This is a genomic window from Lactonifactor longoviformis DSM 17459 (assembly GCF_900129135.1).
Classification (GTDB): domain Bacteria; phylum Bacillota; class Clostridia; order Lachnospirales; family Lachnospiraceae; genus Lactonifactor; species Lactonifactor longoviformis.
The window spans coordinates 1-57,671 of record NZ_FQVI01000016.1 but is presented as its reverse complement, the minus strand read 5'-3'; the positions used below and the strand labels follow the sequence as shown (position 1 = coordinate 57,671).

Genomic DNA, 57,671 nt, shown 5'->3' with positions numbered 1-57,671 from the left:
CATCTGCTCCAGGTTCTTCTTCCGGGATCTCTTTGTCTTCCTGCAGCGGGACAGGCTGTTCCCCCGGATTAGGTGCATCTTCCCCTTCCGGCTGATTTTCAAGCTCCTCTGAGGTCTGATACTCTATCCTGGGAATCCCATCCAGGGCTCCTTCTCCTATGGTTACTACCGTATCTGGGATGACCAGTTCTTTTACCGTCTCTGCCCTGGAAAAAGCTTCTGCCTCAATCTCTGCCACAGGCTTTCCTCCCAGAGCCGCCGGTATGACAACCCTGCTCTCTTCCCCAAAGTATTCTTTTACAGAGGCATAAGTCCCCCGATCCTGATAAATAAAATATCCTTCGCTGTAGTCTGTCTGTGCATACACATTCCCTGCAGACAGTCCCCCAAGAAGAACTCCCAGCAGCAGTGCTGCCCATATTTTGTTTTGCCTGATTGATTTCATATTCCGTCCTCAATTTCCCGGGCCGGGCAGACGCACCCAGAGTGTCTGCCCGGCCCTCTCTTCTGTCTAGTTTTCCAAGTACACGTTTTGTGCTGTATTGCTGTATACGGTGTGCTGATTCCCATCTCTGTCCGTGTAAATCAGGTAGGCCCTGCAGTAGCATCTCACTCCTGGCTTCGCATTTCGAAGGGCCAGTGTAAAGATGCCGTCAGGGGACGTAAAGCCCGCCTGATATCTGCTCAGCCTTTCATTTTCCAGAACCAGTTCGTCCTCTCCGGCCTGGGTGCCGTCTGTGGTATATACAAACCCAAGTTCCAAAAGTCTGGAGTCTTCCGGCACAGTTCTGACCGAGGTAAAGGATAGTTTTCTGGTTCCATCCTCCTCATAGGCCTTTGTGTCCGACAGGAGAAGCACTGGCCGCTCCTCGATAAAGATATTAGTGGCAATATTGCTGTAAATCACCTTATCCAGACCGTTTTCATCCCTGCAGACTACATAGCTTCTGCAGTAATAGGTGATACCAGGGATTACATTGTTCACAACCAGGCGATACGTTCCCTGGCTGCCCTGTGCACCGGTTAACTCCTCTGCAGCACCGCACCCCTTAACCATTGTCTCTTCTTTTGCAAACGCGTCGTCTGTGGTGTAAAGCATTCCCTGAGAGAGGAAGGTATATCCATCCGGAAGATCCCGGATAACTGTAAAGTCCATCTTTCTGACTTTATTCTCCAGGAAGGTGCTGGTGCCGGTAACGGCAAGTACCGGGGATTCCTCCGTGCTTACCTGGCTGTCCGCGTAAACAGGGTGCAGACTGATATCCCCGGTCAGGATAAAGGTATATTCCCGGCGGTAACTGTGAATGAAGCCTCTTTCATCCTCCCAGTGGGAGAATTTCTTTCCTTCTTCCGGCTCTGCCGCTTCTGCGGTGATACGGGTTCCTTCCGGGTATGCCCCGTGTGCATCCGGCCCGCTGGAAGCATCGGTTATGTTTGCCTGCGCAAGGGTCACCAGATAAGCGGCTTTATTCTCTTCATATTCAGGTTTAACTTCTATCAAATGGCTTCCCCCCGCAATGGCCCGGCGGATCTCGTCGGCTGTCATACTCCAGCCCTTAAAGGTATATCCCAGACGGGAAGGTCCCGGCGGCAGCAGGATACTGCTCTTTTCTGTACACTCCAGGCTCTCAATGACCTGGCCGTAGTATCCCAAAAACAGTACCGTTGCCCTGGCTGTATCCAGCGTGGTATAGACTGCATACAGAGCCATGCCCTGGCCCAAAGTCACGGTGCACTTGGGGCTGCGGCTTACAATCTGTCCATTTCCGTATGCCCAGTAGGCGAAATTACCTCTGGTATTCTCTGCCTCCAACAGAAGCGTTTCCCCGGTATTTCCCTCGCCGGTATAGACACCGTCTTTATACTCTTCTTCTGTGAGCTTTCTCCCGTTGACAGTAAAGGGATACTCACTGTGTATCACTACTTTCCTTTTCTCCGCCTGACGGAACCGGGCCGTATATCTAATCTCACCGGCCGCACAGGTGAACGCATAGGTTCCTGCCTCTGTGACGGGCTGTCCGTCCCGGTACCATCCCAGGAACTCCCAGCCGGCTAGAGGAGCTGCCGATATGGTCACTTCTTCGCCCGCCTGATAATACCCCCCGCCGGTAAGCTGTCCGCTGTTTGCAGGTTCACAGGTCACCACCACTCTTCCTTTTTCCTTTTCCTTGAATCTTGCTTCATACGTGCCGGATTCCTGCACCTGTACCTGATACTCTGCGGTCTGTGCTACCAGGCTGTTCTTGTAATACCAGCCCAGGAATTCATAGCCATTGTCCGGTACGGCCTTCAGTACTGCCGTCTCTCCGGCCAGGTATTCTCCGGTTCCCTCCGCTGTGCCTCCCGCTGAGGCGGCTGCTGTGATCTGTACCGGATAGTTTACCTTCAGGCTTTTGGGAACAGAGGTAAGGTATCTTCCTTCATTGCTTCCCATTCTTCTCAGGACCAGATAGGTACCCTCCTTCGGCGCCTCCAGTCTGAGGCCCGCCGTATAGGTGAAGGTTCCGCAGTTCGTCCAGTCGTATTCCTCGGTCTGATCGGTCAGGAGATACTGGTAGGCTCCCCCTGTGAGACCCTGGAAGGTGTAAGCTCCGTTTTTGTAAGAGCAGGTAATCTCGTCTGTGATATATGGCGCAGAAGGAATAGCCCTTTTTGTAATATTGCCCGCCGGTGCTTCGCTGGATGCCTTTTTTCTCACCCAGAGCATCTGTCCGGTCTCCTTTGGTATAAATGGAATTGCCTGACCGTTTGCCTCTGTCCACTGAACCCCATCCCAGGAATATTCATAATCCTTCCCGAAAGCTTCTGCCGTGCAGCAGCCCTCATAATTAATAGATACCGCAGGTGCCTCAGGCACCTCCATAGACTGGTAGGTTGTGTTAAACAGTATATCCCGGCAATATAAAACCCTGGATTCTTTTGCCCAATAGTATTCATTCAGGGACTTGTAGGATGCCCCCGCCTCGCTGTTGATATTACTTAGCACCTCCTCTGTCTTATTTTCCGAAATTGAAGTAATATAAGCCTTTTCTCCCAGCAGTCTCATCTTAATCAGATACTTCATAGACCTGAGTGCGGATAAATTGTCAAAGCTGTTCAAAGATTCCTGACACTTATCCCTGAATGCCTTCGTCAGCGCCCCTGCATATCTGAGTTTCTGAAGATTTTCAACATTGGCTTCCCAGGCAAACAGATACTCCAGCCCGCCGTATATTGCTGTGACAATTGCCTTGATGGCAAGAACCACAGGTCCTGTAACTAAAAATTTTGCTTTAATAAAGGCGCTCACCGCCAGTTCCAGTGCCGTACCGCTCATATTAACGGCTGTGCTTTTGATAAATGCTGCAGTCTGTTCTGCCTTGGCGTCAAATTCATCTGATATTTTCTTCTTTAACGTCTTTGCCTCTTTAACTACCAGTTCATCCATTCCCTGGGCATTGATCACCGTATCCAGAATAAACATGGCTTCTTCCTTGTTCTGGTTAATCTTTACAAGGGTATTAGTGAACTCGCAGGAGTAGATCCATCCGTCCGCGGCGTCACCCAGCAAATCAATGGCGGTTCCTATATATTTTAATTCTTTAGACATGGCTTCCCGCTGTGCTTTTTCGATTACGCGTGTAGACTGAAAAAGGGAGTTCAGAGCTGCCGCTGACCCTGCTGTTGCTATCATAGTCACCAGGCGGCTGGTAAATGTATCGGTTCCCCCCAGTTCCAGACTTTTGGCTATTTTCCGGATACTGCCCTCATCCCCGGACAGGATATCCAGATTTGAAATAATCTTAAGCGCCTCGCTCTCTGGTATCTCCAGCTTTTCTCCCAAATCCGCCGGGTCTTTCAAATATCCTTTGAGCACTCCTATGATACCCTTTGCCATATCCAGGTATTTTTTCTGTGCGCTGAGATCCACAGCTTCGTCAAAGGACTCATCTGCCAGCAGCTGAACGATGTAAGAGTCTATCACCTTTTTCTTGTCCTCATCTGTAAATACCCGGAAGTCCATTTTAAACAATACATTTGAGGATCTGTAGAGAAATTCGCCTGCATTTTTCCAGAAATCTTTCTCATCGTAGATAGACTGCATGAAGTAATAGAAATTCGTATTATAGATATCCATAATGAATTCCTTTTCCCCTGCATTGCTGTTCCAGCGTTCATTGACTTTTTGATCCGGACTGCTCATATCAAACAAATTCATCTGAATGAAAGAAATCTCTACCGGTATGGACAGCTCGGTCAGAGTCTCTGCAATAGCCGACTGGATATAAGCGGGATCCTCCTCCTGAATTGCCCCGTAGGCAACATACCGTTTCATATAGGTTTCTCCGGCATGGAGTGTTTCCAGCTCCTTGTCAGGATCGAGTATCTGGGAATACTCTGTGCTGCTATTGCTTAGCGTGGCATTCAATGCCATAACAGAGACATCTCTGCCCTCCAGTTCATCCTCCTCCTTGCCTTCTTCGTATTTATAGCTTTTAATGATCTCCCCCATAACATCAATGGTGGGCAGGTAGTAATCTATCTGGCCGTTGTTTGACAGGCCCAGATCAAAGTACATGGCCCCGTTGCTGATGTCTTTGTTGATCACAGCTTTCATGGATAAACCGGACAGGCCGTATACCGTAATTGGTTCCTCTGACACGAGTCTGGCCTGTACGGGCGCCTGGAACATGTCAAGTACAGAGCTGTAATCTGCAGATATTTCATATTTTCCTTCCTGATCTCCCCGCAGCACCCAGCTCAGGGTCTTCTCCGCCTGTCCGGGAAGTTCCGGGAAGTTCACCAGTGAGGAAGAGCTTCTGTCCATGGCGTCAACAACGGTAAGCCCTTCGGGTACATTCAGCTGTACCTGATTGGAGGAAAGGTTAAATTCTTTGGATGCATGATTGAGGATATGAAGCTTAACATCAAAAAATTCTTTCAGGCAGGACGCCTCCACAGGAACATCCATCAGAGCAATGATTACATTGTCATCGCCTCCGAATCCTCCTATAAAGCCTCCGCCGGTTCCGCTGCCGCCCCCTGCGTCAGGCCGGGCAGGAACGACATTTGCCGTAATCTGCCGGTCTCCCTCTTCCGTATCTACGATAGTGGTTCCCCCTCCGAATATCTCGCTGCCGTTGGTTATCAGTTCCATATCCAGGGGCTTGCTGCCGTAGGTAAGGTGAATATTTACTTTTACTACATGCTGGTTTTCCGGTTTGCTTACATCAATTCCGGCAGCACGTATCTCATCCAGAGTCATCCGGTTAATTTCAAAGTTTCCTGTGACAATAGGCTCATGCACCATAGTCAGCGTCACTTCCGCAGTGGTATTGGCCCGGACCACAACTGTCTTTTTTACCGGAAGATACCCGTCTTTATAGGTTCCCACCGCATAAGAGGCGGCGGATGCTGCAAACGTAACATAACCCTCCGTGTCCGTATATTTTACGTTTTCTGCCGTGCGGTCCAGATCAAAATATACCGGTACACCAGAGAGGGCATTTCCCGCGTTATCCTGAACCTTTGCCCTTACAGTCCCCAGAAGCTTTGGCTGGGTTACCCGAACAGATTTGGCCAGTGTATCTGTGTTTCCTTTGCTGTCTGTCACCTTCAGTGTTACGGTATACGTTCCCTCCGCAGAATACCTGTGTACTGTTTTTGCACCGGTGCCTGCCGTCCCGTCGCCGTAATCAATGCTGATGTCTGCAATCTCCAGATCAGCAGCGGAACCGCTGGCATCGTAAATGTACTCTACCCCTACCTCCTGCTGCAGGTCGCAGATCAGATCTCCCCGCACCTGGGGGTCTGCTTTCAGCCATACGCTGTCCGTCTCTCTGGACGCGGCATTTCCATACCGATCTGTGGCTTCTACTTTATAATAGTAGGTATTATTTTTCTCCGCCCCGTAGTCGCTGTAGCTGTATTCCTCTGCCTCCCTCCTGCTTCTCTGGCTGATGAGCTGATACTCCCCTTTGCCGTCCTTCCGGTAAATCCGGTATCCCGCCAAATCTTCTTCCTGGCCTCCGGTCCAGGCAAGGGTGATTTTTTCACTGTCTGCGGATACATTAATTTTTTCCATTGTGGGCGGAGTCTTATCCACCGTATAGGAGTAAATCTCTGACTCTGTCTGATTATCCCCGGCGTCCTGTGCCACAGCCTTTAGCCGGATGGAATCTTCCTCCTGCAAACTGCTGATTGGCAGATCCGCGGTCAGCTGCTTATAATAACCGTCGATATCCCCGGCTGTCTTCAGAGTTCTCCAGGAAGTCTCCTCATTTACCTGATACAGGATTTCCAGAGCCTTTAATTTGTAATTATCACTTGCCAAAACACTTACGGTGCAGGCCGAGGGACCTAAGACAGCCCCGTCTGCCGGATACACACTCTGAATCTCAGGCGGATCCGTGTCCTCGGCCATTGAGGCAGTCAGTTCCTCTCCGTATGCACTTTTATTGCCTGCATAGTCCCTTGCCTGAAGCCTGTACCGGTATTCCACCCCTGTCTTTGCCGTGCGGTCTATATAATTCAGAGCATACAGCTTCTCTGCCAGGAGCTGATATTCACCGTCTCTCCCCTCTGCCCGGTAGAGAAGATAATCGTCCAGATCCTGCTCTTCTCCCATATTCCAGCGAAGTTCTATATAACCTGCGTCAGAGTGAGCCGCAAGGCCTTCCGGTGCTTTTGGCGGTGTATGATCTACGATATACTGTACATACGGTGCTTCCATGGTGGCATCGCCGGTATTTCCGGCTTTGTCCGCCGCCACCCCTCTCACATACAGACTGCCTTCTTCTGCCTCCCGGACATTTAGCTGAAAGGCAGCTGTTTCTTCCTGCTTATCTCCGCTGAAGTCTAATTCAGTCACAGTTTTCCAATTATAAATATCCGTGGATGTCTGTATTTCTACAGAGGCCACACCGGAATCGTCCCATACTGTGAGACGCAGCGGTATCTCATCCCGATAGTATCCGGGCTTCGGGTCTATGGAGGTAATGACAGGAGCTATGCTGTCACTCTGTGTTGCCGCAGTGATTTCTTCTGATGAAATACCCCGGTTTCCCTGGAGGTCATAGGCGGTCACACGATAGGTGTAAGAACTCTCCGGCTTCAGTCCGGTAATATTTACGCCCAGTGTACGGTACTCATCGCACACCGTCTCATAGCTTCCGTCCTCCAGCTTTCTTTCCACACGGAAAAAACTGAAATCCTGGTCCGCCACATCTTTCCATTTCAGAGTGACGGTGGTTGCGGTACTCTCATACTCCAGACCTGTCACCTGTTCCGGTCCCCGGTTGTCAATCTTGTATGTGTAGATAAGGCCGTCGCTTATATTTCCCGCCGCATCCTTTGCCAGACCTTTTACCTGCACTGCCCCGTCTTCATACTGGGCGGTATCCAGCCGATACCTGCAGAACTCCGCCTGATTTTTTTCCAGAAGCGTCCAGTTTGCCCCCTCATCTTCTGACAATAAAATCTGGGTTTCTGTCACTGCCACATTATCTTCCGCCTGGACATAAAGTTCAGCCGTGCCGCCGATGATTTTGCCGTTGGCAGGCAGCAGCTTAACCACTCTCGGCAGCTCTTTGTCGGATTGTGCCACAGCTGCCGCCGTGTCGGACGGAGGGCTTTCCAGCCCCATATCATTGACGCCCACAATATAATAGTAATACTTTATGTTCTGCTCTGCAGTTGTATCTGTCCAGGTAAGGGTGTCCCTGCCGTATATCTTTTTATATAAGGTGTAGGCCCCGTCTTCCTGGCTTCTTCTGTAAATATAATATTGCTTCGTATCAATCTCATGGGCAATGCTCCAGGAGAGAATGATCCTGTTCGTATCCCCCACTGCGGCCAGGCTGGAGATTTTATCCGGCGCCTTGTTGTCGCAGAGTATACTCTGGGTTACCGTTCCCTCTTTCCCGTCAATATCGGTCAGGCGGAAGCCTACGGTATACATACCGTCTTCTATGCCGTCCAGATCCCAGTTTACTTTGTAGACTGCGGTACTTCCCTCCAAGGTGTCAGGGGCTGTCAGTGCCCCGCCGATGGATATCTCCCGTCCTTGTTCATCCAGATAATAAAACTGTCCCGTCGTTTCTTTTCCATCCAGCGCTCCCAGGTTTCCCGTGTCCTCCGCTCTGGCATACAGCGTATTCTTTGCCCTGCTTACTTTGTTTAATATATGATCGGTGGTAATTTTTACCGGCGCAGGGGCTTTCGGAGTAACCATAAGAGCCGCCATCTTTGTAGTTCTTTTATCTGCCGTATAGCCGCAGATATAATAGGTAACCGGTTTTCCTGGGGTAAGACCTGTATCTGTAAAGCTGTAGGAAGTAAGATCCGCCACCGGCGCATCCATCTGATCCCGGTAGATATAATATCCCTCAATCAGATCGCCGGCACAGGGATTCCAGGTGAGATGTACGGTATTGCTGTATACATTCGCCGCCCGGAAATTGCCCGGTGGCAGGTTCAGGGTATCGGAGGACAGCTCCACATTTTCAGGAAGATAAGGACCGTATGCGGTGCGATACGCCTCCAGAGACTCTCCAAGCACGTAAATATTGGTGAGCGAGGTCATTTGGCCGGTAAAAATGTCTGTCTGTCCATTCAGATCCGGAGGCAGACTGCTCAAAAAGGTTACTGTGCGGATACCCGTACATCCGTAGAAGCTGTTTCCGCCGGAATGATTCATGATTTGAACGTTTTTTCCAACCGTCAGACTGGTGAAATTCTCGTCTCCCAAAAAGGCATAGCTGTATATTTCCTTCACTTTATCCGGAATAATCAATTCCCCTGAAAGACTGCTGCAGTTGGCAAAAACACTCTGACGAATGACTGTCAGATTCCCGGATAGCCGCAGAGTGCCGTCCAGTCCTGAGCACCCGCTGAAAGCAGCGTCCTCCAGCGTTGTCAGACTGTCCGGAAGGTACAGATCTCCTTTCAGACCTGTACAGTTCTCAAAAGCATTCCGGCCGATTTTTTCTATCCCGCTGCCCAGGCGCAGTCCGGAAAGGGAACTGCAGGACTGGAAGGCATATAAATCAATTGCAGCGACACTGTCCGGGATTGCCAGGACACCGCTAAGTGCCGAACAGTTCTGGAACGCCGACTCGCCGATCCCGGTAAGCTTGTCCGGCAGCTTTAACGGGCCGACTAGCTGTGTACAGTTTTTGAAAGCATTCTTCTCTATTTTTTGGAGAGATCGGGGGAAGTTTACCCTCTTGGTTTCCTGATTATTCCGGAAGGCTTCTCTCCCTATTGCAGTGATTCCTTCCGGAATGTTTACTTCCTCGTCCGTGCCGCAGTAGGCGATTAGCTCCGTATCCTTTATCACGAAATCGCCGCTGCCCTCTTCTGTCATACGGACACTGTCAGGAAGTGCGGTTGCATAAGTAGCATCTGTATACGCCCTGTAGGTTCCTCTGGGTATGAGGATACGTGCCAGCGAAGGAAGTCCCCGGAAGGCACCGTATGTATTGTACAGATCAGGCGGGGTATCGCCCAGGAAACGTATCTGTTCCAACTTATTGCAGCCGCTGAAACAACTGTCATCAACTCTATTGTAGATCGTAGCAACGCCTCTGCCTATGGTAACTGCTGTAATATTGGACAGGCCATAGAATGCATGGTTTCCTATGGTGGTTACGCTGTCGGGAATGGTAATCTCCCCTTCCAGGCCCGCACAATATGCAAAACAGAGATAAGGAATCATGGTTAATTTCTCCGAAAGACGAAGGCTTGTAAAGCTCTGGCAGCTGGAAAATGCCTCGCTGTCCAGAAGTGTAATGCTGTCCGGGAGATAGAGTTCCCCCGCCATGCTCCGGCAGCCACGGAAGGCACAGGCGGCAACAGCCTCCACCCCGTCTTCCAGGGTAAGGCCTGTAAGGCTGCTGCAGCCATCGAAGGTACTGTATTCCACTCTCTTTAAAGTCCCGGGAATGGTAAGATTTCCGGTCATACCCGTACACTGGTAGAAAGCATAACTTCCGATCTGTTCTATTTCCGGAGGAAGCGTCACACCCGTTATGTTCCCGCACTCTGCAAAAGCGTAGGTGCAGATAGTTTTAAGACCTTCCGGAAGCACCAGCCTCTGAGTCAAATTTCTGCACTGGTAAAAAGCGTAGTCCCCGATCTCCGCAAGGCCGCTGCCGAATGTGACTTCTTTCAGACTGCCGCAGCTGCGGAAGGCGTTTACGCCGATTTTTTCCACGGTGTCAGGCAGGCTTATCTTTGTCACAGAAGTGTTATTCAGAAAGGCTCCCGTTCCTATCTCTGTGATCCCTTCAGGCACCTGTACTTCCTCTGCACTGCCGGCATAATGAACCAGCACGGTGCCGTCTGTGATAAAGTCATCTGCACCTTCCTCACGAATTACCACTCCCTCCGGAAGGTAATCCCCGTAGGCTGCCGCGTATACGCCGTAAGATCCGCCGGGTACCTGCAGTATCTTAAGCGCCGGCAGCTGCCGGAACATTTCTGTATTGTATCTCAGCTCAGGAGGGGTGGTGCCTTTAAAAATCATCCGTTCCAGGGACGTGCAGTTCAGGAAGCTGTTGTTATCGTATATATTTACGTATCCGCCAAGCAGTGTCACCTTAGCGCCTATGACCACGCTTGTAACCTTTTCGAGTCCTGCAAATGCTGTGTATCCCAGGTATGTGACTTTATCCGGTATGACAAGCTCTCCTTCTATTCCTGTGCAGCCCCGGAATGCACTATTAGTAACAGATTCCAGGTTTTCAGACAATTTCAGCCCTGTTAATCCGCTGCAGCCTGAAAAAGCCTCGTCCCCAAGGTAGGTAATACTGTCAGGAAAGCGCAGCGTACCAGACAGCCCGGTACAGCCTGAAAATGCCCCATTCTGAATACTCTTCATGCCGTCCGGCAGCGACAGGCCTGTCAGGCCCTGACAATCGGCAAAGCTGTAGTTGGAGATCCATGTTAATGATTCCGGTATCCTAAGCTCTCCGGCAATGTTTCTGCAGTACCAGAAGCTGCCCGTACCTACCTTTGTAAGTCCTGCGGAAAGCGTAAGACCTGTGAGACTGGTACATTGGAAAAATGCATAGTCTCCGATTTCTTCGACCGTATCAGGGAGCACCAGTTCCTGATTCAGACCGCTGCAATTGTAGAAGGCATAGCCCCCTATGTCCCGAAGGCCAGAGTTTAGCTCGATTTTTTGAAGGCTTGCGCAATTGCTGAACGCATTTGCCCGGATAGTTTTCAAATTTGCAGAGAAATTAATTTCTCTGAGTTCTGCGCAGTTTTTAAACGCATTATTGCTGATAGTCACTACAGAGTCAGGCATATGTACTTTCTGAACAGACCCATTGTTCAAAAATGCCCCTGTTCCTATCTCTGTAACGCCGCCGGGAATCTGTACTTCTGTTCCTGTTCCGCTGTAACTCACCAGCACCTGATCCCGGATCAGGAACTCATCTGCCCCCTCTTCTAAAAGTGTTATCTGATCCGTCAGAAAGGAATTGTACACCTGCATATATATCTGATACGTTCCGGCCGGAACCCTGATTTTCTTCAGGCTCTGCAGATTCCGGAACGTGGAGGTGCCATTTGAAAGGTTAGGAGGTTCGGTACCGAGAAACTTTATTTCTTCCAGCGAGGAGCAGCCCTCGAAGCTTGTATCTCCATAATAGCTGCCTGCATTGAGTTCTTCCACGCTGGCGCCGATTACGGCAGAGGTCAGATGCTGCATTCCCCAGAAGGCATAGTATTCCACTGTGACAACGCTGTCAGGGATAATTAGCTGCCCCTCTACGCCTGAACACCCGTAAAAAGTATAATATCTCACCGTTGTTAAGTTTTCTGAAAGTGTGAGGCCGGTAAATCCCGAGCAATTGTAGAATGCACTTTGCCCGATTTCTGTGACGCTGTCCGGAATTATCAGCCTTCCTGTCAGGCCATGACACCCGGCAAATGCATTGCTTTGTATAGTCTTAACCGTCCCAGGTATCGTCAGGCTTCCGCTCAGTCCGGAGCAGTTGTAAAACGCGTCGCTCCCAATCGTCTCCAGTCCGTTGGGAAGACTGAGGCCGCCTGTCAGACCTGTACAATTTTCAAATGCGGATATTCCTATCTCTGAGAGGCCTTCCGGCAGTTCCAGTCCGCTGAGTTTCACGCATCCGGAGAATGCATAGTCCCCGATTTTTGTAACTCCCTGAGGCAGTTCCAGCTTTTGAGCCAGGCTGCTGCAGTTTCGGAATGCACTATTTTTGATTTCCTGTATGCCGTTGCCCAGCCGGATACTTTTCAGCTGCCCGCACTCTTTAAAGGCGCTTTCTCCAATCACCTGTACGCTGTCCGGCAATATCACCTGTTCAACCTTTGTGCGGTTGTAGAATGCACTGGTTCCGATAGAGGTAACCCCTTCCGGCACCTGCACTGCAGAATCCTCCCCAAAGTAGGCTATCAGTCTGTTTTCATCTATTACAAAGTCCTCTGCCCCAGCTTCTTTGGGATAAATGCCTTCTGGAAGGCCATCCCCGAAGACAGCTATATAGCTTTCATAGGATCCCTGGGGAATAATAAGGTGTTTCAGACTGGTCAGTCCCGAAAAGGCATCCCCCACAGCACCGAAGTACGGGGCCGCAGCGCCCAAAAATGTTATAGTTTCAAGGGAAATACAGCCGTAAAACAGAGAAATGTCGCTGTATCCGCCGCTGTTCAGATACGCAGCATTTTCCCCTATCACAACGCCGGTAAGTTTGCTCATACCTTTAAAAGCAGCATATTCAACCGTAGTTACCGTGTCGGGAATGATCAGTTCTCCCTGGAATCCTGAACAGTTCTCAAAAGCCTGTCTGCCGATTCTCTCAAGCATCCCCGGTAAGAAAATATTCTCAATGCCGCTGCAGTCCATAAAGCTTTTCGCTTCTATGGCAGTCAGAGTATCCGGAAGGCGCAGAGTGCCCGTGATGCCGCTGCAGCCGAGGAAAGCCTCGGTTCCAATGGATGCGATTCCCTCTTCCAAAACCAGAGCTTCTATGCCGGAGCACCAGGAAAAAGCCCCTGCCCCAATGGTTGCCACCGAAGACGGAACCGTGAAACTGCCTTCTATATTGCCGCAGTTCTGAAACGCACAGATCCCTATGGACTGCAGGCCCTGATTCAACTCCAGAGAAGTCAGCCCGCTGCAGCCGTCGAATGCGTAATCTCCAATTTTCTGAAGAGAATCCGGGAAGATTACCTTCTTAACTGCGGCGTTATTCTGAAATACATAGGGAGCAATTTCTGTAATTCCTTCCGGAATCCGCACCTGGCTCTCTGTTCCTGTATACCTGGTGAGCACAGTTCCGTCTATCTGAAAATCCTCTGCTCCGGTTTCTGAGAGCACAGTCTTCTCAGGCAGGTAGGATCCGTAGGCATTTCGATACGTATCATAAAAGCCCAGGGGTACTTTCAGAGCAGTAAGGCTTTCCAGATTCTGAAAAATATCCGGATTTTCTGAAACATCCGGCGGAGCCTCTCCCAGAAACTGAAGCTCGGCCAGCTGGGTGCAGCCTGCAAACGCATTTTTACCTATAGAACTGAGCTGCGCAGGAAGTACTATTTTTTTCACTGATGTATTATTCCTGAACGCGCCGGCACCGATGGCGGTAATCCCGTCAGGAACCCGGACCGCCTCTTCCTCTCCCACATACCCGATGAGCACGCCCTCATTGTCAGAGAGAAAAGGTGAACTTGACTCTGTAAAGATCCTGGCCGAATCCGGCACGTAATTCTGGTAGGCCAGATTATAAGCCTTATAACTCTCTGCGGGGACCCAGATTCGATTCAGAGACGTCATATCAGAAAACGTTTCTATCAATCCTCCCAGATCAGGAGGGACCGAAGATCTAAACTTTATAAATTCCGCTCCGGTACACCCATCGAAGGTTCCGGCCTGGAAGCTGGGTCCCGCCACATTAATCTGCTCAACCGAAGCACCGACATAAAACCCGGAAATTCCGGACATCCCATAGAATGTCTTACTCTCCAGCTGCTTTACCTGATCCGGGATGTCAAGCTCCCCGGAGAATCCGCTGCAGCCGTAGAACACACCGGACTCCAGTGTTTTCAAAGTATCCGGAAGCTTCAAAGTCCCGGAAAGTCCGGTGCAGTCCCGGAAGGCAGCCTCCCCAATCTTTTCCAAGTTTTCAGGCAGCACAAGTTCTCCGGTAAGGCCGGTACACCCATAAAACGCATAGCCCTCGATTGTCTTTACTCCATTTCCCAGAGACAGACTGGTCAGACTTGTACATTCATTAAACGCGTCCACGCCAATATATTCCACACTGTCCGGAACTATAAGCTCTCCCTCCAGGTTCCGGCATTTTCTGAAAGCGCCGTTTCCAATTTTCTTCAGCGTAGCAGGAAAAGAGACATGGACAATGCTCTCCATCTCCGAAAACGCATAGAGACCAATCTCCGTCACCGGAATGCCGTCAATCTCCTCCGGAATAACAATCTCGCTGGAAGTTCCGGTATAACCGGTAATCGTACCATTGTCAAAAACAAAATCCTGGAATTCCCGAGGTTCTGCCGTCTCCCCGGGATTAGTTTCCGCTTCCCCGCTACTGTACTCTGTGGAAGATTCCAACTGGGATGCATAGATCATGCCCGGAGAATCCACCAGCATTGTCAAAGCCAGCAATAACGCAATAAATCGTTTTTTCATCTGTTTCTCCTCCTGATTTTGGTAAAAAGGGGACGTGTTCTTTTTAGAAGGAACACGTCCCCCTTTAGGGGTAGGGGTGTCCCATTTTCAAACTGCCCTGTCCCTTTTTATCTTATTTCTATTTTCTCTTCAAAAGCTGCCAGCAGCTTCTCCTTCTGTTCTTTCAAAAACTGTTTTTCTTCTTCTGTAAAATAATTGCCCTCTATCTCAGTCTGTCTGATGGTCTCATAATCCTGCAGCGTTGCATCCTTCCAGTCCCTGCTTGCATAAAAGCAGTACAGCAGCGGCAGATCCAGTATCCGGAACCGCATGGCTTTTTCTTTCCGGGACTGCAGACGTTTTATCCTTGCTTCCCTGGCCTTTGTCCACGGCGCCTGTTCCGTGTCCCTGTAGTGGTAGGGTACAGCCTGTACATCCCCAAAGTAAGCCACTGTCCAGGAACGATTTACGAAATCCTCCTCTGTTCCGGGCTTCAGCCTTTTGGCATATTCCAGCGCCAGCTCATAAGGGCCTGTAAGCACTGCCCCGTAAGCAATGTCCAGCCTCATATAGGGATCCTCTTCTATCTGTGCCACCATCTGTACAAACTCGTTTACCTTTACAGAGGTTCTGGGATATCGTGTAATTAAATATACTAGTTCGTTTTTAAGATAAAAGGCATCGTCCTCATCCAATTTGCGTATCTCCTCTTTCAAATCTTCTGTAAGGTCTGTCTCTCCCGGTTCCACAAGTTCTATATACAGATTCATAAGTGTATGCTGAATCCTCTCCAGCTTTTTCCTGTCGTGGATATCACCGATTCCGCTTCGTACGAAATCCGTGATATCGTTGCGCAGGGGCTTTGACAATGCCTCCGCCAAAAATCCTTTTTCTTTCTCCATGGCATCCAGAATCATGTTTGCCCGAAAGAAGGAGCAAAAGCTTCTGTGATAAAATCCCCGCACTATCTTTTTTTCTGACGAACTCCCCACATTATCTATGTACAGCAGTCCTTCCGCCGCTGAATCCTCATTTTCCAGCAGGCATGTGCCTCCATAATAGGTAGCCTCTGCCGCCTTCCATAAATATGTCCTGATTTCGTCCAGACTGCCTCTGGTGGTTCCCCTGCTTTTTTCCTTTTTCCACCAGCAGACAAAGAAGGTTTCATATAATTCATACAAGCTTTTGATACCAGAGCACCGCGTTCCAGGCGGCTGTTCCTTCTCAGCCTCTATCAGATAAAGCATTAGCGCCACATGAAAGGGGGAACGCATTAATTCCCTGACTTCATCTCCTGATGTCATCAGTTCTTCTGCCCTCTCTGCCACTCCCTTCAGTCCAAGCTTCCTGCAGTAATTATGTATATAATCTCTGGCCATATCCTGGGTCCAATCCAAGATCTCTGCTGTCTCATAGAAAAAGCGATTGATAGTTTCATTTTCACAGCTGCCGTAGTGATCTTTTCTCCAGCCAAGCCAGACATGGATCTGTCTGTTCTTTCCAATCTGTTCTAGGAGTCTGTATAGTTCTTCCGGTTTATCCAGAAATTCCTCATCAATACCATCCAGGAGAATCAGCTTATGGGTTTTCGTCCTCCTTCTTCCCAATAGGTACCCGATTACTCCCTCCTCATATTCGGAGCACTCATTTTTTCCCAGAGCCGATGCGTGAAGATAAAGAATCTCATCCTCCGGATTCTCAAATAAGAATACATACTTCAAAAGTGTGGTTTTTCCGCCCCCGGCATTTCCGGTAATCACCAGATTGCGTTCTCCAAACTCCTTCACAAGATGTTCTGCAAAAAGCCGTGTTCTTGACTTTATCCCCTGTATCCTGGGTGGAATAAATAATTCCGGAAACACCGCACGGAATCCGGCGCTGCTGCGCATCCAGGGAAGAATCACCTGATTAGCCTCCATCTCCTTCTGAGCCTGCACCAGACTTCTGCTCCATCTTTTTCCACCGGTCTTCTTGACCAGCGTCCTGCTGGTTTTGCTGTTTCTTATAAGATCTTCCAGTATTATCTCGAGACACTCATGCCGCCCCTCCGGGTAGAAAACCGGAAGAATCCCTAAAGCATCCAGCCTGATATTTAATGCATTCTTCTCCCTTGCATCATTTGGGCAGGGAAGAACCGCATAGTGATTGATATGGTGATTCTGATGTATCACCCTGCTTAAAACCTCTAAGGTTCGATCCTTCTCCAGGCTGCAGCCTGCAAATAAAATCCTCTTTCCGGAAAATAAAAGCTGGAGTGCCAGCGGTACCGGCCTGGATACATCCAGCGTCCCCTCCGTACCATACGCCTTCACATAATCCTCTCTGGCCAGGATCATACTCGATAGTTCCTCTACAGTTCCATGCACCTTCAATATACAACCCCTCTTATCCTGGAGGGCTCCCGCAGTCTGATCTGCCATAACCGGCAGAATCACCGGAGCCCTTTCCCCCTGAAGGGCAAGCGCTTCCTCCAGAACCCTGTCATAGTTTGTAGTAATCAAACATTTAGAAAACCCTGACACCAAACTTTTGACAACATTTGTCTGATGGAACTCACAATTTATAATTAAATCCGCAATTCTCTTCTTTACTGCGGTGACATTTCCATTCACAAGAGCGATGAGCTCGTCGACCAATTCCATATTATCAAATCTGGCAGATAATGCTTCGAATTCATCCTCCGAGAGATAATTGTCTGCTACCCTTCTGATAAGCTCATTCCAGGTGTAAAACCCGCATCCCTTAGACACACCGGCACCTATAAACGGGACAATATCATTCCTGTCACACTGATACATCTCTTCAAATCTGCTTTTGTTGGACTCAAATCTCTTCAGTTCTTCTATGGTCATAGCCGCCACCTCAAACAATCATACTATGTTTTATTATAACATATATTTCCCGTAATTTGGCAATTTTGGACGCAATTTGGGGACGTGTACTTTCTAGAAAGTACACGTCCCCAAATCAGATCGGCCTGTCCCAAATTCAATCTGCCCTGTCCCATTTTACTTCAGGTAAACGTTCTGGGCAATATTGCTGTATTGCGTATGCTGGTTTCCGTCCCGATCCCGGTAGACCAGATAGGCTCTGGCATAGCACCTCACCCCTTCCCTGGCATTTCTCAGTGAGAAGATAAAGATACCGTCCGGCCTGGTGAAAGCAGCCTGATATTTTTTGAGTTTCTTATTCTCCAGGGTCATCTTTTTTTCGAAGGCTTCTTCGCCCTGAATAGTATATAAGAAGCCAAACTCCAGCAGCCGGCAGTCCTCAGGCACACTGCGGGAGGAGGTAAAAGACAGCTTTCGCACTCCGTCTTCCTCATAACTTCCGATTTCTGTAATCCGCAGAACAGGCTTTTCTTCTATATAAATATTGGAAGCGATCCTGCTGTAAACCACTTTTTCTGTTCCGTCTTCCTTCTGATATACCAGATAACTTCTGCAGTAATACACTTTCTCCGGTTCTATATTATTAATGACAAGCCGGTAAATCCCGGAATTTCCTTCCACGGGTATTTCCCTCTCCATGGCACTGCTGCCTCTGATCATTTCTTTGTCGGAGGCAAGAGCCGGATCGGTGGTGTAAAGAACTCCGTGGGACAGAATCTTTTTATCCTCCGGCAATTCCCTGGCAATGGTAAAAGACATCTTTCTGACATTGTCCTCCAGGAAGGTATTCGTATCTGTTACTGCCAGCACCAGACCTGCTTCTGTCTCTGTCCCCGTTTCGGCATAGACAGGATTTAACGCAGTATCTCCAGTCAAGATAAAGGTATAGGTTTCCCGGTAACTGATAACATTCCCGCTTCTGTCAGTCCAACAGGCAAATTTCATTCCTGCTTCCGGGGGATTTGCCTTCACGGTCAAATGTGTCCCCTCCGGATATTTTCCTTCTGCCGCAGGCTTCTGTGAAGCGTACACAATCTCCCCATTCTCCAGTAACATATTCCATACCGCCTCTTTTTCTTCATACAGAGGTTTTACTTCTATCAATCCCTTTCCACCTGCAATCTCCTGCCGGATCACCTCTTCTGTCTTATCCCATCCCGCAAATACATACCCAAGGCGGGATGGACCTGATGGAAACAGGATATTGCTTCTGACCGTATACTCATGGTTTGCAACCACCTGCCCATAGAAATTCAGGAATACTACTGTGGATTTATCATTGTTTTGATCCGCATATACTGCATACAAGTCAACAGATTCAGCCATTGTAATCGTACACTCAGCTTTCCGGCTCAGAATCTGCCCGCTGCCGTAAGCCCAGTAAGCAAAACTCCCATTTTCGTCCGCAGCGCAGAGCCGGAGCTTCTGACCGGCCTCCCACGTTTTTGAATATACGCCGTCCTTATATTCCTCTTCCGACAGTACATTCCCATTAATGGTAAATGGGTACTTGCTGTAGATCCTAACATTCTTCCCGGGGATTCTCTCAAATCTGGCCGTATAATGTTCCTCTCCTTCCCTGCAGACAGTAATGTAGGATCCGGCGCTGGTGACACAGGTGTCCCCCCGGTACCAGCCCAGGAACCGCCATCCATCTGCCGGTCTTGCCTGTATAGTGACCTCTTCTCCTGCCGGATACATACCGCCTCCGGTAAGCTGTCCTCCATTGGAGGGACTGCCTGAAACTACAACCCTTCCCTTCTCTTTCTCCAAAAATCTGGCCTCATAAGTCCCTTCCTCTTGTACATACAAGTGATATTCCGGCGTTTCGGCAACTAAAGTATTATCTTTATACCACCCGGCAAATTCATATCCGTAGTCTGGTTCTGCCCTGAGTACAGCCGCCTCACCGGGCAGATACGCCCCGCCCCCGGATACAGTGCCGCCCGCTGCTGCCTGTACCTGAATGGTTACCGGATACGTGATCGCGATCTGCTTTCCATAAGAAGTCAGATACGATCCGTCATTGCTTCCCAGTCTCCTCAGTACGATATATTTCCCCGTCTCCTCCGTCTTCAGACGTTCTCCCGCCTGATATGTGAATTCCCCGGCTGCTGACCAGTCAGGCTCTGCAGCCGCATCCAGAAGCAGATACTCATACGCCCCCTCAGGGAGGTTTTCAAACAGATAGTATCCATCCTTTCGGCAGCAGGCAATATCCCCGGTAAGATAAGGAATTCCAGGTATGGCAGTCTTGGTAATATTACCTGCCAGTTCTGCCCCGGAAGCTTTTCTTCTCACCCACAGCACCTGTCCTGCTTCCCGGGGAGTAAAGTGGATAACAGCTCCTTCCCCATCCTTCCAGTTTACACCATTCCAGGAATACTCATATTCCTCACCGAAACTCTCGACGGTACAGCAGTCTGCATAATTCAAAGTTACCTCAGGGCCTTCCGCCAGGTGCAGTTCCTTGTAGGAGGCATTAAACAGCTGATCCCGGCTGCTTATAATTTCTGTGGATTTTTGCCTGTAGTACTCTTCCAGAGACTCATAGGCAGTCTGCTGTTCCCGGCTGATGACCTCCAGCAGGGATGCCCTCTGTTCCCCGGGAATGGATTCTACATAAGCCTTTTCTCCAATCAGCCGCATTTTAATCAGATATTTCAGTGCCTTAAGCGCCCCATTGCTGTCCTGCCTCCTGGCATCCAGATATTTCATCCGGAATGCGTACGTCAGGCTGGCAGTAAACCGAAGCTTCTGAAGATTCTCCACCTTCGAGCTCCAGTCAAACAGATAGTCCGCAGCAGAGTAAACTGCCCTGATAATATCTACAATCATCATAGCGGTTGTCCCGGAGGAGTAAATATCTTTAATATATTTCACCAGCTTATATTCCGTCACCGTAATTGCCGCGTCAGGTACAAAGGATTTGCAGAAAGCTTCCATCCGCTCTGCACGCTCATCAAATTCCTTTCCCAGCTTTTCTTTCAGAATTTTTGCCTCGTCCACCACAATCTCGTTCAGATACGGGGTCTCAATAATGGTATCCAGAACAAAGTCAGCTTCTTCCCTGTTTGCATGAATCTGAAGCAGCAGGTTTGTAAATTCACAGGAATAGTTCCACCCATCCGCCGCACTGCTGACCAGTCCCACTACCTGGGCCGTGTCCCCGAGATGTCCGAGAAGCGCTTCTCTCTCTGCGAGAGGCACCAGACCGTTCTTTTCAAAATAAGATCGGATGATATTTGATGTAGCCGATGTTCCAATAAGAACAGACAGACGCCCCGCAAAGCTGTCCGTTCCTTCAATCCCCAGTGTCTTTGCCAGCACCCGCAGACTCTTTTCATCGTCCATAAGCAGTTCCAGCTTTGACAGGGACTCTTCCATCTCCCCATCCGTCAATTCCAGTTTTTCTGTGATGTCTCCCGGACTTTGGAGATTTGTCTTCAAAAGTCCAAGCATACTCTTTGTAAGATCGATCAGCTTCTTGTCAACACTTAAGTCAACCGCGTCCTGGAAGGATTCATCCTCCAGCAGCTGAAGAATATAAGCGTCCACCAGCTTTCTCTGCTCCTCTGTTGTAAGGTAGGAAAAATCCAGCTTTAGCACAGCCTGGGTAGAGCTGTAAAACGCCTCCCCAAGCTTTTTCCAGAAATCCTTGTCATCCTCAAGCGCCTGAATATAGTAGTAATAATTGGTATTTTCCATATCCAGTACATAGTTCAGCGCATCCTTTTTCGTCGTCATCTGTTCCTGAATCTTCTGATCGGAATCACTGATATCATACTGATTCATATCGCTTACGATCACCTTAACAGGAATCGATAAGCCGTTCATGGTCTCCGTCACTGCCTTCTGCAGATACAAGATCTCATCCCCGGTGATTGCCCCGTATGCTGCGTATTTTTTTGTGTAAGTCTCTCCTGCACGAAGGACAGGTACCTGGTAATCTGCATCCAGATTCTGCCGGGCTCCCAGTGTGTTGGTTACATACGCGTGCAATGCCTTTACACCGATCTCTCTTTCCTGCCATTCCTCCTCCCCATATTCATAACTCTTTATAGCCTCACCCATAACATCTATAGACGGAAGATTCACATCCGCCTCCCCCTCATTGGTCAGTCCAAGAGTAAAATAAAGAGCTCCCGCTTCTGTATCCCGGTTAATTTCGGCAGTCATAGACAGCCCTGAGATCCCATATACCTGAATGGGATCCTCCGCCTCAAATCTGGCCTGAACAGGCGCCTGGAAAAGGTCCAGAACACCGCTGTAATCTGCTGAAACCGAGTACTCTCCTGTCTTATCTCCCCGAAGCACCCAGCTTATGGTCCGCTCCGTCTGCCCCGGAAAATCTGAAAATGCTACGTCCGCCGACGGACTGTGTTCCATGGCATCCACCACAGTAAGACCGTCTGGCACATGCAAATGCACCTGATTAGAAGAAAGATTAAATTCCCCGGATGCATGGTTCAAAAGATGGAGCTTGACATCAAAGAATTCCTTGAGACAGGATGCCTCCACCGGAATATCCATCAGCGCTACCATCACATGCTCCTGAGACTGACTGCCCGGGCCTGTTTCTCCTCCCTGGGTTACAGGAATTACTGTGGCAGTAACCTTCCGGGTTCCGGTATCCGTATCGATAATGGCAGTCCCGCCTTTATAGATATCGCTGCCGTTGGTGATAACCTTCATCTCTGCCGGCTGTTTTCCGTATGTAAGATGAATGGTAATCTGCATCACATGCTGATTCTCCGGTTTTGTCACATCAATTCCTGCTGCCGCAATCTCATCGAGAGTCATCCGGTCGACCTCAAAACCGCCTGAGACAATCGGTTCTCTCACCATTGTCAGGGTCAGTTCCGTAGTGGTATTGGCCCGGACTACTACATTCTTCTTTACCGGAAGATAATTTTCCATATAGGAACCCACCGCATACCGGGCAGCTCCTGCTGAAAATACAGCGCAGCCGTCCGTTCCGGTATATTTCACAGTATTCTGGCTGCTGTCCAGGTTAAAGTATACCGGCGCGCCGGATATTGGGCTGCCCTCTGCATCCACCGCCTTCACCTTCAGAGTGCCTAAAAGCTGAGGCGGTGTCACCTCAATTGTCCGGGCGAGGCTGTCTGTATTGCCTTCTGTGTCCGTCACTGTAAGGGTTACTGTATACGTACCCGTATCTGTATATTTATGGACAAAATGATTTCCCGTCTCTGCGGTACCGTCGCCGAAATCAATCGCAATTGACTTAATATCCAGATCCCCCCAGGAACCGCTGGCATCATACGTATACTCCACACCGGCTTCCTGGTTCAGCTCACAGGTGAGCACAGCCTGTACCTGAGGATCTGCTGTAATCCACACACTATCCGTCTCTCTGCTGGATGTATTTCCATATTGGTCCACAGCTTCCACTTTATAAAGATACGTACGGTTTTTCTCAGCATCCTCATCCCAATACTGGTAGTCCCCGGACTCATTTTTGCTTCTCTGTGCAGTCAGCCGGTAGGACTCTCCCGGACATCTCCGGTAAATGCGGTAGCCGGACAGATCCGCCTCCTGATTCCCGGTCCAGGATAAGGCTATTGCCTCCTGATCGGCTGATACAGAGATTTCAGGCATTGCCGGAGCTTCCTTATCCACGGTATAGGTATAAATCTCAGATTCCGCAGTATTTCCCCGGACATCTCTGGCCTCCGCCTTCAGGTATACCCTGTCCCCATGGTTCAGGTTTTTCACCGGAAGATTCTGACTCAAAAGTTTATAATAGCTGTCAATACCCGTCTCTTTTTTCAGAGTCCGCCATGCAGTTTCCTCATTCAGCCGATAAAAGACCGTAACCGTATCCAACGCCCGGTTGTCGCTGGCCAGCACCCTCACTTCGGATGCAGAAGGGCCTGTCACTCCATTGTCCTCCGGGAAAATACTCAGGATCTCGGGAGGTACAGTGTCCTCTCCCGCCCCGGCTCCCACAGGTTCTGTAGGCAAACTTACATTTCCCGCATAATCCCGGGCCCGAATCCGGTAAGAATAAGAAACTCCGTCTTCGGCCGTTCTGTCCACATAATTTACTGTATAAACGGACTCTGCCAAAAGCTCATATTTCTCACTGTCTCCCACAGCCCGATAAATCAGGTAATCGTCCAGATCCTGCTCCTCCCCCATTTCCCAGGTTACTTCTATATAGCCAGTACCTGAAACAGCAGTCAATCCCTGGGGAGCCCCAGGCGCTGTCCGGTCCGCGATGTATTCCACATACGGAGCCTGTGAAGAAGTATCCCCCTGATTTCCGGCGCGATCCGACGCCACAGCCCGGATATACAGAGGCCCCTCCGCTCTCTTGGAAATATCCAGTTCATACGCTGCAGTTTCCACAGGATTGCTTCCTGTAAAGTCCGTCTCGCTTACCTTTTCCCAATTTCTCCGGTCGGAAGAAATCTGGATTTCTATGGATGCCACATCGGAATTATCCTCTGCTGTCACAGATACCGGTATCTTATCCCTGTAATAGCCTGGTTTAGGACTGATATCCGTAATCACCGGTGCCCCCGTGTCCTTCTTCGTCTTGGCGGCAATATCCTGAGACGGTATCCCTCTGTTTCCCAGCTGATCATAAGCCACGATCCGATACGTATATACACGGTCCGGGCGTAGCCCTGTAAGATTTACTCCCAAAGTTCTGGATTCGTCTCTGACAGCTGTGTACTCACCGTTTTCCTGCTTCTGCTCCACACGGAAAAAGCTGAGATCGGTATCTGCCACATCCTTCCACCGCAAAGTAATTGTGGAAGATGTACTCTCCCAGGAGAGACCAGTAACCTGATTTGGCCCCTGATTGTCAATCTTATAGGTGTAAATCAGCCCGCTGCTTCGATTGCCTGCGGCGTCCTCCGCCATGCCTTTCACCTGAACCAGACCATCCCCGTACTTTGACGTATCCATCTGGAATCTGCAGTCCTGCCCTCTGTTCTCACTCAGAAGCTCCCAGGTTGCCCCTTTGTCCCGTGAAAGATATATCTGTGTGAATACCACGGCAATATTATCTTCTGCCTGGACATAAAGCTCCGCACTGCCGCCAATGGTTTTACCGTTGGACGGGAGCAATTTTACTACGCGGGGCGGTTCCTTGTCTGTCTGGGGAACCGCAGACGCAGGCTCAGAAGGCGCTCCCTCCTGCCCCATATCATTTACGCCCACAATATAGTAATAGTACTTCACATTCTCCCTGGCAGCGGCATCGGTGTAGGTTAAGGTCTCCCGATCGTAAATTCTCTTGTACAGCGTATACGCAGACTCGTCCTGGGTTCTCCGGTAAATATGATAGCGGGTGGTATCCGCTTCATGGGCCATGCTCCAGTTTAAGACAATACGGTTCGTATCACCCACTGCAGTCAGGCTGGTAATCTTTTCAGGCACGGAAGCGTCGTAATAGATGCTCTGCGTCATTGCTCCGGTTCTGCCGTCCACATCCGTGAGATCGAATCCAACCGTATACATTCCTTCCGGCAGATATTCCAGATCCCACTCGGTACGGTAGACAGCCGTCTCCCCGTCAGAAGTATAAGGCGCTGTCAGGACCTCACCCACAGGGACCTTCTCATCTTTCTCATTCAGGTAGTAAAACTGTCCTTCCGTGGCTTTACCGCCGAGACTCCCAAGATTCCCTGTGTCCTTTACTCTGGCATATATTATATTTTTATTCTGGCTTACTTTATTTAGAATGTGAGCGGTATAAATGCGTTCCACCAAAGGCCGTTTGGGTCTCACCGAGACAGACGCCCTCTTTGTCGTCTGTCCCTCCGTGGTATATCCGCACACATAGTAGGTAACAGAAGCATCTTCCAGAAGCCCTGTGTCAGTAAACCAGGTCTCCTCTGTCACGCCTACAGGTTCCGCCTGGTTATTCCGGTAGATATAATACCCTGCCACCTGTTCACTGTTGGAGCGGTTCCAGGTAAGGTGCACCGTATTGCTGAAGACATTGGCCGCCTTCAGACTCCCCGGGGGCAGGTTTAAGGTATCCCATGAAAATTCCACACCGGCCGGTACATAGGAGCCGTAGGCTGATTTATAGGCATCAAAAGCCTCTTTGGGGGTGTAGATCGTCTTCAGTGCTTTCATGGTCCGGAAGGTGTCGCTGCAGCCTTTGAGATCCGGGGGAACCGTTCCCAAAAACGTAACTGCTGTGACCCCGGAGCAGGAGTTAAAGCTTGGAGAATAATAGTTCTGATTCATTGATTCCACATTTTTCCCAACCGTAATACTTGTAAATTTGCTGTTATTGTAAAAGCTGTTATATCCGATTACCCGGACAGAGTCAGGGATAATAAGCTCCCCCTGCAGGCCGGTAGAAGTAATCGTATATTCCTTTAATTCACTTATATTTTCCGAAAGATGCAGACTCCCGTCCAGGCCCGTACATTCATGAAAGGCGTATTGCCCCAGATAAGTCACACTGTCCGGGATCCAAAGGCCGCCCTTAAGTCCTTTACAGCCGGAGAAGGCATGATCTCCCACAAAAGTCACATGGCTTCCCAGCGTCAGAGAAGTAAAGCCCAAACAATTGTAAAATGCGTAATTTCCTATGGTTTCTGTACTGTCCGGAAGTATCAGAGGACCGTTCAGGCCCTGGCAGCCGTAAAATGCATCATTTCCTATGGTGTTCAGCGATTCCGGAAACTTTATTTCCCCGGAAAGCCCGCTGCAGCCGCGAAATGCGCTCTCTTCTATGTAAGTCAATGTCTTGGGAAGCGTTATATGTTTGAGTGTACGGTTGTTTCGGAATGCATTTTTTGCGATTCCGGTAATCCCCTCCGGAATTTCAACCTCTTCCTCGTTTCCTGTGTATCCGATCACTACAGAACCGTCCTTCACCAAACCGTCCGTACCATCCTCCAGGATTCTGGTATGTTCGCCCAGATAATCTCCATAGCTGTCGCTGTACGCCTTCCAGGCGCCTGCCGGAACATAAATCGTTTCCAGCGCGGGCAGAGTTGTAAAAACACTCGTATATCTACAGAGATCCGGAGGTGTCAAACCTTTAAATCTAATGGCTTTCAGAGCGGTACATCCCTCAAAACTGCTGTAGTAGTAATAGCCGGTAATTTCATTCATCTTTTGTACATTCGCCCCTACCGTGAGATCCGTAATGTTTTTACAGCCATAAAAGGCGTAATATCCCACAGATGATGCCTTGTCCGGAATGACAACCTCTCCCTGAAGCCCCGTACATCCGCTGAATGTATTAGGGGCAATCTTTTCTAATTCTTCAGACAGCCGAAGTCCGGCAAATCCAATGCAGCCTGAAAAAGCACTGTTTCCCACAGAATTTATACTGTCAGGCATTGTCAGTGTCCCCCTCATCCCGCTGCAGGAGTAAAAGCAGCTCTCTCCGATGGTCTGAATCCCGTCCTCCAGGATGAGGGATGTAGAGCCTTTGCAGTAGGCAAATGCATTGTCTTTTACCTCAGACACGGTTCCGGGAATACGAAGTTCTCCCTTCATGCCTGTACAGTTGTAGAAAGCCTGCTTTCCAATCACGGTCAGGCTCTTGGGCAGTTCTGCCCCCTGGAGCTTCTCACAGGAATAAAAAGCGCCCTCTCCAATACTGGCTGCTCCATCCGGCAGAATCAGCTCCTGTTCCAGGCTGCTGCAGTTGCCAAAGGCATAGTCCCCAATTTCCTTTATCCCCTGTCCCCATAAAACTTCCCGGAGGGCAGTGCAGCCCCTGAAGGAATAAGGCCCTATTTTTTCCACGGAGTCAGGGAAGATGATCTTTTCTATTCCGGGATGGTTCTGAAATGCTCCTCTGCCGATCTCCGTAATTCCGTCCGGAATCCTCACCTCTGTTTCATTTCCGGCGTAAGCAATCAAAGTACTTCCCTCTGTAAGAAAACCATCCTGCCCGGCCTCATACATTCTCTGTCCGGTCTGAAGGTACTGGCTGTAAGCTTTGGCGTACGCCCCGTAGGTTCCCTGGGGAATTTCCAGCTCTTTCAGAGAAGGAAGACTGCTGAATGTACTGCCCTTATAATTTTTTAAATCGGGAGGCACAGAACCTCTGAATACAATTTTTTCCAGCGCGCTGCAGCCCTCAAAAGACCCATAGCCGTAATAGCCGCTGTCTGCATTCAGCGCTGTTACCCCAGCTCCTATCACTGCACGGGTCAGACCTTCCATATTATAAAATGCGTAATAGCCTATGGCTGTTACCTTATCCGGGATTACCACCTCTCCTTTTACCCCTCTGCACTCAGAAAATGTATGCGCAGGCAAAGTCTCCAGATTCCGGGACAGACGGATACTCTCAAAGCCTTTGCAGGATGAGAATGCACTCCCTCCCAGGCTTGTTACACTGTCGGGCAGCTCCAGAGCCCCCTGCATGCCGGCGCAGTTATAAAAGGCCTCCCTGCCTATTGTTCGGATCCCCTCTTCCAGACGCAGGCCGGAAAGTCTGCTGCAATAGGCAAAGGCGCCGTCCCCCACCGTTTCCACACTGCCCGGAATTGTAAGAAGCCCCAGAAGACCGGTACAGCTGTTAAAAGCATGGGGGCCAATAGACGTCAGTGCGGCCGGAAGCCTCAGTCCCGTAAATCCGGTGCACTTATAAAAGGCATAGCTTCCGATGGAGTCTGTTCCGTCAGGCAGAACCAGCTCCCCGGTCAGTTTTGCGCAGTTGTAAAATGCGTAATCACCTATTGTCACCGAGTCCATATCAAAATTAATTTCAGACAGACTTATACAGCCCCGGAACGCATTATTTCCTATTTTTCGGACACTCAACGGGAGTATCACCTTTTGAAGACCGGTATTGTTCTGGAACGCTCCGGTGCCAATCTCTGTCACTCCCTCAGGTATCTCTACCTGCGTGTCATGTCCCGTATATCCCACTACAATCCCGTCCTGAATCAGCATCCCCTCAGAACCTTCTTCCGTGATCCGGGCATTGTCCGGAAGGTCCGCTCCGTATGCACTGCTGTAGGCTTGGTAGGTTCCCACAGGAACAATCACGGAAGTAAGCGCAGACAATTCTCTGAATGCACCCTTATATTTTTCCAGAGAAGGGGGCGTACTTCCCCTGAATTTCAAAGTTTTCACCCCTGTGCAGCCGCTGAAACTGGAGTACGAGTAGTATCCGCTGTCCGCGTTCAATTTCTGTAAGCCAGTGCCGAGTACAAAGCATTCCACACCAATCAATCCTCTGAAAGCATTATATCCAACGGACACGACGCTGTCAGGAATGACAACCTCGCCGCTGATTCCCTTGCAGTCAGAAAAAGTATTTACTTTAATCTGGGTCAGGTTTTCTGACAATATTAAGCGTTCAAGCAGCGAGCAGGAAGAAAAGGCACTGCTTCCCAAAGCTGTCAGGGTATCCGGAAGCGTCAAATCTCCCTTCATTCCGCTGCACTGACTGAATGCATAGTCTCCTATTGACTCCAAACCTTCCTGCAGGATAAGCCTGCTGAGATTTGAGCAATTGTAAAAGGCCTGGCTGCCGATACTCCTGACACTGGGCGGCACACTTAGCTCCCCCGATAATCCGGTACAGTAATAAAAAGCATTATCTCCAATTTCCGCCAACTGTTCCGGCAGGATAACTCCTTCCAGTGCGGAACATCCCTGAAATGCACCTTCCCCGATGGAAGTCAGATTTTCAGGAAGCTCCAGAATTCCAGACAGACTGCTGCAACCGTAAAAGGCAAACTCCCCCAATTCCAGATTCGTCATGGGAAATTCCACCTTCTCCAGCTGCGCACACCCGCGGAACGCATTCCTGTCTATTTTCTCTACGCTTTGGGGAATTGCAACATTCTGCAGAGAGGTGTTGTTCTGAAATGCACCGGGTCCGATTTCTGTCACTCCCTCAGGTATCTCCACCTGGGATGCACTGCCCGTATAGCAAATCAGAATATTTTCCTCAATCAGCTGTTCTTCCTCGCTCTCCGTCAGTAATCTCACGCCGTTTTGGAGATAGTCACCGTATGCCAGCGCATAATCCCGGTAGGCTCCTGCGGGTACCGTCAGAGATTCCAGTCCTTTCAGATTCTGAAACATTCCTGTAACGCTGCGAATGCCGGGGGGATTACTTCCCCTGAACGTAATGTCCGCCACGCCATCGCATCCCTCGAAGCTAGAGTACGAATAATAGCCTGAACCCTCATTTAATTCCGTCACATTTTCTCCCAGCTCCACAGAGGTCAGCTTCCCCGCATTCCGGAATGCATAATATCCTACAGTTTTTACACTGTCAGGAATCTCCAGTTTCCCTGTCAAATTCTTACACTCTGCAAAACAGTAGGCACTGACTGCCGTCATTGAGCCGGACAGCTTCAATGAACCGTCAAAACCCGAATTACCATAGAAAGCATTGCTGCCCACAGAAACAACGCTGTCGGGTAATATCAGATCCCCTGTAAAACCGGTACAGCCGTAAAATGCATAAGATTCTATTGTTTTCAGCCCGTTTCCCAACTGCAGCGCTCCAAAGCCGACACAGTTATAGAAAGCACTGCCTCCAATGGTTTCCACACTGTCCGGAATCTCCAGCACCCCGGACAGATTCCGGCAGTCGGAAAATGCCATTTGGCCGATTGTTACCAGACTGGAAGGAAAAGAAACAGAAGTAATATTCTGATTATCCCTGAACGCTTCCTTCCCGATAGCAGTCACCAAAACTCCGTCAATCTCCTCCGGGATCACCACATCAGAATCCTCCCCCAAATACCCGGTAATTGTTCCATTGTCAAAGGCAAACACCTGCGTATCTGCCTCTTTCTCAAGCCCCTCCTCTTCCTGTGTTTCGCTCAATTCCTGGCTGTCCATGCCAGTTGTCATATTCTCCTGCAAAGCATAGGCCGTCTCAGGTCCGGAAACCGCCATTGCCGCAGCCAACAATAAGGCAATTATTCTTTTTCTCATAAATTGTTCCCCCGTCAAATAATTCATATCGGAATACTGCTGGAATCCGATACCATATAACATAATTGTACCACAGAATCGTGTAAAAAGGGACAGGGCGGGTTGATTTTGGGACGTGTTCTTTCTAGAAAGAACACGTCCCAAAATCAACCCGCCCTGTCCCTTTTTACTTTAAATGTAATTGACTCTAACCAGCTAACCCCGTATAATTGTCTATATACATATAGGTAAGGTATATTTTAATCGAACAATTTATTTATACCACATTATACTGTCTGCAATATCATCTGCAGATCTTGTATCGAAAAGGGGGATTTTATGAAAAGAAAAAGACAACACATGAAAACGCTGTATCTGGCATTCACTGCCGCAGTCTTCCTGGCTGTTCTATGGGCGGTTCCTGTTCTGGCAGGCTCTGCGCCGGCACATGCAGGTGCGCAAATCAGTGCGGAGAATGTCCACAGTCTTACTATTCAGGATTCGGTTACCTGCAGTGACGGCAATACGCTGGTATTTGACAGAGATTTTGCCGAAACCTCCGGCGGGGAGAGGTTTTATTTTGCTGATGTGAAAATAGCAGCAGGTTCACCTTATTATTTTGCCCCTGTCACCCAGGAGGGCTGGACATTTACCACCGGTGATATATCCGGTACCGCCCCGGATCAAGATCTGGTTTTGGTCTTTCATTACACGACAGATCTTACTTCTGAAGAAGTTACCTATGATTATTCGGATGACTCTTACATACCTGAAAGCCGTACCGGCAAAGCAGTGAGAACACTGCAGTTCGAGGCAGAAAGAAATGGCGAACCGTGGCCCGGTATTACACTTAAAACAGAGAGTCCCATTGCCCTGGGTAAATACCCGGGCAGTTATGTACCAGACATCTCTGCAGAGGAAATGGAGTGCTATGAAGAGACAGAACCACTGTCTTTTGTCACCGGAGAGGACGGACGGAACAATCTTGTAACAGAGTTTCCTGCAGCCGGAGAGTCCGGGGATACTGCTTATTATACGCTCCCCCAGCTGCAGCTCTCTTCCACCATTACCATGATTTATAACAACGGGATCGGTACGCTCAAAGACCCCTATGGAAATACCTATGGAGGATATTCTCTATATGAGCCCTCAGATTCCTTGCCTTCCAGTACTGTCATCAGTGTATTCAATGGGGAAAACGAAAAAGCACTGCAGGCTTCTGTCTCTCTTTCCTACGAAGAAAATACTTACTACTTTACAAGTGATAAGGAATCAGATAATTTCTGGCTTCCGTATTCTTTCTTTATAACAGATTATATAAAGAAAGGCTACATACTGGATGTGGAAAACACGTCAACCGGAGCCACAGTCATTGCTGAATTAAATACAAAATATGTAAAACCCTCAAAACCCAGTGTTACGTGGCAGATAACCAACAAAGGCCGGCGGTATATCCGCCCGGACGGCACCTACCCCATAAATATGTGGGAATGCGTTGACAGTACCTGGTATTACTTTAACAAAGACGGCTATTGCGTCAGAGGATGGCAGTACCTTCACGGAAAATGGTATTATATGAACTCTGTTGGCGCCATGCAGACCGGATGGCAAAAAATAGACGGTTCCTGGTATTACTTCGACAGTTCGGGAGCCATGCAGACCGGATGGCTTAACCTTGGCAGCACCTGGTACTTCCTGGACAGCAGCGGTGCCATGAAAACCGGGTGGGTGCAAACAGGCGGTTCCTGGTATTACCTGGAATCCTCAGGAGCCATGAAGACCGGGTGGTTTAAGCAGGGAAGCACCTGGTATTATCTCACCGGCAGCGGTGCCATGAAAACTGGGTGGCTTCTTGACAGCAGCACCTGGTACTACTTCAATTCCAGCGGAAAGATGCAGACCGGATGGTTAAAACAGGGGAGAAACTGGTATTACCTTACCGGCAGCGGCGCCATGAAAACCGGATGGTTCCGGCAGGGCAGCTGGTACTATTTCCGCACAGACGGAACGATGGCCACCGGATGGTATCTGGATAAAAATACCTGGTATTACGCTAACAGCGGCGGTGCCATGCAGACCGGATGGCTTCGCCAGGGAAACACCTGGTATTATCTCACCGGCAGCGGCGCCATGGCCACCGGATGGTATCAGGTCGGCGGCACCTGGTATTACGCTGACAAGAGCGGAAAAATGTTGACCGGATGGATCAAAGACGGCAGCATCTGGTATTATCTTACTTCCTCCGGATCCATGACAAAAAACCGTTGGATCGGCAATTACTATGTGGGAAGCTCCGGTGCCATGTATGTATCGCGCTTTACCCCTGACGGCTTCTACGTAAACGGATCCGGACAGTGGATCCCCATCTCCGGCAGTGAATTCAAGCAGGACGGCCTGCGTTTGGTATCCAGCTACTTCTATCTCACGCTTCCTGAGTCATGGGCCGGCAAAGTGGCTTATTATTCAGAAAAAGATTTCTGGGGGATATGGTATAATGAGACCGCTTCCTCTGCAGAAGGTGAGATATCCGCTGATATCCTGGATGTCTTTGCCTTCAATAGTGAAAGTGAAAGCCTTGCAGGACTCACAGAACTTGAAAACACCAGGAACCATGGACAGCATGCAGGACGATGGTTTATATCCGGCAACAGCACCTCAGATACTATAGATATCAGTATATTTACTCAGGAACAGCAGGAGGAGATTCAGAAATTAAGGGCAGAAGCCTCATCCATCCTTGATTCCATCGTGTTCAGATAAGCTTAAATTCGATTTTGGGACGTGTTCTTTCTAGAAAGAACACGTCCCAAAATCGATCTGCCCTGTCCCTTTTTACTCCCTGCCTTGTCCCCAGCTGCTTTTTTCGCTTGACTTTTCCCTGTCTATATGCAACAATCGTTATGTAACATTCGTAACATTTAATTTCATACATGGAGATTCTATATGCCGCCTAAAGCAAAAATTATAAAAGAAATGATTCTGTATATTGTCCTGGAGATTACACGTGAAAAGGGATTTGACGCGGTAAACGCGAGAAGCATCGCGAACCGGTTGGAGTGCTCTACGCGGCCGCTTTTTACTTGTTATGAAAACATGGAACAATTAAAAAAGGACTTTCTTGTTTATGCATATGAATATTATGAGCAGTATGTCCGGAATTATAGTAATTCTGTTAAGGTCAGTCCCTGTTTACTTCTCCCACTCTCCTATATTGCATTTGCTCAGGAAGAAACACAACTATTTAAGCTGTTGTTTATAAATGATATGGATTTGAACATGACAGATGCTAATGATTTTTATAATGAAATTGAGAATGAAAAAAGAGCAGAAATTTTTTCGGAAACCATCGGAGTAGAACTTGAACGGGCAAAAGTTATATTTCTTGATTTATTCCTTTATACTCATGGCATTGCAGTCTTAACAGCTACAAAGAAATTGTCCTTGGATAAGCACAATGCTGAACTAATGGTAACAAATATACTAACAGCATTCATAAGGCAAGATAAGCCCGATTGGGGTTTATCTGTTTAATCTGTCTGCAAATTTATGGAAGGAACGAATAATGGAAACAAATCACTATTTAATTGACTTCTACAATCATTACGACGAAGAAAGACGATTATCATTCCGGCATGGATCCGTAGAATTCTTTACCACTATGAATTATATCAAGAAATATCTAATCCCCGGGGATCGCATACTAGAAATTGGGGCTGCAACCGGACGATATTCCCACGCACTGGCAGAACAGGGATATACCGTTGACGCTGTGGAATTGGTAGAACATAACATAGAGATTTTCCGCAAAAATACAAAACCCGAAGAAAACATAACCATCCGGCAGGGAAACGCCATGGATTTATCAGCCTTTGCAGACAATGCCTATGACATTACGCTGCTGCTTGGTCCGCTGTACCATCTTTACAATACAAAAGATAAAAAGCAGGCTCTCAGCGAGGCCATCCGCGTAACCAAACCAGGCGGTGTAATCTTTGCCGCTTATGTCATATCCGATGGATGTCTTCTTGACGAAGGCTTCAAACGCGGCACCATCAGTGTCGCCGATTATATCAAAAATGGCCTGCTTGACCCTAAAACGTTTGCCGCACAGTCACAGCCAAAGGATTTATTTGAACTTGTAAGGAAAGAAAACATCGACGATTTAATGGCTGCATTTCCTGTATCTCGTCTGCACTACGTAGCCGCAGATGGCTGTGCCTTGTTTATGCGTGAAGCGGTAGACGCCATGGACGAAGATACTTTCCGATTATTTCTGAACTACCATCTTGCCACCTGTGAGCGGCAAGATCTGCTGGGTATCACAAGTCATGCAATAGACATCTTCCGTAAGGATCAAAAAAAGGACTGAGCAACAGTCCTTTTTTGATCCTTTATAAAAAAGTTTCTCTAATTCTCATACAGCACAGACATCTTTTCCTTCACCTGATCCACTGAGCTGTTAAATACTACCGCCAGTTCACCCAAGAGTATTTTTTCCACCCGTTTCAGGTTCTTATCATCATCTGCATTCAGTTTCTTGCCTATCGCTAATCTTCTGTGTTCTTCCTGCTTAATTCCTTTGAGCATACGAAAACAGCCGCCGCACTCGCTGCTTTTCAGAACACCCTGATACTCTCTGTCTCTGGCTCTGCTGTCCTTATCATATAAACTGTCCAGATCCCTAAGTTCAGACAAATAACTCTCAGCTTTTTGTCTGCTGATCAGGTTACGCATAGAAATCTTATTGCTGGATGTTTTCACATAGATCGTGCTGCCGTCACTGCAGGCCGGCTCCAGACTATAATATTTCTCATTGGAATCCAGAAAGTCCAACTGGCCGATACTGGCAATCCTATATACGCCTCTGTCTCCATATACTACAAAATCATTGACTTTAAACAATATAAACACCTTGCTTTCTTAAAAGTCCCAAAAAGGGAAAAACTGTTTTCATAAGCATTGCAATGCTATCAAAACAGCCGGTTACTTTATCATTATAACACATTTTTTCAGAAATTTCTATCAAAATGTTCATCAGCCGGAACAGCGGGCGGAAACGGCAGCATACCCGCACTGTAAAAAGGATATTGATTCCACATTTTGACAAATTCCCCGTAATACGATAAAGTTTTATAGTAAGAAAATCCGTAACAGAAGAGGACATCCTATGAAAGCAAAAATCACGTTTCAGGACTGGTGTGTCAGGAACCAGGAACAGCAGCTTCTCCAGTTCTACCAGCTGGGCGGCAACTCCATACCGGCGGATCAGCTGGGAAGCTCCGCGGGAAAGGACATCACACTGCAGTGTCCGGTATGCAGCCTGCAGTGGCACACCACACCCAACCATCTCACACGCCCGGGCAGAAAATATGACTGCCCCTACTGCAGCCACAGAAAGGCCAGCAGCTTTTATAACCTGGCAGAAGCCTTTCCCGAACTTCTCCGGTATTGGGACGAATCCCGCAACACAGAGCCTCCCACGCTCTACACCCCCAAAAGCCATGCATCAGTCCACTGGCGCTGCAGAAAAGGGCATACCTGGACCAACATAATCAAGGAACAGGTCCGATCCGCAGAACGGTGCCGGAAAAATGGCGGAGAAATCTGCCCTTACTGCAGCGGCCAGCGGGTCTGCCCCACCTACAATCTGGAAATCCTGTATCCTGACGTTGCCTTCCAGTGGAATTATGTGAAAAATGAGGGGAAAAAGCCATCTGACTTCCATCCCTTCAGCCAGGAAAAAGTATGGTGGACCTGCGAGTTTAACCCCTCCCACATCTGGACAGATAAAATCAGCAACCGGACAGCGCTTCTTCGGGGATGTCCCCAGTGTTCCAGGCAGTTCCGCATTTCATATGCCTCAAGAGCCATCTTCTACTATCTGTCCCAAATATTTCCCGGCTGTGCCTGTGAGGTTCCGTTCCGCGACAGGTATATTCTGGACCTGCTGCTGCCGGAAGAAAAAATTGTGATAGAGCATGACGGTTACTACTTTCACAGTTCCGCCGCGGCAGAAGAAAGAGCACGGCGCAAGGATTTCCTTGTGCAAAAAGAAGGGTATCGCATGATACGGATACGGGACTCGAAAGAACTCACAGAGGGGATTCACTATGCCGATCATGTGATCACTTACCCCTGGAGCGAACAGGACGATTATCTGGATCAGGGCATTTCCTATCTGCTTTCTCTTCTTACAGACATAGCCGTCACACCCAATCACAAGAAAGATCACTGGGAAATTGAGCGGAAATACTATCACGAGAGAAAAAAGCGTTCCCTGGCTGTGCGATATCCCCAGCTGGCACGGGAGTGGAGCCAGCAAAACAAAGAAGATCCGGATACGGTGCCGGCGGGCAGCGGCAAAAAAGTATGGTGGAAATGTCCGGACTGCAAAAGAGAGTATGAGGCTTCTGTCATAAACCGGACACAGCACGGTTCCGGCTGCAGCTATTGTTCCAACTACAAGGTTTGTGATTCTAACAGCCTGGCCGCCCGGCGGCCTGAGATTGCCGAGGAATGGAACTATGAAAAGAACGGCAGCCTGACACCGGAACAGGTTCTGCCGGGTACGGAAAAGAACGTGTGGTGGAGATGTGCCCGGGGGCATGAGTGGCCTGCTATGATCTACAGCCGCACCGGCCCCCGAAAAAGCGGATGCCCTTACTGCAGCCACCGCAAAACCGCCCCTGAGACCTCACTGGCTTCCCTGAATCCGGATCTGGCCAGTCTGTGGGATACAGAAAAAAATCACGGCCTGACTCCTGAGGATGTCACCCTGAAATCCAACAAGCCTGTCTGGTGGAAATGTCCCCAGCACCATTCCTTTCTGCGCTCTCCCAACAGCCTGCAGAAATGTCTTCCGGAAAACCGTTGTCCGGAGTGCAGGAAAAAGAACGGGCAGCCTTCCCGCCCCTACTTAACCAGCGGCTGACAATCCGGACAGTAATACACAGACCCGCCCATATAGCTTTCTTTCACAATCTGCCCTCCGCAGCGAGGACAGCCGCTGGTCTGCGTGTTTCTGGACATAACAGTGGCATACCCGCCGGTCTGTCCCAGCAGATTTTTCTCCGTATCCCGGCCTCCTTTCTCTGCCATCTCCCCCAAAATCTTTTTCACACTGGCAAGCAGTCCCAGCAGCTCCTCCCGGGAAAGTGTCACCAGCTTTCTCTTGGGGTGGATGCCTGCGTAAAACAGGATATCCTGAAGCGTGCCGTTTCCCAGCCCGAGGAACCTCTGCTGCGTAGCCAGAAAAGCCTTTGCACTGGTATTCGGCTTCACCGACTCAGCAAGCTTCAGAAAATATTCTTCCGTGAACCCCGGGTCAAGGGGCGTAATCCCGGCCCGGTTTTTCAGATAATATTCATTATCGAACTCTCCCTGATGGCAGGCAATCCCCCCGTACATGGCAACGGTAAATACAAGTGCGCTTCCGTCATCAAACGCGATCAGAAGCTGATATTTCTTCGGCGGTTTTTCCCCTTCCTCAAGAAGCCGTACATTGACCCCATCATTGAAATTGAGGTATAACCCTCCCTCAAATGTAATCTCAACAAAGATTCCATAAGCATCCGCACGCTCCACTGATTTTCCTTTTAATAAACTGTCGTATGCATTCACATCCCCATGAAACCAGCAGAACTTATGCGGCGCGGACGGGGGACAGACAGCTGCTACAGTTTTGCCCAGTATATACTGATTCAGCATACTGGCATAGGTGATGGATTCCGGTAATTCTATCATAACTTCTCTCTCCTTTATGTCTTTGATCCCATTCTAACATAGAAACCATGACAACTGTATGTACCCTTTACAGTTCCATGTAAGTTGTCTCAAATTATTGCAAACGGCAAAGCATTATATATTCTTCCTCGTTTTCATCCATAATTACAAATCCCGTTTTCTGATACATTTTTACGTCACACCTAAATAGCAGAATTACTTGCTTATCCTCTAATAAAAAGGTAGAATGGATACATGTGTGTCTCAGGCACACCTTAAATATAAATAGAATATGCCTGTCCCTCTAAAGGCGAACCGGAGAATACCAATGGAGTTAAAATTTTTAAAATATTTTGTTGAGATAGCCGAACAAAAAAGCATGAGAAAAGCAGCTGACCGGCTCTATGTCACACAGCCTAACCTGACACGGGCCATGCAGAGCCTTGAGGACGAGATGGGCACTAAATTATTTGTCCGCACAAATCACGGAGTTACTCTGACCACAATCGGGGAAAGTCTCTATTTTTATGCCCATTCCGTGATAAGCCAGATGAATGAAATAGAATCTTTGAAGATGAAAGATAAGGAATTTGAGCAAAATAAAATGGCTGTTTCTGTTGGAAACATCGTATTAAAGGATGAAATAATGCTGCATTTTTATCAGAATCTGCAGACCAGACATGCAAATATATCCATACATGAGACATCCGTAGAACGAGTCCTGGAGCATGTAGCCGGCCTGACGTCAGAGGTGGGGATAATCGTTGTGAATACCAAGCAGCTGGCAATACTAAAGAAAATCTGCGATATCAAAGAACTGGAGCTGCATGAAATTGCCTCCAGCCCTTACTACGTTCACGTAGGGACGCAAAACCCTTTTTATCAGGCAGCACATATGAATCCAAAAGATCTTCTCCCCTTTACCTATGTACATCTGCCGGCTGACTACTTTGCTAATATTAATCAGCTTATCTCGCTGGGTGAGATTCGATTAAGTGATTTTGAAAAAACAATTGTAATTAATAATTATCACGGAATTGTCAATCTAATTAAACGCACAGACGCCTTTATCTTCGGTGGAAAGTGGCAGATCGAAGAGCTTGGGAAAGGGCATATCGCCAGTATCCTTCTGGATTACTGCGAAGATTTGGAAAAGAAGCTTCTCTGGGTGAAGCGAAAAAAAGAAATTTTGTCAAAACAGGCGGAAGAATTCCTGGAGATCATTCAGGATAATTACGGAGATACTCCTTAGGGATCCGCGATAACCCCCATTTATCGCTGAGACATGAGAAACAAGCATTAGTCAAGACTAAATTCCTCCAGTATAATGAAGACAGATTAAAAAAAGAATGTCTAGGAGGACTACATATGTTTAAAAAATTAGGGAAAAAACAGTTATTAGGTATTTTGACAGCTGCGGCAATTGTTGTAACGACAGCGGGATCATTTGCGGTATGGGATACTCTGAGTGATAATACTTCTGGTAACTTAACCCTGCAAAAGCCAATTACAGTTTCCGCTGAAGGAGGAACTGCATATAGTGCTGGCACCCGCACATTGGGAGTCGAAAATACTTACGAAGCTTCAGATGTTACGTTCAATGTAGCGAACAACAATGTAGAAAATACGCAATTAAAATTAGACCCTAAGGTTACAATAGGAACAGGCGAATCTGCAACTGACGTTACCAATCAATTTACTATAGCTATTAAAAAAGGTGACGCTGTAGTAACAGACAATACCGATCCTAATCCAGAGGCCATTAATACATATTCTGTATCGCTCACTCCTGTAGAAGATGCCAGTTCGGACGTAATAAATGCTGCCAATGACGGAACTGTATTGAATGTTCAAATTACGGGAACCTTGTCTGTAAAGTCAACACCGGCTTCTTAACTTTTGTAAATCAGACACTTATAAAGAAAAATACCATCTAATGATGGTATTTTTCTTTATAAGATATAGTTAGTAAATAATCTTAGCACAGGAGATCTGACATGAAAAAGGCCCTCAAGCACATATGGAATACTGCATTCGGCATCATTGCCGCTCTGCTCATCCTCTACATAGTGGGAATGCACTTTTTCCCAGACCAATTAAAAGATTTTGTCGGCTACCAGACCTTTGTGGTTCTCACCGACAGTATGGAACCCACTATACCCGTGGGTTCCCTGGTTTTGGATAAAACAATTGATAAGGATCAGGAGATCCCTCCGGATACCATTATCTCCTTTCATGTCAACCGACTGGGCAAGGACGCTGTGTTCACCCACTATTTTAAGAAAAAGGAAGTAGACGACACCGGCAGAGAGCGGTACTACACCCAGGCGGAGAACGCTGACCGCTATGACGACTACGCTACCTACCGGGAAGACCTCCTGGGCACCTATGTGTTCCATATCCCCTACGCGGGCAGGTATGTCCAGTTTCTGCAAAGCCCCTTTGCATTGCTGGAGCTTGGACTTATCATGATTATCTCCATCATCTACCATATCCTGTGGGCAAAGTTTGATCGGGAAGAGAAGGCAGCCCAGTGCGCAGAGTCCCAGGAACAGGAAATCACTGAAAAGACCGATAACAAGAGAGTCTCGTAGTCTGCCCGCCCAATATGTACCTATATCGCCTTCATACACTTTTGTGCAAGCTTCAGGCAAATCGGTTTTGTAAAATAACTGACAAAATAGGCCACAATCCAAACAGGCACATAGCAGTCAAGAATGCCCGGTATCAAAGCCTGCAGCGGCGCATGACCAAACAGACATACATTCACATAAGTCATGACAATAATCAGCGCCGTTGTATTAACGGTATTTACAATCAGGTTCACCAGTGCGTTATATTTCCAGCTTCCTTCTTTTGCGCCGCATGCGCTGGCAAACCGCATGCCCCAGGGTACGCTGGGAAAGATCAAACCAATGAAAAACCCCGTCACATATCCAATGGGAAGATTTAAAAAGAAAGATTTCCAGTCAAACGCCGGGGCTGCCCCGCTCCAAATGGCCAGCTGCTGCACAAACCAGCAGAAAACAATGGTCATAGGAATATTCATAAATAAATTATTTACAACTTTTGTCGTCTTCGTCATCCGTTACTCCTATATTTCTTCCATTCATCTTCTATGAACGCTAAACGATCATCTCCTACAAGTACGCTGTTTCCCCTCTCGTTAAACATCACCGGACATAATATAAAACCTGGATATCTACCATAGGTATCCATACAGCGTCTTGTTTCCGCTCTCACTGTCTCTTCTGTCGCTGTGATAAAGCTCGGTTCTCCCTGGGAATCCCATCCCCCTTCCACAACAATACGCCCCTTATAATCCTGCAGTATTTTTTCAATGTTATTAGAAATCTGCGCACTGTGCCAGGCCTGTACCCCTATATCAACGTAATCATTCAGAACGTCCTCGCATTTACCGCAGGTATGCATCTGAAAAATCAGGCCCCGGGAATGTACATACTCTACAATCCTTTTGTGAAATGGCTTTAACACCTTGCGGTAAGTATCCAGCGATATGAACAAAGAACTCGATGTGGCAATGTCTTCAAAATAAGTTACCATATCCGGGTTATAGGCATCAATTGCCCTGCCCATATAATCAATCACATACTCCGTCAGGTATTCAAATAAATCCATGCATCGTTCCGGTTCACTGGCGATGGCAATCAATCCCTCCATAAACCCCATAGTATTTACCAGACGCATAAATAATCCGTTCTGACAAAACAAAGTTCTGACCTTGTTAGAGGAATCTATCATGCCATATTCCATTTCAGCAAAACGTTTAAAGTCATACACACTCAGGTCCGGACGTTTTATATACTTTTCCCACTCACAGATATCGTCAAAAAGGGTAAAGCCGGAAGCTACCATTGCGCCCTCCCTGCTCTCTACCCACGGAACGCCAAATAAATCCTTTCCTCCCTTCATCGGTCCGTCAAAATCTCCGGGGATCATTCCAACCAGTTGAATTGCATCTGTTGACAGCGGCACGTATTCCGGCTTTCCCCAATGCAGCACTTCCAATGCGTTCTCTCTTGCAGTCATATTTCTGACTCCTTTCATGCTTATTTTGTACCAATTATTGTTTTTAACAGTAACTTGATTACTCAAATTATATCAACTATAATGGTAGTATCCTACATTTAGAAAGCACAAGATTCATTCTATAATTCGGCATTTTATACGAACTTTGGAAAGGAGCCCTTATGGAGCTTAACCTGCAAATAATTGCCTCCGATATGAAAGATATTTGTCTGAAATCTCATTTCCTTACTTCCTACGATATACGCAATCTGCGTTATCCCTGCTTTTATCAGGAAGGAAGGCCCCTTGATCCTACTGTTTTATATCTTGTAACCCAAAAGCAAAACATGAAAAAACCTCCGGAAACCGGCATTCTGTCTTTTCTATTCCTGCAGCAGCCTCCGGATATTGTCTGTTCCTCCTGCAACTGCCTTATCATTCACCCAAACGTTCCGCCCGAAGAGCTGCTGGTCAGACTGCAGGAACTCTTCGCTTACTATCAGCAATGGGAAAACCAGCTGTACCTTGCCTCTATGAAACAATGCAGCCTCAGCGAATTCGGAAAACTCTCCCTGAAAATATTCGATAATCCCATTCAGTTCTATAACCAAAAAACATTAAACTGTGTATTTGCTGTAGCGGATTCGTCGCGATATAACCTGCCTGACAGTTTTCCATCCGTGGATGAAAACGGGTATATGAGCATGGATCATTTACTGAATTTAAAACTGGAAAATGTACTTGATACCCTGGCAGTCCGTCCCATGTACATCAAACGGGACACCCTTACTCTCCCTGCTATTATGCAGGATATTATCATCCAGCATTCCCATATTGGAAGGATCATTGTCCTTGAGGTGCACAAACCGCTGGATGAAAGAGATATGGCACTTGTCATGGTACTCACAGAGCACATCCGGCAGTTTCTGCTGCATAATCCTGCGCTCTACGGTGCACATTCCCGATACATAGACCGTACGCTTTCCAGGCTTATCTGCGGGGAGCATGTTAAAGACGCCACTATTGTATCCGCGCTGCAGTTTCTTGAGTGGGAGCCGCAGCATGAATACTTTTGTCTCACTGCCAAACTGCCGGAATATGATCACAGCAGAAATTCACTGCACATGTTAGCGGTCACAATCAGCAGCATCACAAAAAGCAACTGTTTTTTAATCCATGAGGATTCTTTAATCTTCCTCTTCAATTTAACGGTATCAGGTTTGACAAGGGACGAACATCTGAAAACACTGCTGCCTGTTCTTCGGGATAATCTTCTTAAGGCAGGCATCAGCACCCCGTTTAATGATTTCAAACAATTATATAATTACTATAAGCAGGCTTCCATAGCTCTGCAGACAGGGGTGCAATCGGATCCTTCCTTCTGGTATTTCCGCTTTGAAAACTACGCTTTAAAATATATGGCGGCAAAGATTTATCAAGATATGGAACCCACCGTACTCTGTCCGGAAGGTCTGGTTCAGTTAATAAAGTATGACCGCAAAAAGGACAACCACTATGTACATATATTAAAAACATATCTGGAATGCAATATGAATATCAGTGAAACAGCTAAACGACTGTACATGCACCGAAACACCCTACTATATAAGCTGGAACGAATAAAGGAAATTCTGGGAGTTACTTTGGAGAAACACGAGACAAGGCTTTTGCTTATGCTGGCTCTGTATATCCTGGAAAATCCGGCATAGATAAAAGAAAGGGAAGGATGTGGCTCATCTGAGCCTACCCTTCCCTATGCTGTCCTCCGGGCGTTAGCCCCGATACAGCGAATACTCCCCAAGAAATTCCGCCGCCTGCTCTGCCGTTTCAAACTCTCTTTGTTCCCCTGTAATGTACTGCACTGCGTCCTTCCACTCCCGCAAATCGTATTCCCGTGCATCCAGCCCCCGGATCACATGCTGGATACAGGGCAGTTCCCAAGACTGGTGCAAGTCTGACAGAAAGCCGCATCCCACTCTCCCTGCAATCACTTCCAAAAGCTCCTGTGTTCTTTCTTTTTTCTCCATTACCCTTCCTCCCGGCAAATCATTTCTCTTTTGGCAGCTGTATCTTTAACCGCTGTTTCATCCCGCTGTTCTCTCCCGCATCCGGTCTTCCGGCCGCATACTTCTATCAAGTTGTCCATGTATATCACTCCCTGTTTTTTTTCCTGCTGCTTACCTCTGATTATGTTATGATGTCTGTTGCCAGACAGCGATTGACTCATTCTGCAAAACGCCCATCCGGGGAATACTAATCTTATAAACCCAGCTTATCAAATCAACGGAGGTGACCCTTTGCAGTCAACACTACATGCATACGAGATTGTCTATACAATCCTAAAAGAGCAGATTCTAAACAGTCAGCTGGAATACGGCAGCCAGCTGCCTTCAGTCCGCCAGCTTGCCCAACAGCACCGCGTGGGCACAAAAACCATAAAAACCGTCCTGAAGCTTCTTCAGAGGGATGGCCTGATCCGTACCCGGGAGAGACAGCGGGCTGTGGTTATCTACCAGGCGCCGTTTCTAAAAAAGGAAAATGCCTCTGTCCGATCCATTGTCAGAAAGCGCACGGCCATCTTAGACATCTACCGGACTATGGAACTCCTCATGCCTGAAATTCTCGCTTTCTGCGCCAAATCAGTCAGCGTATATGAACTGCCGAGCTATGAAAAGGCTGTCAAATGGATCAAACGGCCCAGACTCACCGGGAGCTGGCAGCTCTGCTCAAATATAATACATGACGTACTTCTCTCCTCCGGCAACTTTCTTATCAGCAGCTTTTACGCATCCCTGGAGATCTACGCGGAAGTACCCTTTCTGGCAGAATACCAGCGCCTCATTACCGGCTATACTCCATATACCGAATTACACCACGCGGACTGGCTCTTAGATTGTCTGCAGTCCGACAGTTATACGGTACAGCGCAGCTTTGCCGCCCACTACCGCGCGGTCCTTCAAACTGCGGAAAAATCCTTTGACCTGCTGACGGCTCTGCATCCGGATGTCAGAGATGACAGGGAGTCTGCCTTCAACTGGAACGCAGGATGGGGATGGGATTCTCTCTATAAAAAAATCGGCAGGGATCTGGTAGAAAAAATCGGCACCGGCATATATTCTCCGGGAACGCTGCTTCCATCCCAGTCCAGTCTGGGAAAAGAATACCAGGTGTCCTTATCTACCATACGCAAAGCACTGAAGGTCCTTCAGTCCCTGGGGTTTATCGAGACCATCAACGGCAGGGGAAGTGTGGTTCTCTCCCACGAAAAATGGCGAATCCACCAAAGGTCCCGGCATCCAAACCACCGGCAGGATACCTTTATGTTTTTATGCGGCCTGCAGCTCATCACCTTCCTCATCCGCCCTGCCGCTGCTTTGGTCTTTGACCGGCAGGACACAGCGCTGGAGCAGGAACTGCAGGACCGTTTCGCCCGCTCTCCCAAGAGCTGTCTGAAGGAATGGATGGACTGCCTGCTGCCCCGCGTGCCTTTGTACCCGCTGAAGGTGATTTTAGGAGAAGTCACAGACATCTTAAATTGGGGGTATTTTTATTCCTTTTACACCAGTACCAGTCCAAGTATGCAGAAATTAAACAAACTGGGGGAACACGCATTTCTCTCTCTGCAAAAGGGAGATCGGGAGGGCTGCCTCAGGGATCTACACGAGGGATATATGTACCTGTTTCAAACCATTCACAGCTCCTGCATCCAAAGAGGAGAATCCGGGGCCGGACTGCTGAAGGTTCCCCAAAAGCTATAAGGGCGTCTTCGTACTGCCAAAGGGATAGATTCCCAGACCCTCCAACCGCATTTTTCTGTCCTCTGCCACCTTTCCCCTGGTAAGCGCCGTCCTCTGAAGAGAAATCCAGTTTCCCATGCTGCGCCCGTCCGGCGCCTTCATGGAGGGTCTCAGGGGCAGACAGCCATACTGGTTTTTATACTCCTCGATCCACCGGACCATGGCACTCCACTTTTCCTCCCTCACCCGGTCCAGCCCCCAAACCATGGAAATCTGTTCCAGGGCTTTTACCTGCTCCCGGGACAGCGGCCTGCGGCCATTAGCGCCCCAATACCGCTCCCGCTGTACAAAGATCCAGCTCCCCAGCCGGTCCCCGTCTGCAGTTTGATAGGAAGCCGGAACCAATAGGTTCCCGTGTTTCTGGTAATACATCTCTGCCAGCCGGAGCCAGTCCTTCCAGTCTTTTCGCTCATAGAAGCTCCAGATCATGTCAAAACGCTCCAGATCCCGTATTTGTTTCTCTGCCAGATATCCCCCCTTGTACTTTTTCCGCTGCTCTTTGATCCAATAGCCCAGCTGACATCCGTTTTTAGCAGTATAATCTGTGGGCACATCCAGGTCCCCATATTCCTGATGGTATTCCTGCACCATAGCCATCCAGGTCTCCCACGAGAGCCGCTTTTCCAGCTTCCACACCATGCCAATGCGTTCCAGCGCAAGGCAGCGTTCCCGGTCCAGGGAGGACGGAATCACTCCATTATGCATGGCTCTCTGCCGTTCAATCCAGCGTCCCAGGCGATACCCGTCTGCCGTCACATAGTCGTGGGGAACCAGCAGATTCCCAAAAGTATCCGCATACGCCCTGGCGTTCTGATACCATTCTTCCCACTCTTGTCTTCGATACGTTCTCTCTCCCATATCTGTTACCGCATCCTAATCCGATTGCCGTATTTCTCCCCCAGCCAATGCCGGAGGGCTTGACTGCCGTTTACTCCTTCAGGTATTACATAATATTCATTATGTGACCTACCGGCGTACCATAATGATAGCACCATTCACCTATTTTCTCAAGAGAAAATAGGCGTTTTATGGAGTTTTTTCAAAAAAGGCAACAAAAACAAGCCGATCGTGAAGCCTGCTTCTGTCGGCTTTGTTTATGTGCCTTTTTTCATATTTTCCAGTATTTCAGCAAAAGCATACAGGCCGTTTTGTCAGGCCGGAACACCCCAATAGGTCACATAATGAATATTATGTTGTGAGCAGTATCTTTTGTACCTGTTCCATACGGCTGATATGCTGATCCCCGGTCTCCATGGTGTAGATTCTTGTGGTATTTATGCTGCTGTGTCCAAGCAGATCCGCCAGACGAACGATGTCTTTTTCTATGCTGTAGAAGACTCTTGCAAAAAGGTGTCTGAGATTATGGGGGAAGACCTTTTCCGGCGCCACCTCTGCTGTTCTGCACAATTCTTTCATCTTTCTCCAGATATAACTCCTGTCCAGGGGTTTTTTATTTTTCCCTAAAAATACCGGACCGCTTTGAAGACCTGTTTTTTTCATATACTCCTTGAGCAGCTTTTGCAGAGGTCCCGGAATAAAAATGATCCGTGTCTTATTCTTGCAGTTTACCGCTGCTTTTCCCTGGTACACTGCTTCTGCCGTGATGTACTGCAGCTCCGAGACACGGATTCCCGTCCCGCAGATTGTCTGCAGTACATAGGAAGTCTGGGTGCCCGCTGCCGCCTGCACCAGACGCTTATATTCCTGGCGGGTAAGTTCCTTTTCCTCCCGGCAGAAAATCTGCCTCTGGATTTTCAGAAGTCTGACACAGCATTTCTGCATGCCGAAAAACCGCAGAAATCCGTTTACTGCCACGAGCATAGAATTCACACTTACCGGGGCATAGTTCTGCGCCAGATATTCTTTGTAGGCAATGGTCTCTTCCTTGCTGACGGTACGATCCTCCAGAAATGCGAGAAAATGTCGGATATCCCGCATATACTTTTCAAGAGTTGCCTGACTTTTCTCCTCTTGTCTCAGGCATTTCTCATACACAGATAATTCATGATTTGTGATACGCTGCATGTATATTCCTCCAAAATCTATTTTTACATATTATCATTTCCGACACATGCAATAATATGTAACTATATAAAATCAAATCCAGCCGGAGGTATGAGCTGACGCGGAGTATATCGTTCATATCCTGGTCATGGGATTTTATACTAGATATTGTAAAAAATTCCATACTGTAAAATCAACGCCGATCTGTGACCCTGGGCATAAAGGTGGGGCGGCTGCAGACATGAGAAAAGACACCTCATATCTGAAGTGTCCTTTCATCCTCTGTAGTAAAGGGGCGTTCCATATTTCTGAAAACTTAGCGATATTGCAGATAGTCTAAAAACCGTTTCACTGAGAGAGAAGCTTTTTTCTTACTCCGAAGAGCAATGCCTATTTTTCGGTATGCGGGAACATCTAATTCTTTTGCGATAATCCGATATGGAACACGCTTTAGAATCAATTCCGGTAAGATACTGATGCCAAGACCGCTTTCCACCATTGACATGATCGCGTAGTCATCCCATGTGGTAAAATGTACTTTAGGTGTCAAGTTACAGCGTTCAAATATTTCTGAGACCTCAGCTTTGGCGCCCTTTTCCAAGAGCATAAATGGTTCGTCACAGAGGGCCACAACCGGAAACTTCTCAAGGTGTGCCAACGGGTGATATTCCGGCAATATGGCGAGCAGTCTGTCCTGCTCTAAAAAAATCGTTTCAAATTCAGGGCAGGTTGGCAAACGCAGGAAGCCGCAGTCCACACGTCCGTTCAATATCCATTCTTCAATTTCCGCATAGTCTCCAAGCAGCAGCTCATAATCAATGTTCGGGTACACCTTTTGAAATTCTCTGATAATTTTCGGAAGCCAGTGTGCGGCTACACTGGAAAGCGTACCGATACGGATCAGTCCCGATTGCAGACCGTTCAGTTCATTCACTTCCATTTGCAGCTTCTCATACTCCCTGCAGACATTTTCTGCATGAGGAAGCAGCTTCATACCGTCGCTGGTCAGCTTTACACCGGATTTTCCTCTCTCCAGCAAAACGAGTTTCCATTCCTTTTCCAAGTCATTAATCATACGGCTAATGCCAGATTGAGAATAGTTCAAACGCTCAGCAGCTTTTGTAAAACTGCCGTATTCAACGGTTTTAACAAACGCCATGTATTTTTGAATATTCATATCCATATGTATCACCCTGTTTCTAATATCTGGTTTTATTATGATTCCCATGCTAAACATTCGCTTTTGTAATTATATAATACATGGTAGACTGTAAACAAAATAAAGTCAAGCAGGAGTGTGTGATATGGGACTTTACCAAAACAGAATCGTGATAAAGGTGGGGACTTCCACTCTTACAAATGAAATGGGGAAAAGCGACCTGCGTTCCTTTGACCGCCTCGCATGTGTCCTGTCCGATATTCAAAATATGGGCTATGAAGTAATTTTGGTATCTTCCGGCGCAATTGCGGTTGGAACAAATAAGCTTAAAATGAAAGAGCATCCTTCCAGCATGCGGATGAAACAGGCGGCAGCTGCGGTAGGTCAGTGCAGTATTATGCATCTGTATGACAAATTCTTTGGGGATTATGATAAGACAATCGCCCAAATTCTGCTGAACGCGGAGGATATTGAGCAGGAAGAAAAAAAAGAAAACCTGACAAATACCTTTAATGCACTTCTTGAGATGGGAATTATCCCCGTTGTGAATGAAAACGACTCCGTAAGCTATACGGAAATTGAGTCCGCCGAAAGATTGTTCGGGGACAATGATATGCTTTCCGCGGTAGTCGCGGTTCTATGCGGGGCAAAACAGCTGATTATATTATCCGATATAAATGGTCTGTACGACGCAGATCCCCGGCTTTACCCAAATGCAAAGCTGATTAGCCGGCTCGAGCAGATTGACGAAACCGTATATTGTCTTGCAGGCAGCGCGGGTTCCCGCCGTGGTACAGGCGGTATGCGCACAAAGCTGCAGGCTGCGTCTCTTGCCACAGCACAGGGCATTGATACCATAATTACCAATGGCAAAAGACCGCAGTCGATATACGATATTGTCAAAGGCGTAAATGCGGGTACGCTATTTGTGGGGAAATAATATTTCCTCTCCCCACTGTTCCATCTTCCTCTCGTACTCTGCTTCCAGATGTTCCAGCCGCTCTTCTACCTCTTCCGAATACGTCTCCGCATTCAGGTTTCCCATCACGGCGCGGATCAAAGGCTCATCCAGATGGAGCTTCCATTCCCCGTCTTTCTGATAAAGTGCGGCAGTGACCGCTTCCGTGCGGGTTCCCTCTGCCTGCTCCAGATAAGTAAGTACCCTGCCTTTGTCATAGTCTATCTCGGACAGGCTGCGTACCAGCTGCCGAAGTCCGGTTCCGTCAACTTTTATCATATCCTCCATTATGTGAATCGTATAATTCCCCATAACGTCCGTCATATCCGTATTGGTGATCTCCAAATCAATCTCTGCCTTATCGCCCTGCCTTCGCACCTCACCCAGGTTCCAGGACAGATTTCTGACAACCTCCTCTGCAAACCGCTTATTGGCCTTGAATTTGCTCCCCCTTTTCATCCCCGGCTGCTGCAGCTCGTTAAATATCCGGTATTCCCGTTCTGTGGGAATCCCCAGCCAGTTTTTATAGGTTTTCACATAATTGTCCGTATACTGGTTACACGTTTTAAAATCCAGCTCCTTTACTGCCTCCAGGGCAGTTTCCACTGCATCTGCGGGAGTCCCGGCCTTTGCCGCACCGCCCTTTCCCCCGCAGGCAGTCATACACAGGGACAAGATCACAATGGTTAGTATTCCCCTGCCGGCTGCTTTTTTCATGGGCGTTATCCTCCTCTGCTGCTGTTTGTTCTATCTCCTATAGTACCCGGCCCCCTGGGAGGATTCAACAGGGAGAGCACCATTAGACGGTCAGATAGCAAAAAAAGGCGCCTCTTCCCGGCAGACAGGCGGCATAATTTACTGCCGTACAGGAAACATGGCTGCAAAATAAAACCATCCGTCCCTGCACTGCAGTGTACTTGTTCCATGATTTTTCTTTATCACTTCTTCCACATTCAGGAGCCCGATTCCATGCCCCGGTCCCTGCTTTCCGGAATTCATCACCTTGTTTCCCCTAATCTCCACCGGTGCTCTCACCGGGTTTCGGACGGAAAGGATCAGCTGTTCCTCTTCCTGTATCATCTTAAACTGTATCACCTTTTTGCCGTCTTCCAGCTTTTCACATGCTTCTATGGCATTGTCCAGCAGGTTTACCAGCAGAGTAACCAGGTCCTCATCCTCCATCGCCAGTCCGGACAGATCGTTCACAGCCAAAACCATGGCAATGCCCTTTTCCTCCGCGTACCGGTATTTTTGGTTTAACACCACATTAACCACTGTGTGATTGGCATTTACCGTATCTGCACTTTTCTTAAGGCTCCCCGCCAGCTTTGCCGCATAGCCGGCAGCCTCCTCTTCCTTTCCCTCTGCCAGAAGCCCCTGGATGCAGGTGAGCTGGTTTTTATAGTCGTGGAGGAATTTTCTCTGCTGCTCATAGCTTCTTTGCATGCTCTGATACACAGCCATCTGGTTCCTGGTACGCTCCCGGGAAAGCCGCAGGTTCTGCATCTCCTCTTCTTTCTCCAGGATATCTCCTGTAAAGTACAGGGTAATTCCAAAAAACACTGCAAACCCCATAATTATCACAAGTCTTGCCGCAGCATTCACCGTGCTGCTGTCCCAGAGCACCATACTCAGAGCCACCGCCACTACCATGCTGCATACTGGCAGATACCCGAAGCGAAGCCACCCCGCGCTGCGAAGCCGGCCTCTCTTTCTGCAGCGGATATGAAACAAAAGCATAAGTAAAACCAGAACCCCTATGGCCAAAGGCTCTATCATCTGCTCCGGGATCAGAGGTCCCCGGGGCAGAGCATAGAGCACTGCCCCGGTGAGTATCTCCGTCATCCAGAAAACTGCACAAAACAGCACCGTCAGTACAAAGTTCTGCAGGATCCTGAGCTGGTAATAGATCTGTGCCGCAATAAAAATAATCAGAATCAGACGCACAGGCTGAAGAATATAGGGAGGAATCCGGGTAAATGAAATCACCATAAATCCCAGTGTGAACCCCGGCAGGCTTGTGCTCCCGAGCCATTTTATCCCCGGGGTCCGCCTCTTCGCCAGTGTCTCAAAGTAAATCTTGCAGCACAGCCCCATCAGAAGGCATAAGACGAGGCTTTTCACCACAGTTCCCATCACAATGCCCCCTTATAAGCCACAAACGCTTCTTTTACTGACTGGTATCTGCGGCGGGGTACGGGAAGCTCTCCTCCCACATCCAGTTCGGCTTTGTAATTGCTGATTCTTAGAATGTGTTTCATATTCACCAGATAGCTCTTATGAATCCGCAGAAACCCATATCCCTCCAGCTGCTGTTCTATGTGATCCAGCTTGTCATAAATGGCAAGGTTCACAAGCTCTGCATCCAGACAGAAAAAGACTGCTTTGTGCTTCCTGCTCTCAATATATAGAATATTGTCCGTGTACAGCCTCCGTTCCCCCTCCAGAAAGGAGAAGGATACCTGCCGCAGCTGCCGCTTTCGCAGTATGGCATCCATACATTCCTCCACTGCGGTGTCCAGGGTATCTTTCAGAATATACCGCACGGCATTTACCTTATAGCCTTCCAGGACATAGCTGAAAAATGCTGTGACAAACACAATCTCTGTCCTGGACTGAAAGGCGCGAATCTGCTGGGCCGTCTCAATGCCGTCAATGGCATTCATACTAATGTCCAGAAAAACAATGTCATATTGTACAATATTTTCCCTGCGGCTCAGGAAATCCTCCCCGGAGAGAAACCGAGTGATGGCATACTCCAGCTGCCGCTTCTTGAGATACCCTGCCAGAAGCGTCTGTATTCGGTCTCTGTAATACTTTTCGTCATCACATATAGCAATTTGCAGCATAAGAATCTCACTTTCCGTCAGTTATCTAATCCAGCGGCCATCGGCCCCTACATAAGAATTTCCTACCCAGGTGTTAACTGCCATGGCTCCGCTTCCGTTAAAATAATACCAGTCCCTTCCAATCTTCTGCCATCCGGTCTGCATCGCTCCGCTTCCGCTCAGGTAGTACCAGGTCTTTCCGTCCAGTACCCAGCCGGTCTGCATCGCCCCGCTTCCGTTCAGGTAATACCAAGTTCCTCCGATCCTCTGCCACCCGGTCTGCATCGCTCCGCTTCCGTTCAGGTAATACCAGGTTCCTCCGATCCTCTGCCAGCCGGTCTGCATCGCTCCGCTTCCGTTCAGATAATACCAGGTTCCCCCGATCCTCACCCAGCCGGTCTGCATCGCCCCGCTTCCGTTCAGGTAATACCAGGTTTTTCCGTCCAGCAACCAGCCCGTCTGCATCGCTCCGCTTCCGTTCAGATAGTACCAGGTGCTGCCGGCTTTCACCCACCCGGTCTGCATGATACCCTCCGAATTCAGATAGTACCAGGTTCCTGACGGCCGGATCCAGCCGGTCTTGCGGTACCCTCCCTCATCGAAATAATACCATTTTCCGTCAATCAGTTCCCACTTGCTTTTGGGATAGCCTCCGTGGGCATAGGCATACCACCATCCCCTGGCATCTGACCGCCAAACCCCTGAGATATAGATGGCAAATTCTTTTATCACAGTCCCTGTCCAGCTGTCCTTCCCTGTAATTACAATCTTTCCGGTTCCCGGGTTCTTGTTGTCTCTGTAAGAGAGCGTATAGTCTGTTCCTTCGATCAGTATATTTCCCTCTGCATCTTTTACCGTTACAGACGGCTTTATCTCTTTTCCTGTGTAGACTGCCTTCTCCGGAGAGGTGACAGACGCCGTGTTCAGCTCCTTAATTTCTCTCTCATGATAGGTGAGATACAGTTCATTATTATAGATATCCAGCGTCAGCTCTGCCTCAGGCACATCTGCCTCATATCCCTGGATCACAATGGCTGCCTCCCTCACCGTATCACCTGCCGTCCCTTCTCTGGTGACGGAAGGGCTGATAAATCTGCCGTTTCCATCTACATAGTGCACAGTATAGGATACTTTATCGGGAAGGATTGTGATAGGATAAGACGTATTTTGATCTCCATAAAACACCTGCACGGAGCTTTCTCCGATGGTCCGCGCAGTCACGGCAGCGGTCCATCCCTCCCGAATGACTTCAGAAGCTCCGCTGCTGTACTGCACCGTAAGCTCCATACCGGCGGTGTCAGCGTCGTCAAACAGGCGGTATTCCAGCTTATCCGGCAGTTTGCTCACCGATATACTCTCCACCTTGGGTTCTTTGGGTACGAAAGCAGATCCGCTTTCTTCTGCGATCACCTCCCCTGAGGTCCCGGCAACCCCGGCGACTTCGGCAAGGGGAGCATTCTCAAAGCATTGTTCCCCGAATACGGCATTCTCTGAAAGAATTCCCATTCCTTCCAGCGCCGTACAGCCCGCAAAGGCCCGGGCGCCCACCGTGGCCGCGGAATAGGGGATCTCTGTCTGGCCCAGGCTGACACAGTTTGCAAATGCTTCCTCCCCGATCTCCCTGATTCCTTCCCCCATAGAGAGGACGGCAAGGCCGGTACAGTCTGCAAAAGCAGACGCCTCCACGGTATGCACTCCGCCTCCTATATAAACCTCTGTCAGATTCGTGCATCCCCGGAAAGCCTGGGAGCCAACGGCTGTGTCCTCCGCCTCAATCACCAGTGTCTGTATATTGGTATCCCCTAAAAACGCATTGTCTGCAATCCGGCTCACCGGATATCCCAGAACCTCACCGGGAATGACCAGGTTCTTGGGCGTCTCCTCCAGCGCATATCCAGTCACTGTAAATGTACCGTCCCCGTTTGGTATCCCCTTCAGATTCGTTGCCTCATCCCTCAGAATCTGGGCTTTGCACATTTCCAGGTATTTCTCTACACTATATTTATCGTATATGGTCTGGGCGTCTTTCAGTCTCTGTTTGGTGCGGGTATAGCCAGGTTTGTCTACCAGCTTTTGTGTCAGTGTAATGTCCCGCTGCAGAGATTTCAGATACGTCCCGTAGAGGATTTTATATTTTTCTATCTGATCCTCTATGTCATCCGGGCACACGCCCTGATTTTTATATTCCAGGAACGTAATCTGCTGTCCGGTAATCAGCCTGGCGCGTATACAGTCAGTAAAAGAACGCTGTATTGTGGCTTTTATAGCCTTATCCGCATTGGGAAGCATAAGACCCATGATTTCTGCGGTTCCCGATACAACCAACTGTGCCACCATACTTACCGCCTCTTCACCGGCGCTTCCGCTTTTCCAGAAATGGCTGACCAGATTCAGCAGTTTTTCATCTGCCTGACCGGTGAGCCACCCTAAGGCTTTTCCGGAATAGAACTTTTCCAGGAAAAATGCCCCGGGTGTATTCTCATTGAGGCTGATCTCCTTTTCCAGAAGATCCAGTCCCCGGTACAGCTCCGACTGGATGCCGTACTGTCTGCATTCTTCCTTTAATTCACCAATCAGCGTCTTATCCGTCTCAAGGAGAAGGATACCAGTCACTAAAATGTCTCCCACAGACAGGGCTGAATTCAGCTTTTTTAAGTCCTTGCTGATTCTTCCGGCATCACTTTCACACTGCTTCAGCAAAGAGATGCACTTCTTCTTTGAGAGATCCGGGACTGCCTGGTGGAGAGCATCCGCCCACAGCTCCACATTTATGGTATCTCCTGCCTCCAGGATGGCGTTCAAACCCTTCAGTTCCTTCAGCACTTCCCCCGTTTGGCTCTTCAGGCTGTCATAATAGCGTTCCTTCTCTGACAGGTCACTGATAAATTCCTGGGTCTGTTCCTTGAGGAGCTTGTCATATAGCCGTTCATAGGGGCTGTATGACAGACCGAGTAAATCGCACAGTTTTCCCAGATACTCTTCCAGCAGAATGCTGGTGCCCCCTTCTTTTAATGCGTACTGGTATGCCGACAGAAAATTATGCTTGTACACTTCATCCAGGGCGCCGGCTGCAGCGTCCCACATGAACTGCTCCACCTGAGAAACGGATGTATTGCTCAGATACTGGGGGTATTCTGTAAACAGCTCCAGGTCTGTGATCTCCCGGGGAGACTGGGTGTCAGAGATAGTGGGATCCGGCCCTTCCAGCATAGTTCCAGGCTCCATATACTGGAGAGGCGTCTCAATGGCCTCGGGAGCGCCGCTCATGTTCTTACTGTATTCGTTAAATCCCCAGGCCCAGACACTTCCGTCCTTTTTCACCGCAAAGGAGAAGTCTGAGAGCTTCACACACTCCACCTCATCCATGATTTTAACAAATTCTGCGGTGCTTCCCTCCGGACCATTCCCCAGAGCGCCCCAACTGTCCCCTCCGGTAGTCCACAGGGTTCCGTCATTTTTCACCACAGCGGAAAAACCGGAGCCGAAAGTGTCCGCCATTTTCACGTCTTCCATTACCATGACCGGCTCCGTGGAATTCTCCCTGGTTCCGTTTCCGAACTTGCCCCCGTTTTCTCCCCAGAACCACAGGGTACCGTCAGTCTTAAGTGCCGCAAACGTCCCGTTTTCTCCCACGCTCACGTCGGCAACCCCATCCATCACAGGGCTTGGTACGGGGCTGTCCTCCGTGGTTCCGTCCAGAAGCTGCCCCATGTGATTTCTTCCCCAGATCAGCAAGGTGCCATCGGTTGTTATGGCCGCAAAATTGCCGCTTCCCATGACTGCTTTCTGCACATTGTCCAGCAGCTTCACCGGATGGTATATTTTTTTCTCCTCCGTAATCTCCTTTTCCACAAATATCCCATCGTCATTGGCTCCCCAGAACCACAGACTGCCGTCCTTTTTCACTGCAAAAGACATAAGATTTCCTGTAGACGCCTGCGCCACCTCATCCATCACCTGTACAGGTTCCGCATGATTCCCGTAAGGCGATTCGATCCCCAGGGTACCGCTCTGGTTATTTCCCCACATCCACAGACTGTCATCTTCCTTTACCGCCAGGCCGTTGGTATGAGAAATCACCGCAGACACCACATTGTCCATAACCTTTTCCGGGGCGGATACATCACTGAAGCTCCCGTTGCCCAGCTGCCCCCAGTTATTGGGCCCCCAGGTCCAGAGACTGTTATCCTTTTTCACAATTCCGTGGGCGGCATTTACGCCGCTTCCGCTGTGAGAAATCCTTGTCCTGTAGTCAAGCTCCCTCCCCGCAGTTTCCCCCGGATTTCCTTCCTTTTCCGCCCTGAGGCTTATGGGCTGGCTCAGGAAAACAGTAAACGCAGTTACACAGGCAATCAGCCTTTTCGCAGTCTTTTTCATGTTGAAAACCTCCCTCATATGTTTATCCTTCAGATCGAGTAGGAGGGAGTGATTAACTCCCGTCCTCTCACACCACCGTGCGTACCGTTCGGTACACGGCGGTTTCAATAGTTGACGTGCACAGACTGATAGGCAGTGGCTAAATCATAGAAGCCACTGTTTATCAATCTTTCTTTTGTTAATGCTCTGTTGACCGCTCCCATTCCCGATACATACCAGTATTTCCTGCGGCTGTTTGCCGCCTGATGTGCAAAATATTCGGGTATTCCGTGTTTCATAAGGTTTCTTTTCCTTGTTTTGGGTAACTTCCACTGTTTCCATATGCACATACGAATACGGTGATACAGCCATGAGTTCAGTTCGTCTAT

Annotated in this window: 26 protein-coding genes and 1 pseudogene (1 of these 27 running past the window's edge); 10 read left to right on the top strand and 17 right to left on the bottom strand. The window is 48.5% G+C overall.

The window, feature by feature from the left end; translation table 11 throughout:
- From BUA56_RS14340 to BUA56_RS14325, 4 genes are all read right to left on the bottom strand, one after another.
- Positions 1-445, bottom strand: the 5' portion of a protein-coding gene (locus tag BUA56_RS14340; protein WP_072852941.1) for a hypothetical protein. Its footprint begins 332 nt before the window's first position; 445 of the gene's 777 nt are visible here — the first part of the coding sequence; its start codon is at positions 443-445; the stop codon falls past the left edge of the window.
- A 66-nt stretch (positions 446-511) separates the two neighbouring features.
- A complete protein-coding gene (locus BUA56_RS14335; protein WP_072852939.1) occupies positions 512-14,659 on the bottom strand; it encodes a leucine-rich repeat protein in 14,148 nt (4,715 codons plus the stop codon).
- 107 nt (positions 14,660-14,766) lie between these two features.
- Entirely contained in the window at positions 14,767-17,490 is a 2,724-nt protein-coding gene (locus tag BUA56_RS14330; RefSeq protein ID WP_072852937.1) for an SIR2 family protein, read from the bottom strand.
- Between the two features lie 156 nt (positions 17,491-17,646).
- Positions 17,647-30,450 (bottom strand): leucine-rich repeat protein, encoded by a 12,804-nt coding sequence (locus tag BUA56_RS14325; RefSeq protein WP_158641007.1) that lies wholly within the window; start codon positions 30,448-30,450, stop codon positions 17,647-17,649.
- 318 nt (positions 30,451-30,768) lie between these two features.
- On the opposite strand from BUA56_RS14325, the gene BUA56_RS14320 reads away from it, so the two are divergent.
- The 3 genes from BUA56_RS14320 to BUA56_RS14305 all read left to right on the top strand — a co-directional run bounded on the left by BUA56_RS14320 (position 30,769) and on the right by BUA56_RS14305 (position 34,798).
- Positions 30,769-33,189: an N-acetylmuramoyl-L-alanine amidase family protein gene (locus BUA56_RS14320; RefSeq protein WP_072852933.1), complete on the top strand. Its 2,421-nt coding sequence runs from the start codon at positions 30,769-30,771 to the stop codon at positions 33,187-33,189.
- A gap of 183 nt (positions 33,190-33,372) precedes the next feature.
- Entirely contained in the window at positions 33,373-33,960 is a 588-nt protein-coding gene (locus BUA56_RS14310; RefSeq protein WP_072852929.1) for a TetR/AcrR family transcriptional regulator, read from the top strand.
- Positions 33,961-33,991: 31 nt separating this feature from the next.
- Positions 33,992-34,798, top strand: a complete 807-nt coding sequence (locus tag BUA56_RS14305) for a class I SAM-dependent methyltransferase (protein ID WP_072852927.1) — start codon at positions 33,992-33,994, stop codon at positions 34,796-34,798.
- Between the two features lie 38 nt (positions 34,799-34,836).
- Here the strand turns inward: BUA56_RS14305 and BUA56_RS14300 are convergent, their stop codons facing one another.
- Positions 34,837-35,331: a CarD family transcriptional regulator gene (locus tag BUA56_RS14300; protein WP_072852925.1), complete on the bottom strand. Its 495-nt coding sequence runs from the start codon at positions 35,329-35,331 to the stop codon at positions 34,837-34,839.
- Between the two features lie 265 nt (positions 35,332-35,596).
- Between BUA56_RS14300 and BUA56_RS14290 the strand changes: the two genes are divergently transcribed.
- Entirely contained in the window at positions 35,597-37,360 is a 1,764-nt protein-coding gene (locus tag BUA56_RS14290; RefSeq protein WP_072852921.1) for a DUF7836 family putative zinc-binding protein, read from the top strand.
- Here BUA56_RS14290 and BUA56_RS14285 read toward each other — a convergent pair.
- Positions 37,342-38,172 (bottom strand): DNA-formamidopyrimidine glycosylase family protein, encoded by an 831-nt coding sequence (locus BUA56_RS14285; protein ID WP_072852919.1) that lies wholly within the window; start codon positions 38,170-38,172, stop codon positions 37,342-37,344. The two genes, BUA56_RS14290 and BUA56_RS14285, sit on opposite strands and share 19 nt — an antisense overlap.
- Before the next feature lie 307 nt (positions 38,173-38,479).
- Between BUA56_RS14285 and BUA56_RS14280 the strand changes: the two genes are divergently transcribed.
- From BUA56_RS14280 to BUA56_RS14270, 3 genes are all read left to right on the top strand, one after another.
- Entirely contained in the window at positions 38,480-39,403 is a 924-nt protein-coding gene (locus tag BUA56_RS14280; RefSeq protein WP_072852917.1) for a LysR family transcriptional regulator, read from the top strand.
- A 116-nt stretch (positions 39,404-39,519) separates the two neighbouring features.
- Positions 39,520-40,047: a hypothetical protein gene (locus BUA56_RS14275; RefSeq protein ID WP_072852915.1), complete on the top strand. Its 528-nt coding sequence runs from the start codon at positions 39,520-39,522 to the stop codon at positions 40,045-40,047.
- 101 nt (positions 40,048-40,148) lie between these two features.
- Entirely contained in the window at positions 40,149-40,745 is a 597-nt protein-coding gene (locus tag BUA56_RS14270; protein WP_072852913.1) for a S24/S26 family peptidase, read from the top strand.
- 20 nt (positions 40,746-40,765) lie between these two features.
- On the opposite strand, the gene BUA56_RS14265 is transcribed toward BUA56_RS14270, so the two are convergent.
- Positions 40,766-41,236 carry a hypothetical protein gene (locus BUA56_RS14265; RefSeq protein ID WP_072852911.1) on the bottom strand — a complete coding sequence of 157 codons (471 nt, stop codon included), beginning with the start codon at positions 41,234-41,236 and terminating at the stop codon, positions 40,766-40,768.
- Positions 41,233-42,201: a uroporphyrinogen decarboxylase family protein gene (locus tag BUA56_RS14260; RefSeq protein WP_072852909.1), complete on the bottom strand. Its 969-nt coding sequence runs from the start codon at positions 42,199-42,201 to the stop codon at positions 41,233-41,235. Before BUA56_RS14260 ends, BUA56_RS14265 begins: the two co-directional genes overlap by 4 nt.
- Positions 42,202-42,395: 194 nt before the next feature.
- On the opposite strand from BUA56_RS14260, the gene BUA56_RS14255 reads away from it, so the two are divergent.
- Positions 42,396-43,889, top strand: coding sequence for a PucR family transcriptional regulator (locus tag BUA56_RS14255; protein WP_207650940.1), 1,494 nt, complete (start codon positions 42,396-42,398; stop codon positions 43,887-43,889).
- A gap of 63 nt (positions 43,890-43,952) precedes the next feature.
- Here BUA56_RS14255 and BUA56_RS14250 read toward each other — a convergent pair whose 3' ends face one another.
- On the bottom strand, positions 43,953-44,207 hold the full coding sequence (locus BUA56_RS14250) for a hypothetical protein (RefSeq protein ID WP_072852905.1): 255 nt from the start codon (positions 44,205-44,207) through the stop codon (positions 43,953-43,955).
- Between the two features lie 270 nt (positions 44,208-44,477).
- Here BUA56_RS14250 and BUA56_RS14240 point away from each other — a divergent pair, with 270 nt between their 5' ends.
- Complete coding sequence (locus tag BUA56_RS14240; protein ID WP_072852899.1) at positions 44,478-45,938, top strand: GntR family transcriptional regulator; 1,461 nt, start codon at positions 44,478-44,480, stop codon at positions 45,936-45,938.
- Here BUA56_RS14240 and BUA56_RS14235 read toward each other — a convergent pair.
- The 3 genes from BUA56_RS14235 to BUA56_RS14225 form a co-directional block, all read right to left on the bottom strand.
- Entirely contained in the window at positions 45,933-46,835 is a 903-nt protein-coding gene (locus BUA56_RS14235) for a helicase associated domain-containing protein (RefSeq protein WP_072852897.1), read from the bottom strand. The genes BUA56_RS14240 and BUA56_RS14235 overlap by 6 nt on opposite strands.
- A gap of 330 nt (positions 46,836-47,165) precedes the next feature.
- Positions 47,166-48,002 (bottom strand): tyrosine-type recombinase/integrase, encoded by an 837-nt coding sequence (locus tag BUA56_RS14230; RefSeq protein WP_072852895.1) that lies wholly within the window; start codon positions 48,000-48,002, stop codon positions 47,166-47,168.
- A 295-nt stretch (positions 48,003-48,297) separates the two neighbouring features.
- Positions 48,298-49,164, bottom strand: a complete 867-nt coding sequence (locus BUA56_RS14225; RefSeq protein ID WP_072853027.1) for a LysR family transcriptional regulator — start codon at positions 49,162-49,164, stop codon at positions 48,298-48,300.
- 121 nt (positions 49,165-49,285) lie between these two features.
- On the opposite strand from BUA56_RS14225, the gene proB reads away from it, so the two are divergent.
- Positions 49,286-50,080, top strand: a complete 795-nt coding sequence (gene proB, locus BUA56_RS14220; RefSeq protein ID WP_072852894.1) for a glutamate 5-kinase — start codon at positions 49,286-49,288, stop codon at positions 50,078-50,080.
- On the opposite strand, the gene BUA56_RS14215 is transcribed toward proB, so the two are convergent.
- The 5 genes and pseudogenes from BUA56_RS14215 to BUA56_RS14195 all read right to left on the bottom strand — a co-directional run.
- Positions 50,063-50,815 carry a hypothetical protein gene (locus tag BUA56_RS14215; RefSeq protein ID WP_072852892.1) on the bottom strand — a complete coding sequence of 251 codons (753 nt, stop codon included), beginning with the start codon at positions 50,813-50,815 and terminating at the stop codon, positions 50,063-50,065. The two genes, proB and BUA56_RS14215, sit on opposite strands and share 18 nt — an antisense overlap.
- A gap of 138 nt (positions 50,816-50,953) precedes the next feature.
- Positions 50,954-52,234, bottom strand: a complete 1,281-nt coding sequence (locus BUA56_RS14210; RefSeq protein ID WP_072852890.1) for a sensor histidine kinase — start codon at positions 52,232-52,234, stop codon at positions 50,954-50,956.
- Positions 52,234-52,947 carry a LytR/AlgR family response regulator transcription factor gene (locus tag BUA56_RS14205; RefSeq protein ID WP_072852888.1) on the bottom strand — a complete coding sequence of 238 codons (714 nt, stop codon included), beginning with the start codon at positions 52,945-52,947 and terminating at the stop codon, positions 52,234-52,236. Before BUA56_RS14205 ends, BUA56_RS14210 begins: the two co-directional genes overlap by 1 nt.
- 21 nt (positions 52,948-52,968) lie before the next feature.
- Entirely contained in the window at positions 52,969-57,303 is a 4,335-nt protein-coding gene (locus BUA56_RS14200) for an RCC1 domain-containing protein (protein ID WP_072852886.1), read from the bottom strand.
- 104 nt (positions 57,304-57,407) lie between these two features.
- Positions 57,408-57,671 (bottom strand): annotated as a pseudogene (locus BUA56_RS14195) (group II intron reverse transcriptase/maturase); the annotation flags it as partial.

Coding starts and splice junctions, on each gene's coding strand:
- BUA56_RS14335 (WP_072852939.1), bottom strand. CDS start 14,659: ATGAAAAAACGATTTATTGCGTTATTGCTGGCTTTGACAATGCTGGTG.
- BUA56_RS14330 (WP_072852937.1), bottom strand. CDS start 17,490: ATGACCATAGAAGAACTGAAGAGATTTGAGTCCAACAAAAGCAGATTT.
- BUA56_RS14325 (WP_158641007.1), bottom strand. CDS start 30,450: ATGAGAAAAAGAATAATTGCCTTATTGTTGGCTGCGGCAATGGCGGTT.
- BUA56_RS14320 (WP_072852933.1), top strand. CDS start 30,769: ATGAAAAGAAAAAGACAACACATGAAAACGCTGTATCTGGCATTCACT.
- BUA56_RS14310 (WP_072852929.1), top strand. CDS start 33,373: ATGCCGCCTAAAGCAAAAATTATAAAAGAAATGATTCTGTATATTGTC.
- BUA56_RS14305 (WP_072852927.1), top strand. CDS start 33,992: ATGGAAACAAATCACTATTTAATTGACTTCTACAATCATTACGACGAA.
- BUA56_RS14290 (WP_072852921.1), top strand. CDS start 35,597: ATGAAAGCAAAAATCACGTTTCAGGACTGGTGTGTCAGGAACCAGGAA.
- BUA56_RS14285 (WP_072852919.1), bottom strand. CDS start 38,172: ATGATAGAATTACCGGAATCCATCACCTATGCCAGTATGCTGAATCAG.
- BUA56_RS14280 (WP_072852917.1), top strand. CDS start 38,480: ATGGAGTTAAAATTTTTAAAATATTTTGTTGAGATAGCCGAACAAAAA.
- BUA56_RS14275 (WP_072852915.1), top strand. CDS start 39,520: ATGTTTAAAAAATTAGGGAAAAAACAGTTATTAGGTATTTTGACAGCT.
- BUA56_RS14270 (WP_072852913.1), top strand. CDS start 40,149: ATGAAAAAGGCCCTCAAGCACATATGGAATACTGCATTCGGCATCATT.
- BUA56_RS14265 (WP_072852911.1), bottom strand. CDS start 41,236: ATGACGAAGACGACAAAAGTTGTAAATAATTTATTTATGAATATTCCT.
- BUA56_RS14260 (WP_072852909.1), bottom strand. CDS start 42,201: ATGACTGCAAGAGAGAACGCATTGGAAGTGCTGCATTGGGGAAAGCCG.
- BUA56_RS14255 (WP_207650940.1), top strand. CDS start 42,396: ATGAAAGATATTTGTCTGAAATCTCATTTCCTTACTTCCTACGATATA.
- BUA56_RS14250 (WP_072852905.1), bottom strand. CDS start 44,207: ATGGAGAAAAAAGAAAGAACACAGGAGCTTTTGGAAGTGATTGCAGGG.
- BUA56_RS14235 (WP_072852897.1), bottom strand. CDS start 46,835: ATGGGAGAGAGAACGTATCGAAGACAAGAGTGGGAAGAATGGTATCAG.
- BUA56_RS14230 (WP_072852895.1), bottom strand. CDS start 48,002: ATGCAGCGTATCACAAATCATGAATTATCTGTGTATGAGAAATGCCTG.
- BUA56_RS14225 (WP_072853027.1), bottom strand. CDS start 49,164: ATGGATATGAATATTCAAAAATACATGGCGTTTGTTAAAACCGTTGAA.
- proB (WP_072852894.1), top strand. CDS start 49,286: ATGGGACTTTACCAAAACAGAATCGTGATAAAGGTGGGGACTTCCACT.
- BUA56_RS14215 (WP_072852892.1), bottom strand. CDS start 50,815: ATGAAAAAAGCAGCCGGCAGGGGAATACTAACCATTGTGATCTTGTCC.
- BUA56_RS14210 (WP_072852890.1), bottom strand. CDS start 52,234: ATGGGAACTGTGGTGAAAAGCCTCGTCTTATGCCTTCTGATGGGGCTG.
- BUA56_RS14205 (WP_072852888.1), bottom strand. CDS start 52,947: ATGCTGCAAATTGCTATATGTGATGACGAAAAGTATTACAGAGACCGA.
- BUA56_RS14200 (WP_072852886.1), bottom strand. CDS start 57,303: ATGAAAAAGACTGCGAAAAGGCTGATTGCCTGTGTAACTGCGTTTACT.